This is a genomic window from Saonia sp. (assembly GCF_056326165.1).
This window is the reverse complement of sequence record NZ_JBWFBN010000010.1, coordinates 57,672-115,342: the sequence shown is the minus strand read 5'-3', so window position 1 is coordinate 115,342 and position 57,671 is coordinate 57,672. Positions and strand designations below refer to the sequence as shown.

Below are 57,671 nucleotides of genomic sequence, written 5' to 3'. Positions count from 1 at the left end.
TATTTAAATTAAATCTAAATAAATTTAGATATTTAACATTAAAGTAATCTTTGGAAACAAAAATGAAGATTAATGATAGTTAGAAAATAATTCGGTTGCCTTGTTATGGGCAGCCTCAAAAGCCATCCAATTAACACCCGAATCAACTTTCATTGAAGTAAAGTAGGAAAGCATTTTTTCTGTAGGCATATTCCCTGTGAGTTCATCCTTGGCCATTGGGCAGCCACCAAAACCTTGGATTGCACCATCAAACCTGCGACAACCGGCCAAATAGGCTGCATTCACTTTTTCGTGCCATTTTGTAGGCGTTGTATGCAAATGTGCCCCAAACTCTACATTGGAGTATTTAGGAATTAAATTGGAGAACAAATAATTAATCACTTCTGGTGTAGATGTTCCCACGGTATCTGAAAGAGAAAGAATCTTTGCACCCATAGCGGCTAATTTCTCTGTCCATTCCCCTACTATTTCCACATTCCATGGGTCACCATAAGGGTTCCCAAAGCCCATAGAAATGTACGTAACCACTTCTTTGTTATGGGCATCGGCAATGTTCAATATTTCTTGTAAGGTTTCCACGGATTGCGCAATGGTCTTGTGCGTGTTCCGCATCTGAAAATTCTCGGAAATGGAAAATGGATAGCCCAAATAATCAATTTCATTATGCTGTGATGCATCTTGCGCACCTCTTACATTGGCAACAATGGACAATAATTTGCTTTTGGTTTTGGACAGATCCAATTTAGATAGCACCTCTGCCGTATCTGCCATTTGTGGAATGGCCTTGGGCGATACAAAACTGCCAAAGTCCAATGTATTAAAGCCGCACCCCAACAAAGATTGAAGATACTTTACCTTGCTATCCGTTGGGATAAAGGTTTTAATGCCTTGCATGGCATCTCTTGGACACTCTATGATTTTTACCTTTTCCAAAGTGGCTTTTGTTGATAAGCTATAATCAAAATTACCATTATTTATCTGATAATAAGATATACACGGCAATACCCACAAAAACAAGAATCTGTAACCATTTTAAAAACACTCCTGCTTTTGGGTACTTTGTAAAATAAGTAGAAATTGACCCTGCCAACAAAGCAATGATGCTAAAAATCAAAAAGGAAACAAACATAAAGAGCCCTCCCAAAATATAAAATTGCCATACAGTACTGATCTGGGCGCTGAACAAAAAACCTGGAAAAAAGGCCAAAAAGAAAATGGTGACCTTGGGGTTAAGGACATTCATTATAAAGCCTTGTCTAAAAAGTTCTAACAAGCTTTTCTTGGGAATAGCGGTAGATGATTCCAATGATACCTTGCTCCTAAAAGCTTTATAAGCCAAATAGAACAGATAGAGTGCACCCAAGAGTTTAATAACAAAAAATACTTTACCATTTTCTTTAATAAGGGCCGAAACGCCCAATGCCAATAAAGTAGTATGTACTAAGCAACCGGCAACAAGCCCAGACAAGGTTGCCATACCATACTTTTTACCATTAACAATGCTTTGCATCATTACATAGATATTATCTGGGCCGGGAGAAATAGCCAAAGCAGCAGTCGCTAAGCAAAAAGTATACAAAACCTCGTAGTTCACCATTCTAATTTACCCTCCAATAATACAATTTCTGTTAGAATATATTATAATGCATGATAAATCTTATCTTAGTTCCACACATAAAAGAGATATAGATCATATGATCTATATTCAATTGTTGTAGGCAATGTCTAAAAAATGACAAATACTGAATTCAAATCGGAACTTGACCAAATTTTGAAACCTCATGGATTCAAAAAGAAAGGAAATAAATGGACATCGGAAACGGTGGAATTGGAAAAAATCATTGAATTGCAAAAATCCAATTTTAGTAATAGTTATTATTTGAATTATGGCTATAACTTCAAAGACTTGGACTATAAAGAAGTGACAATGCATATTTGGAATCGATTGGGTTCTTTGAAACGGAAAGAAAACAAATTGATTTTCAAAACATTTGACTTGACAAAGTCAATGGACAAGACTTCACGTGTTCATAATATGGAGCACTTTGTGAACGAATTATTACTTCCAAAGATAAATTCTATAAACAACAAAACGGACATCATAAATCAATTAAGGTCGCGCAAGCATTTGAATGATATTTTTTTGCCTATAAAACAACACTTAAATCTTGAAAATGTAAAAAAAACTGCCTACAACAATGGCTATAATTCATTGTGGCAAAGAGTTAAAACAAAGCTTAATTTATAAATCAATCGGCTGGATTTCGCCGGAATAATCCTGCGGATGATTCCACAACGAAGTCATAGCCGAACCGATGATGTCGAATACGCCTGCGGCGTACTTTTGTTGCACTGCTACCGCAGCCAACGCACCAAAAGCAAGTTGTATAATTCATTTCCCTATAGTGCAAAACAATAGGAAAAGGCATAACATCTACAATACATTTAAAAAAGTGTAAATAATGTAGTTATTATTGTTCCCTTGCTATCACTTAGCCCAATAGACAATACTTGTTGTTGCTCTTTTACTTTAAAATTAAATGGCGGTGCCAATAGGTTTATACCACTTTGCTTTTTCAATCTAATTCCTTGCCCTGATATGATATCCATATTGAGGATAAAGTCTCCTTTTGGCACATGCTCCGTAACAATTACATATTTAAAACCGGGTAATTTGTTTATTATATTTTGTACTTCTGCATTTGATACATGTTGCAGTACTTGTCTTAATATGGCACAATCACCAGCTGGTAATTCATCTACGGCAATATCCAAGCAATGAAACTCTAAATTTTCCGCTTTAAATTTTTGTTTATTATAGGCTATAAGGTCTGTCACTATATCCACAGCAATATATTTCTTGGTGTGTTCCACCAATTCTTTACCCACATTAAAATCTCCACAGCCTAAATCACATACCACCAAAGGGTCTTTAAAAGATTTTAAAAATGTTGTAACAGCATCAATATATGGGTTTACTATTTCCGGTAGATGTGACCCTGAACCAGAATAAAAATTAGATTGGGCACCGCCCCAAAGTTTATTTTCATAAATCTGTTCCATGGCGTCTTTGGTTGGCCATGGCTTTTTTATTCTTTTAATGTCGTTTTCTTTCTTCTTCATAAACGTGCAGATGGTCTATATAAAAGCTTTTATATTCAAATGTACTATTAAAAGAACCTTTGCAGTGCTATGTTAGAATCTGGCTCTATAGAAATTACCAACCTATTAAGGGTCATTAGGAAAAACTTGAAGAATATTCTAAACGCTCGCCTTTTTTGTTAACTTAGTCCTTATAGCATTAGCTAAGATTTTTAACCCATACTAATTCTAAAGACATGTACACAGGTAAAGTATATAGAATAATAGACATGGCGGCATGGACCCGCTATGAAACCTTATTGTTTCTTGTAATAATTATTGCCTGGGTTTCTGGTTATTACTTTCTGGACATGGATTGGCTCATAATTCCATGGACTCCTTTGGCTTTAATTGGAACCGCTGTTGCATTTGTTATTGGTTTTCAAAACAATGCAGTTTATGGTAGAATTTGGGAAGCAAGAAAAATTTGGGGCGGCATTGTTAATACGTCTCGCACCTTTGGTGTATTTGTACAGGATATGCTCACAGAAGAGTACGCAAAAGAAAAAGTATCTTCTGGCGCTCTAACGGAAGAAATAAAAATCCTTACTTATAGGCATATAGCATGGATGACGGCCTTAAGACATGCTATGCGCAGTCAAAAAAAATGGGAAACTACCAGTGACCATAAAACCAACAGGGAATGGGGCATTGCCCCTCCTGAAACAAATTCCAGCTTGGATGAGGACTTAAAACCGTATCTATCCAATGAAGATATGGCTTATGTTATGGATAAAGGCAATCACCAAACGGCCGTGCTCTATCTACAATCTCACCATCTTAGAAATTTGAAAGAAAAAGGGGTTATCTGGGAGTTTTCATTCTTGGAGTTAGAGGGAATAATTAAAGAACTCTTTACCTTACAAGGACAAAGTGAACGTATTAAGAATTTTCCTTATCCTAGACAATATGCTACCCTTAACCAATATTTTATGTGGTTACTTTTGCTGCTGCTACCAATGGCAATGATTCCACAATTCATAGAAATTGGAAATAAAATTTCTGCCAGTAATCCAATTTTAGGGGATTTATTTGTGTGGCTTTCCGTTCCAATTTATTTGGCAGTAGCATGGATTTTCCATACCATGGAACGAATTGGTAGAACTGGAGAAAATCCATTTGAAGGAACCTCTAACGATGTTCCCATATCTACGATTTCTAGAGGAATAGAAATTGACCTAAGGCAAAATCTTGGAGAGGACAAAGGGCAGATTCCGCCACAGTTTCCAGAAGAATTTGGAGTACAGTTTTAAAGCGGTTTTAGAATTAAATGGTTAATTACAATCCATATTATTATAAATAGTGAAGGAAAACCTTCACTATTTTTTTATACCTTGGAAAGAAAATTAATAGGTGCCACGATTTAGCTAATCCACAAAGACCCACCAATGACTGTAAAAACAAAGTTTCAGGTTTCTTCTTTCAAAATATTCTTCCTTTTTTATATCATCAACCATTTTTATAGCTATACCCAAGGATTTGAAGGGTATTATCAATATCCCAATGTTCAAAACAATACAATTGTTTTTTCCGCCGAAGGTGATCTCTGGAAAGTGCCTCTTACTGGGGGAATGGCGCAAAGACTTACCACACATCTGGAGGATGAACGTTATCCTTCCATTTCACCCGATGGTAAGTCAATTGCATTTTCTGCAAACTATGAAGGGCCCACCGAGGTCTACACCATGCCAATCAATGGGGGGCTACCCATTAGATGGACATACGAAAGTGATTTTTCGACGGTAAATTGCTGGGCTCCAAATGGAAAAATTATCTATGATACCAGAGCCTTTTCAACCCTCCCAGACCGACAATTGGTGAGTATAGATAGGCAGACCAAAAAGAAGGAGAGAATTCCATTGAGCCAAGCAAGTGAGGCCTCTTTTAATGGGACTGGAAATACCGTTTATTTTGTTCGACCTTCTTACCATGGCAATGTAACCAAAAGATATAAGGGCGGTACGGCTCGCCAAATTTGGAAATATACCACCGGTGATGATGAGGCCATAAAGTTGACCACGGACTATACCGGTGAAAGTCACCATCCCATGTGGCATAATGGTAGGGTCTACTTTATTTCGGATAGGGATGGTATAATGAATATATGGAGCATAGATGAGAATGGAAACGATTTAAAACAGCACACTAAACATGAGGGTTTTGATGTAAGAACAGCTTCGGTACATAATGGAAACATAGTGTATCAATTTGGCGCGGATATTTGGCACTATTCCATTACCAGCGATACCACACGTAAAGTAAAAATCCAACTGGTTTCAGATTTAGATCAGTTGAGGGAAAAATGGGAAGATAACCCATCAAAATATATTACATCTGTTCATCCAGATAAAAAAGGGGAACGTATTGTCATTACAGCAAGAGGTAGGGTTTTTGTTGCCCCAGTAAAAACAGGTCGCTTCATTGAATTTACAGATAAAAAGAATGTACGGTTACGGAATGCTGTTTTTTCCAGCAACGGAAAAGAAGTAATTTCTTTATCCGATGAAAGTGGTGAATTCGAATTTATTAGTATGCCCGCCAGTGGGGTGGGAACCCATAGGTCCATTACGGAAAATGGCAAAGTCTTGAGGTATGGGGGCACTCCTTCCCCAGATGGAAAATGGATTGCCTATGCAGATCTGGAAAACAATATGTTTATTTTAAACAAGGCAACCGGTGAAAGTAAATTGATTTCCAATAATCAAGAAGGTATTTATTCCTTCTCCTGGTCACCAGATAGCAAATGGATTTCATTTGTTCAGGCTGCCAATAACTACATGGCTCAAATTCATCTGTACAATATTGATACCCATGACACATTTCCCATTACCACAGATAGAGCCAATAGCCTAAGCCCCCAATGGAGCCCAGATGGAAAATTCATTTATTTCTTGTCCGATCGTAGCTTTACAACATTAGTGGGTGCTCCATGGGGAGCAAGACAGCCCGAGCCCTATTTTGATGCATCTGAAAAAGTGTATCATGTGGCCCTGCAAAAGGGTTCCCGTTCCCCTTTTCGCAAAAAAGATGAATTGTTTAAGGACAAAAAAGATACTGATGAAGAGGATTCAACGGTAAAGGTCCTTGTGGACAAGGATGGCATTTTGGAAAGAATTGAAGAAGTACCCATAAAACCGGGCAACTACAGAAATTTGGCCGTCACTAAAAAAGCGCTCTACATGCTAACCAGTGAAACCGGTGTGGGGGCAAAAACACATTTGAAAGTTGCTAAAGTTGCTAATGAGGAAGTTGAGTTAACCACTATGGTGGAAAATGTTAGAAATTTTGAACTTACTGGCAATGGGGAGAAAATTCTTGTTAGAAAAGGAAGCAATTACTATATGGTTTCTGCAGGAACTGGGAAAGTAAATGATCTAAATGACAGTAAAATTGACCTAAAAGGTTGGCGTTTCCCCATTACTCCCCAGGAAGATTGGAAACAAATATTTACGGATGCATGGAGAATGGAACGCGATTATTTTTATGATAAAAAAATGCATGGGGTAAATTGGGAGGCCATGCATAAAAAGTACTTTCCTCTAGTAGACCGTATAACCACCAGAACGGAACTATCCGACCTTATAGGTCGTTTTGTAGGGGAACTGTCCGCCCTTCATACAAGTGTCCGCGGAGGAGATATTAGAAAGGACGAAAAAAACATTGCAGTTCCCAGCTTAGGTGCAAGATTTAGCAGGAATGAAAATAAAGGAGGATTCACTATTGAATATATTTACAAGGCCGATCCAGATTATCCCGATGAAAAATCGCCACTAGATGACCCTTATTTAGATATAAAAATTGGAGATGTTATTACAAGTATCAATGGTAAATCTACACTATCGGCAATGGACATTGGGGAATTTTTAAGAAACCAGGCAAAAAAACAAGTGAGATTGGGGATTGACCGAAATGGTCTTAAAAGAGAGGTAGTTGTGATACCCACGGACAACCTATATAATCTCCGATATAGAGATTGGGAATATTCTAGAAGGCTATTGGTTGAAAAAGAAACTGACCATAAAGTGGGTTACTTACATCTAAGAGCCATGGGAAGAAATGACCTTAACCAATGGTACAGAGAATTTTATCCCGTTTTTGACAGACCAGGTCTAATACTGGATGTAAGACATAACAGAGGGGGCAATATAGAAAGTTTTATCCTTGAAAAATTGCTCAGAAAAGCTTGGATGTACTGGAAAGGTAGGTCTGGAAATCCCTATTGGAACATGCAATACGCCTTTAGAGGTCATATTGTTGTATTGGTAGATGAAAATACGGCATCCGATGGGGAAGCCTTTGCAGATGGATTTAAAAAACTTGATTTGGGAACAACCATAGGAACACGGACTTGGGGCGGAGAAATATGGCTGAGTGGTGTAAACAGATTAAGCGATGGAGGTATTGCCAGAGCTCCAATGAACGGAGTTTATGACGATCAAGGAAATTGGCTTATTGAAGGACATGGTTTTGAACCGGACATTGTGGTGGAAAACACGCCCCATAAAACCTTTAATGGAGAGGATGCCCAATTAAAAGCAGCTATTGACCTTCTTAAAAAACTTATATCTGAAGACCCCAGGGAGGTGCCCCCTGCCCCTCCATTTCCAGATAAATCCTTTAAAAACAAAGAGTAAAAAATTAATTTATAGAAAATAATCTCAAAAAATCATTTTATGAAAACCACTACTATACACATCCTATTATTTGCATCTCTCTTATCTTTAAGTTTTACTTCCATTGATATGAAAAAAGAAGAAAATACGACATCAAATACAACCGTTAAAAACGATAGCGTTCTAAGACATGTGGTTCTATTTAAGTTTAAAGAAGGGACTGCCCTCGAAAAAATTAAAGTTGTTGAAGATGCTTTTTATGCCTTACCATCTAAAATATCAGAAATTAAGTCTCTAGAATGGGGACTTAACAATAGCCCAGAAGGGCTGAACAAAGGTTTTACCCATTGTTATTTTCTAACTTTTGCCACCGAAGAAGACCGTGCTATATATTTACCACATCCAGACCATAAAGCTTTTGGAGCTACACTGAGTGGAATTCTAGACGATGTTTTGGTGGTGGATTATTGGACGCATTAACTAATCTAACCGATGTCATTACAAGTGCAACGAAGCACAATAACCATGTTTTGTCCGTTCGAACGGAGTCGAGAACTATATTGACCCCTCGACTCCGCTCGGGGTAACACGTAAGTACATTATAAACCTGAATTTCTTAAAATAGCCTTGTTTATTCTTTTTACCAAAATGGGGCCTTCATAAATAAAACCTGTCCAAAGTTGTACTAAAGTTGCGCCTGCTTCTAATTTATCCAAAGCATCTTGAGCTGAGTGTATCCCTCCTACTCCAATTATAGGAAATGCTTTCTTACTTTTTTCAGATAGAAACTTGATGACTTCCGTGCTTCTATGTGTCAAAGGTTTTCCACTTAGTCCACCCGCTTCTTCGGTTAAATCTTGACTAGATTTCAAACCATTACGAGAAATTGTAGTGTTGGCAGCAATAACACCATCAATTTTTGTGATTTTTACTATATCTATAATATCCAATAATTGATCATCTGTTAAGTCTGGTGCTATTTTTAATAGAATTGGTTTTTGACTTTCTTTCTTGGCATTGGCTTTTTTCAATTCATTCAATAATGCTGTCAAAGGCTGCTTGTCTTGCAATTCCCTTAACCCAGGAGTATTGGGAGAGCTTACATTGACTACAAAATAATCTACATAATCAAAAAGAGCATCAAAGCAAATTAAATAGTCATTGGTAGCCTCTTCGTTAGGCGTTACTTTATTCTTCCCTATATTTCCTCCAATGAGCACTTTATGCTCCTTTTTAAGGCGTTCTACAGCCGCCAAAACACCTTCATTATTAAAACCCATGCGGTTAATGATTGCCTTATCTGCTTTTAACCTAAATAATCTCTTCTTTAGATTGCCATCCTGCGGTTTGGGAGTCAGTGTTCCTATCTCAATAAAACCAAAACCAAAGTCAGATAATTCATTGTACAACAGTGCATTTTTATCAAACCCAGCGGCAAGACCTACAGGGTTCCTAAATTTTAATCCAAAAACTTCTCGTTCCAATCTTTTATCATCTATAGCATAAATCGCCCTAAAAAGTCCCGAAAAACCTATTTTGGAAAGAAACTTTACTGTCGAAAATATAAGATAATGTACTTTTTCCGGGTCAATTAAAAAAAGAATAGGACGTAAAAGGAGTTTGTACATGGATTATGTTAGTTTGGGCAAAAATACAAACTGAAGTTAAGTTCAAATAACCCAATCCTACTTTTTATTCTGGAACAACCATATTTCTGTTCAAAGGTCTACGAAAAGCCTCCCTACACAACATTATGTAGCGTTCATATTGTTTTTCATTAAATATGGTAATTAACTTTATGTCATATTCCCTAGAATTGGCAACAAATTCATCTTTTAATTTTCTGTATTTCTCACCCATTATTATAACATCTTCAGGCTTGCTTTGCGGGTGAGTATCTAACAGGGTTTGCATTTTGTCCTCTAAAATCTTGTTTTTCACCTGTAACTCTCCTCCCCACTCTTGCAACTTAGTCTGTTGCTCTTCATTTAATTGAAAAATACTTATAATAATTTCATCATCCTTGCCACCAATATTTAAGGTACAATCTTGAGATTTCCCAAAAAAAGACATCAACAAACAAAAAATAAGGGGAGTAATAATTTTGGGAAGGCTCATTTTAATAGGTATTTGTTCTGAGGATAAAAATAACACTTATATAAACATTATTTTTGGTTAAAAATTATCCCAATGCAAAAACTCATTGACCGTTTTCTAAGCTATGTAACCATTGACACCCAAAGTGATGCCAGTAGCAATACTACTCCCAGCACAAAAAAACAATGGGATTTGGCCAATCTTTTGGCAAAGGAATTAAAGCAAATGGGAATGAAAGAGGTTTCCATTGATAGCAACGCATATATCATGGCCACGCTCCCCAGCAACATAGACCAAGAAGTACCAACTATTGGTTTTATTTCGCATTTTGATACTTCACCAGATTTTTCGGGAACTAATGTAAATCCTCAAATTATAAAAAATTATGACGGGAAAGATATAGTTCTGAATGAAAAAGAGAACATTGTACTGTCGCCAGATTATTTTGAAGACTTGCTTCAATATAAAGGCCAAACTATTATAACAACAGATGGCACCACTCTTTTAGGAGCGGACGATAAGGCGGGTATTACAGAAATTATGACTGCCATGGAATATTTAATTGAGCACCCGGAAATTAAGCATGGGAAAATTCGTGTTGGTTTTACTCCAGATGAAGAAATTGGTCGAGGGGCTCATAAGTTTGATGTAGAAAAATTTGATGCAGAATGGGCATATACTATGGATGGCAGTCAAATTGGAGAATTGGAATATGAGAATTTTAATGCCGCAGGAGCAAAAATCAGTATAAAAGGAAAAAGTGTCCACCCAGGCTATGCAAAAGGAAAAATGGTGAATGCAATTGGTATTGCTAATGAATTTATTGAATTAATGCCACCGAGAGAAGTGCCAGAGCTTACATGGCGTAGAGAAGGTTTTTTTCATATTCACCATATAAAAGGGGACGTTGAAAATGCTGAATTTGAGATGATTATTAGAGACCATGACAAAAACCAATTTGAAGAACGAAAATTAATGCTTCATAAAATTACAGAGCAGTTAAATGAGAAACATGGGGGTTGTATAACATTGGAACTAAAGGACCAATACTTTAATATGAGAGAAAAAATAGAACCTGTTTTTCATATTGTAGAGATTGCCAAAGAAGCCATGGAAGCGGTAAGTATAAAACCCATTATAAAACCTATTAGAGGTGGTACAGATGGCTCCCAATTAAGTTTTATGGGATTGCCTTGCCCAAACATTTTTGCAGGCGGACACAATTTTCATGGTAAATATGAATATGTTCCTGTAGAAAGTATGCAAAAAGCTGTTGATGTTATTGTTAAAATTTGCGAACTTGTGGCAAGCAAATAGGAATCCTATGGATAAGTTAGAAAAAGTAGCCTCTTATTATGAAGAAAACCATTCTTTTAAAGAAAGCATTGCCGTTTTACGCGAATTGGCACTAAAATCCGGGTTAGAAGAAACCTATAAATGGAACTTCCCCACTTATACCCTAAACAATAAAAATGTGTTGAGTATTTGTAAGTTTAAAAACCATTTTGGCATTTGGTTTTTTAACGGAGTCTTTTTAAAGGACGAAAAAAAAGTTTTGAGCAATGCTCAAGAAGGAAAAACGCAAGGCATGAGACATTGGAGATTCAATTCTAATGACGAACTAAATGAAATGGTCGTTTTAGCCTATATGCAAGAAGCCATGGAAAATCAAAAAAAAGGATTGACCATCACCCCAAAAAAAACGACCAAAAAAAGTGTTGTAATTCCCCCACTGCTTATGAAAGCAATAAATTCTGATACTAATTTTAAAAATAGCTTTGACAATTTATCTCCTTCAAAACAAAGAGAATATTGTGAATACATTGATGGTGCTAAGCAGGAAAAAACCAAAATTACCAGGCTACAAAAAATAACCCCAATGATAAAGGAAGGCATTGGCCTTAATGATAAATACCGCAACTGTTAAACAAAAAAAACAGCAATCCGTTGGATTGCTGTTTTTTAATATTAATAAGAGAACGCTTATTTTTTCTCTACAGGATTCAATTTCTTACTCATTTCCATAGAAATGGCGGAACGGTCAAACTTAAGTCGGCCAGCCATAGTTTCTAGAACACAAGACGCATCCTTGTCATTTAATTCTACAACCTTGCCATGAAGACCACTTCTAGTAATTACTTTATCACCCTTTTTTAAAGCTTCCGCAAATTTCTTCTCATCTTTTTGTCTTTTCATCTGCGGGCGAATCATAAAAAAATACGCCACTACAAATATTAAAATCAGTGGAAGAAATGGATATTGTTCTAACATATGTCTTATTTGCTAACTTTTAAAGGACCAGCTGCTGGAGTAGCTCCTGCTTTTGGAGTTACGAATGCCTTTATTCTTAAAATTTCTGAACCTTTTTCTGTGTTTGCAGTTACAGTAACCGCTTTTGTTACCTGATTTTGACCAGAACCATTAAACTTTACCACTAACTGACCAGTTTCTCCTGGAGCTATTGGCGTGTTCTTTGGGTAATCTGGGACTGTACAGCCACAAGTACTCTTTGCATCAGTAATAATCAATGGAGCATTACCTGTATTTGTAAATGCAAAAACAGTTTCTTGAGGTGTTCCTTGGTCTATTGTACCAAAGTCGTGCTCGGACTTATCAAAAGTCATAATTGGTAAACTTTTAGCAGCTTCATCTCTTTGCGAAGCAACTTCAACATTGGCTACGTTAACCTTGCTGGATGCTTTTTCCTTACAGGAAAAAAGAACCACCAAACAGCTTAGCACCAATACTATACTTGTTTTTTTCATGGATTTGATTTTTTTACTTTGATGTAAAATTAACAAAATTTATTTATAACAATCCTCTACCTACTTTTTTTAACTTTCCGTCACTCCTATATTCCTTCACCAATTTGTCCAAAATTCCATTGATAAATATGCTGCTTTTAGGTGTAGAATATTCCTTGGCTATCTCTAAATATTCATTAATTGTTACCTTTTCTGGTATGGAAGAAAAATTTAACAATTCGCATATTGCCATTTTAAGCAAAATAGAATCTACCTCCGCAATACGGTCTTTGTCCCAATTTGGTGTTTTTCCTTCAATCTCATTTTCCCATTCCAAATTGTTCAACAATGTTTTGGTCAATAATTTTTGGGCAAACTCCATATCTTCTTGATCTTTCAATAGTTTAGGAAGGAAAAAAGACTCGCTTTGTTCTTTTTTTGTTTTCTTTATTTGTTTTAGAATAAAAGTGTTTACGATAGGAATATCATCAACCCATGTTAATTTATCATCCTCAAAATAGTCGTAGATTTTTTCATTGGGAGCTATTACATTTTTAAACAGCTCAACTATAAACTCTTTATCATCTTCAAAACTACTCTCGGCGGAAAGCATGTAATTGTTATATAACTTACTTCCTACAACTTCTTTATAAACAATTTTTACATACTCTTCATTTAAGTACCAATTCTTCAATTTCTTTTTGGAAAGTGTATCCTTTAAGGTCTTATTATTGGCCAACAACGTCAATAACGCATTTTCTATAAACTTTTTTTGATTAGGATATTGGTCAGATGCTGTTGCCAAATATTTTTTTGAGGAAAGGTGCACATTGTTTTCAGCCAATTGCCGTACTTCAATCAACAAACTCAGCATCAACAAATAGAGGGAGTACATGTTCTCTATACTTACTTTTAAAAACTTTTCCTGTTTTTCTAATGAATCATCTTGGGACTGGGTCAGTGCATAAATACATTGCATTACTTTAACCCGAATATGCCTTCTTGTAAGCATTTTAAAGAACTTTTGCTAGAACATGTTAAACGTAGGCGCAAAAATAGTGTTATAATTTATAATCATAGGTGTTCCTTTTACAATCTTATAAATTTTATAACATTTTATTAACCATCAAACTGCTATATTTGATGCCTTTGTACAACCAGAAACTTATCACTACCCAACTATTGAATGAAAGAACTTAAACACCTAAACAAATATTTTAAGAAATACTGGGTGAAGCTCTTATTGGGTGTTATTATCACCATAATTGCCCGCATTTTTTCATTAGTAATGCCCTCTTACGTTAGAAAATCTTTTGAAGTGGTAGAAGGATTTGTAGCTAATACAATTGCGAAATCTGAAGCAAAGGACCTTTTATTAGAGTACATTCTAATAATTCTGGGGACAACAATTCTTTCAGGAATCTTCACCTTTTTAATGCGCCAGACAATTATCAATGTATCTCGTTATATAGAATATGATTTAAAGAATGAGGTGTTTGACCACTACCAATCCCTTAATCTAAATTTTTACAAAAAAAATAGAACTGGAGATTTAATGAGCCGTATCAGTGAAGATGTGGGGCAAGTTAGAATGTATGGTGGTCCTGCCGTAATGTATGGTTTAAATGCTCTTACTCTCTTTGGATGCCTTATTCCATGGATGTTTATTACAGCGCCAACATTGGCTCTGTATACAATTGCTCCCTTTCCAATTCTATCGTTTCTTATTTATAAAATAAGTAAAATAATACATCTGCGTAGTACTAAGGTCCAAGAGTTTTTATCTACCCTATCTACATTTACGCAAGAATCGTTTTCAGGAATTTCCATCATAAAGGCATATGGTTTGGAGCCGAAAATAAATAAAGAAGTGCAGGCACTTGCAATAGAAGGAAAAGATAAAAGCATGGACTTGGCAAAGGTAAATGCATGGTTCTTCCCCTTAATGATTCTCCTTATTGGTATTAGCAACATATTTGTAATCTACATTGGTGGAAAACAATACATCAACGGTGAGATAACATCAATTGGAACCATTGCGGAGTTTATACTCTATGTAAATATGCTTACATGGCCGGTGGCTATTGTTGGGTGGCTCACCTCTATTGTTCAGCGTGCAGAGGCCTCACAAGAACGAATAAACGAATTTCTAAAACAACAACCTACCATTAAAAATGAAGTTGAAAAAGAGACACCTATAAATGGGAAAATTGAATTCAAGAATGTTTCATTTACCTATGAAGATACCAATATTACAGCTTTAAAAAATATATCATTCACTATAAATGAGGGGGAAACAGTCGCTATTCTTGGCAAGACTGGGTCTGGAAAATCAACCATTTTGGATTTAATTGCTAGACTGTATGATACTTCTTCTGGTGAGATTTTAATTGATGATATTAATATAAAAGAATTAAACCTAAATAGTTTAAGAAAAAGTGTTGGGGTTGTGCCGCAAGATGCTTTTCTTTTCTCTGACACCATTAAAAACAATATTAGATTTGGAAAAGAAAATGCGACCAACGAGGAAATAATTAAAGTGGCAAAAATGGCCGTAGTACATAATAATATTATGGAGTTCACCAAACAATATGAAACCATTTTGGGCGAAAGAGGTATTACCTTGAGTGGTGGACAAAAACAGAGAGTCTCCATTGCTCGTGCGCTTATTAAAAATCCAGAAATTTATTTGTTTGATGATTGCTTGTCGGCAGTTGATACAGAAACTGAGGAAGAAATATTAAATAATCTAAAGAAGGTCTCAAAAAACAAAACAACTTTGATTGTAAGCCATAGAGTTTCTTCTGCCAAAAATGCCGATAAAATCATTGTTTTAAATGAAGGGGAAATCTTACAAGAAGGAGAACATGAGGTTTTACTGAATGAGGAAGGTTATTACAAACAATTGCATTATGATCAATTATCGGAGAAAGAAAGTTAGAAAAATGTTGTTAGAGTAACTTTTTTTTTACAATTTTGAAAGATTAACTAGATACCCCCGCTAACTATAACTATATAAAATGAGTGAAAAAGATTTAATGGATCAAGAGGAAATATATTCTAAGGTCTTAAGGGCTGGAAGAAGAACATATTTCTTTGATGTAAGAAGTACCAAAGCAGGTGATTATTACTTAACTATCACAGAAAGTAAAAAATTTACACATGATGATGGATCATTTCATTACAAGAAACATAAAATTTATCTTTACAAAGAGGATTTTAGTGCTTTTCGTGAGTTAATGAACGAAATGATGGATTATATTGTTGACGAAAAGGGGGTTGAGGTCATTTCTGAGCGTCACCAAAAAGATTTTAAGAAAGAAGATAACATTGTTGAAAATGGGGAAGAGCCTTCTACAGGAAGTTTTACAGATGTCGATTTTGATGACATCTAATTTCTCCTTTTCATAATAAAATTATAAAACGACCCTTATTTTAAGGGTCGTTTTTGTTTTAAACTAAATAACTGAACATCTATGAGAAAACTATTATTTTATCTAGCATTGGGTATATCATTAACAATTACCGCCCAAGAATCTTTTGATTTAAATTATTACTTACCACAAAATATTACCTATAATAAGGATATCCCAACTCCCAAAGACATTATTGGCCATGAAGTGGGAGAATGGCATGTTACTCATGATAAGCTTATGTTTTACATGCAGACATTAGCAAAGGCAAGTAACCGTATCACTATAGAAAATAGAGGGAAAACATATGAAGGCAGACCCATATTATTATTAACTGTCACATCTCCAGAAAACCACAAAAACATAGAAAAAATTAGAACCGACCATCTGGCTCTTTCGGAAAGTGGTGCAAATAGTTTGTCTACCAGCGATATGCCCATTGTAGTCTACCAAGGTTTTTCCATACATGGTAACGAGCCAAGTGGAGCAAATGCTGGTCTAGCCTATGCATACTATTTAGCAGCTGCAGAAGGACCAGAAATTAAAGAAACCCTAGATAATGCCGTAATTCTAATGGACCCATCTTTTAACCCAGATGGTTTACAGCGATTTGCTTATTGGGCAAATACAAATAAGAGTAACAATCTTAATCCAGATAATAACGAAAGAGAGTATCATGAAGTGTGGCCAGGAGGAAGAACAAATCATTATTGGTTTGATCTAAATAGAGATTGGCTCCCAGCTCAATTACCAGAGAGTAGAGCTCGTATAAATACCTTTCACAAATGGTTGCCAAATATTTTAACAGACCATCATGAGATGGGTAGCAATTCTACTTTCTTTTTTCAACCAGGAGAACCTACAAGAGTACATCCATTGACTCCAAAATTAAACCAAGAGCTTACTGCCGAAATAGGCTCCTATCATATAAAGGCATTTGACAAATTGGGTTCATTATATTACTCGGAAGAAAATTATGATGACTACTATTATGGAAAAGGCTCAACTTTTCCAGATGTAAATGGCAGCATTGGTATTTTGTTTGAACAAGGAAGCTCAAGGGGGCATATTCAAGAAACAGAGAATGGTCTTTTGACTTTTCCGTTTACCATAAGAAATCAGTTTACCGCAGCCTTATCCACAATTGAAGCAGCTAAAAATATGCGTGGAAAAATTTTAGACTATCAGAAAGGATTTTACAAGGGCATGAGGGATGAAGCTGCTCGCTCTAAATCCAAAGCAATCATATTTGGGGATAGCAAGGATGCATCTAAAACATGGCACTTAGCAGAAATTTTGAATCGACATAAAATTAAATTCAATGAACTAAAAAATGATGTGACCATTGCTGGAAAAGCATTTAAAAAGGGAAGTAGTTATGTGGTTCCCATGAATCAGAAAAATCCAAATTTGATAAAGGCAATGTTTGAAAAGAGAACTACGTTCACGGATAGTATTTTCTATGACATTTCTGCTTGGACCTTTCCCTTGGCTTTTAATGTTGATTATACTGAGGTTAACTCTCTTACCAATGCAGGGTCAGAAATCACATCTTTATCCCCTTTGACGGGTACTGTAGATAGGCAAAGTAATTATGCCTATTTATTTGAATGGCACGAATATTACACTCCAAAAGCTTTAAACAAGATTGTAAATAAAGGTATCAGAGCAAAAGTTGCCAAAGGGCAATTTACCCTAGATGGAATAAAATATGACTATGGAACCATTATGATTCCTGTTCAAAATCAAAAGTTGGACAAAAAAGAACTTTATGACTTTTTAACAAAAGTAGCCCAAGAAAGCAAAATTAACATTAAAGCTGTAGCTACAGGACATACGACAGGAATAGATTTGGGAAGTAATGATTTTGATCCTATTAAAAAGCAAAAAGTAGCGATTTTGGTGGGTAATGGAATTCGTTCTTATGATGCGGGTGAAATATGGCATTTGTTTGACCAACGTTACGACATGAAAATCACCAAAATAGATGCTAATTATTTTAGCAATATTGATCTAAGTAAGTACACAGATATCATTATTCCAAGTTCATGGGGTCGGGGGGCATTAAATAAAAGTGGAACAGATAAACTAAAGGAATGGGTAAAAAACGGTGGTACACTCATAGGATATAGAAATGTGGCTGAATGGCTTAGTAAAAATGAGTTTATGAAATTGGAATTTAAGAAAGACACTTTGGATGTGAAGAATGTCTCCTTTGAACAAAAAGGTGATTTCCATGGCGCACAGGTAACGGGCGGTGCCATTTTTGAAACCAAATTAGACCGCACGCATCCAATTAATTATGGTTATAAAAATGACAAACTTGCCCTATTCAGAAATACCAACGTATATATTAAACCTGATAAGGATAGTTACGACAACCCTATTACATATACCAACAACCCTCTTTTAAGCGGATATATCTCCGAAGAAAACTTGGAACTTATCAAAAACTCAGTTCCATTTCAAGTAAAGCGAATGGGCAAAGGCAGGGTTATTGCTTTTACTGATAATACAAATTTTAGAGCCTTTTGGTATGGCACAAATAAACTACTTATGAATGCCATTTTCTTTGGTCAGATTATGTAGTAAAAGGATATAATTTAATATACATTCTATTAAATAGGATATGACCTAGTAGTACTATGAATACTAGGTCGTATCCTATAATTTTTTCTAAAAAGAGGAACAACATCAGATAAATTATAGGATAAAATAGAAGTGCATACATAAACCTAAACGTGCTTAAGAACTCTATTTCCCTTATTCTTGGTTTTACAAATAATTTCCATGGAATTAAAAAAGGAATATTAAGAGCTATAAACAAGACTTTTAACAACCCAGAAAGCAAGTTTTTACGCTTCTTTTTGTGTTCTTTAACTTCTTTATTGGTTAAAATCGTATTAACAGAAGAAGGTTCTAAATAATCAACCTTCATTGAATTTAACTTATGTAAAATTGAATGATAATTCTCCTCATCATCAATATGGGTAGTCGTGTTCTCTAAACTATCAGATACGGCTTTCTTAATTTTATTGATGGACTCTGGCAATTTGTTCTTATCAAATAGGTTTAAAAGAGAAATTTCTTTATCAAAAAATAATGCTGTACTATCTGGGAAGCTATCAGCCTTTATATAGTTTATACCAATGGGAATTAGTTTAATATCCAATTCTGGTTGCTTTTCCATGGCTCTAAAAAGGATTCTGGTAAAACCTTTACTTAGCGGGCGAACGCGTTTCTTAATATTATGGCTGCCTTCAGGAAAAATAAGGATGTGCTCATTTTCCCTTAATAAGTCCGAGCATTTTTCAAAAATGACATCGTTATTTGCTAGGGAATTTATACCGTCTCTTATTCTATAGATAGGTATCATTTGTAAAAAATTCAACAGTGATATTACAATTGGACTTTTAAAAACACTGGCACGTGTTAAATAATAAGGTTTTCTTTTACAAAAAACTGCCACTAGCAGAGCATCTAGTAACGCATTTTGATGATTGGCAAGAAATAGGACTGGTTTGTTCTTGGGAATATTCTCTAGCCCATGAATTTTAATCGTGGAAAAATAGTAACAAAGACCAATACCTATCCACCATTTAAATAAATAATAACCAACCTTTTTCATGCCAGTTTTTTTTCCTCACTTGGTCTGTATCCCCATATGGCAGCTAATACCAGTCCAGAAACTAAATGCCAAATGCCCCAAAATGCAGTAAGAATAGCCATACCTCCTAGACCATCAAAAAAAGTAAATATTAAAAGTAATCCCAATCCAGAATTCTGGATTCCAGTTTCTATGGTGATACTCTTTCTATCCTTTTGTGAAAGCCCCATTAATCTTGCCCATGAAAAACCTGTGAAGAAAGCTAAAAAATTATGAAGAAGAACAATCCAAAAAACATAAATCACATAATCCTTAAAAATTTCCCTATTGTTATATAGAGCAATAAAAATTAGCGCTACAAAAAATAATAGTGAGGCAATTTTTAGCACTTTTGCGAGCTTTGCAGCCAATTTTGACCTAATATAATTTAACCACATTCCCAATACTAGAGGAATACCTAGCAAAAGAGCCACTAGTTTTATCATTTCCCAAGAAGAAATAGACACTGTTTTTAAAATTGAATTAGTGGGCTCATATAAGGAACCCCATAGCTGCAGGCTCAACGGAGTCATAAAAATTGCCAGTAAAGTGGCTATGGCCGTAAGGCTTACTGAAAGAGCTGAATTACCCTTTGCCAAATGTGTAATAAAATTCGAAACATTCCCCCCAGGACAAGCAGCAACCATAAACATTCCCAATGCTATGCTCGGTATTGGTTCTATTAACCAAACCAAAAAAAAAGTAATTAAAGGAAGCCATAAAAACTGACTAATTACACCAACAAAAACCGATTTTGGACTTTTAAACAAATGCTTAAAATCCGAAACCGAAATTTCTAACGCAATTCCAAACATTACAAAAGCCAATGCCAAGTTCATGACCCAAAGAGCCTCTGGACTAAAATTTATATGAACATTGTCAATAATTTGGTCTACCAACTACTAAAATTTACATTTCAAACAATACAATATAAGTCATTTGTATTATAATTTAACAATTTGTTTTATACCAGAGATAAGGAAATGATTCCTTTAAATGTATAAAAACCTTAATTTTATCACTTCCAAAATTTAGTATAAATGGCAAGAACTCCAAGTAATATGTTACCTCTTGGTACAGTGGCACCAGACTTTAATCTTTTTGATACAGTATCGGATTCCTTTTTGGAGCTTCAAGAAATAAAGGGTCGTAAAGGCACAGTGATTATGTTTATTTGTAATCATTGTCCATTTGTAAAACATGTAAATGCAGAATTAACCCAATTAGGTAAAGATTATATGACCAAAGGAATTGGCTTTACAGCCATTTGCAGTAATGATGTAGAAAATTATCCCCAAGATGCCCCTCATTTAATGAAAGAAATGGCAAAAGAAGAAGGTTTTAGTTTCCCATATCTATATGATGAAACCCAAGAGGTAGCTGAAAAATATAACGCTGCTTGCACTCCAGATTTTTATTTGTTTGACGCTGAGTTAAAATTGGTCTATAGAGGTCAGTTGGATTCTTCCAGACCTGAAAATGGAATTCCTGTAACTGGGACTGACCTTAGAAATGCCATTAATGCCCTGTTATTGGGAAATCCTATTGATCCAGTCCAAATGCCAAGTATTGGTTGCAATATTAAATGGATTAAAAACTAACTTCTTTATAGCCAGCCTTCTCTTTTTAACAAATTTTCAATATGGGCAAAATGGTGGTTGCTATGCCACGCATATTTACCAATGTTCTCTTTTACAGTTACCTCTAGATTTCCTTCAGGATGTAAGTAACTTAACTCCATTTCTTCTTCCGAAAGTCCTCGCAAGAGATATACCATTTTTGCATGTAGCGCCTTAATATATTCCAAGGAAAGTGAAACTGGGGCCGATTTTGCATCAAAAATTTCAGCCCAATCTTTTTCTTCATACGCTTTTATCAAAGGTTTTTCCTCTGTAAGCGACCATTTAAAACGGGTATAACTATGGTGGTGGCTGTCAGCAATATGATGAACTACCTGCCTCACTGTCCAACCCTCTGGGCGATAAGGAGTTTCTAATTGGTCATAAGAAAGTGGTTTTATCATGTGCTCCAATCTATGTGGAAACTGCTCTAAAATGGCAACCCAGTCAACAATATCACCTTCCGTAATAATTTCAGGACATTCAAAATGTCCTATAGGGTATTTTAATTGTTCTAAATCTAAATTCTTCACCATATAAAAGTACTAAACTTTAATACATTTTTAACCTTCAAGAAAGAGATTTTAAGTAATATCCCTTAACTTTAAGGGACAATTAATTTTAATCTTAAAAATAAAGAAATGGCGACAATACGATTGGGCGATATAGCTCCGGATTTTACAGCTGACAGTTCCTTAGGAATGATTAATCTCTATGATTATTTAGGTGATGGATGGGGAATTTTATTCTCTCATCCAGCAGATTTTACACCTGTTTGTACTACAGAATTAGGGACTGCATCAAAATTTAAAGACGAATTTGCCAAGCGCAATGTAAAAATGATGGCTCTAAGTGTTGATGGGGCTGTATCTCATAATGAATGGATTCAAGATATTAATGAAACCCAAAACACTAAGGTAGATTTTCCAATTATTGCTGATGAAGATAAAAATGTATCCAATTTGTATGATATGATTCATCCAAATGCTGATAACAACTTAACGGTACGCTCAGTATTTATTATTGCTCCGGACAAAACGGTAAAACTAATTATTACATACCCAGCATCAACAGGTAGAAATTTTCATGAATTATTGCGTGTTATTGATTCTTTACAATTAACAGCATACCACAAAGTAGCCACACCTGCCAACTGGAACCACGGAGAAGATGTAGTCGTAAGCCCAGCAATAGCTATAGAAGATGCAAAAAAAATATTTTCAAAAGGTGTTACAGAAGTAAAACCTTACTTAAGAATGACACCAGATCCAACAGCATAAACATATTGTACTTAAAAGAGAGCCTCTCAATAAGAGAGGCTTTTCATTTTTTATATTTTTCATGACAAAGTATACCTTATTTTCTGCCATTTTTCTTTTAGTATTAAGTTGCCAATCCAAAAAAAACTCTAACAAAGCTGAAGATTACAAGTCTGGAACTTTAGAGGTTAAAAAAATAACTGCCCATATATACCAACATGTTTCATATCTAGATACTAGAGATTTTGGCCTAGTACCATGCAACGGTATGGTTGCAATAAATAATAATGAAGCTATAATTTTTGATACACCAACAAATATTGATGCATCAAATGAATTGATTAATTGGGTGGAAAGTGAAAGTGGGTTACATAGCAAAGTTAAAGCTATAATTCCAACACATTTTCATATTGATTGTCTGGCTGGGTTGGAGACATTCCATCAAAAAGGCATTACATCATATGCAAACAATACTACTATTGATCTTGCCAAATTGCAAAATAAATCATTACCGAAAAAAGGATTTAATGATTCATTAGAATTACTGATTGATGATAAAAAAATCATGGTAGAGTTTTTTGGAGAAGGCCATACAAAGGATAATGTGGTAGCATATTTTCCACATGATGAAGTACTATTTGGAGGGTGTTTAATAAAAGAAATTGGGGCCGATAAAGGAAATTTAGAAGATGCCAATACCAATGATTGGTCACGTACAGTAACTAAATTGATAGAAAAACACCCTAATCTAAAAACTATTATTCCTGGACACGGCAAAGTTGGTGGTACAGAATTATTGGACTTTACTATTGAGTTATTTACAATAAAATAACATACAAATAGTATGTTGGGACAACGTTAAGCTTTTAGGGATAAAATAATATAATTTTAAAAAAACTCTGATTTCCAATAATTTAATATTACTTTCGCACTTTAATTAATTATTTTATATTTATTATTATGAGTAAAGGAACAGTAAAATTCTTCAACGATTCCAAAGGATATGGTTTTATCACTGAAGATGGTTCGCAAGAAGATCACTTTGTACACATTTCTGGCTTAATCGACGAAGTACGTGAAGGTGACGTTGTAGAATTTGAACTACAACAAGGTAAAAAAGGATTGAACGCCGTTAATGTGAAGGTAGTAGACTAGGTACAAACAACTTTTTTATAGCGCAAAGCCCAAGCAAATGTTTGGGCTTTTTTTTATTTTTATTTATCGATTGAAAATCAATACTTTAACATTTTTTTTAACTTTTTACGCAACCCCTCACCTTTTTATCATCTTATACGAAACGGTTAAAGTTCCCCAATTAAAATTAACCATATGATTACATTTCTTGGAATTCTTTTATCATTATTGGCTATCAATCTATTATTGCTCGCTCTAAGCGTTAACCAGACAAAAAAACGTTGAAATTAGTAGGGTTTTTTTCTGCCAAGTTGTTTATATATCAAAGGGATAATTTTCCCCAAACCTTTGACCCCAATAAAAATGAATACTTTTTTTTCTATACTCTTGCTTTTAATAGTTATTAACTTTGTACTTCTTATAACTAGTGTTAATAAAGCTAAATAAAAAAAGCCTCCTTATTAGGAAGCTTTAAAATATTTTCTATTGAATTTAGGCCTATTTAACATCCATTAATTCCACATCAAAAATTAGAGTTGCGTTTGGGGGAATTACCCCACCAGCACCAGCACTACCGTAGCCCAAATGGGAAGGAATTACAAAACGTGCCTTATCACCAATTTGTAATAAACTAATACCTTCATCCCAACCAGAAATTACCTGGCCAACACCTAATTGAAAATCTATAGGTTGGTTTCTTTTATAGGAAGAATCAAATACTTGTCCGTTTGTTAAAGAGCCTTCATAATGAACAGACACCGTTTTACCTTTTTCTGCTTTTACGCCACTTCCTTTCTGAATCATTTTATATCTAAGACCACTTTCAGTTTTATCAAAACCAGCAGCTACTTTATCCAATTCGGCTTCGGCTCTTTCTTTTTCCTCCGCGATTCTTCTTTCTCTTGCACCCTCAAAAGTTCTAAAGGCTTCAATGGCGTTCCAACTTTCTGCTTCTGCACCAACTCTAACTATCTCTAAAGTTTCTAGGGTATCATTTTGCGCAATAGCATCCACTACTTCTTGTCCATGCTCCACATGTCCAAAAACAGTATGCTTATTGTCTAACCATGGTGTTGCAATATGTGTAATGAAAAACTGACTTCCGTTTGTTCCTGGGCCTGCATTTGCCATAGACAACACTCCTGGTCCATCATGAGTTAATTCTGGATGAAATTCATCATCAAACTTATAGCCAGCGTCACCCGTTCCTGTTCCTAACGGACATCCTCCTTGTACCATAAAATCTGGAATTACCCTATGAAAGTTTAATCCGTCATAATATGGGTTTCCTTGCGATTTTATGGAGTTTTCCATATTTCCCTCAGCTAATGCCACAAAATTACCCACTGTTCCAGGGGTTTTATCATGAGTAAGTTTTACTAATATTTCTCCTTTTGATGTATTGAATTTTGCGTAGATTCCGTCTTGCATGTTTACTTTGTTAAAATGAGGGGCAAAGGTAGGGATTTCGGTTGAAAATCTTCAGAGTTCAGAGTTCAGAGTTCAGAGTTTAGAGTTTAGAGTTTAGAGTTTAGAGTTTAGACAAAAAAAAAATCAACCCTTAATCTTTACTGGCGGAACGGTACCATACTTATCAAACAAATAAATTAAGCTTGTCATGGTAGCGGCACCAAGTTCAAGCTCCCGTTTGTTCACATGCTCAAACGTATCATTTTCTGCATGATGATGGTCAAAATAGCGTTGGGAATCTGGGCGCAATCCAGCCAATACAATATCATTATTCTTTAATGGACCAATATCAGCGCCACCACCACCTCTTATGAATTGGTGTATTAAATAGGGTTCAAACAATTTTTTCCAATTTTCTACTCTTTCAAAATTGGCATCAGAACAATCAAAGGAAAAGCCTCTCGGCGTAAATCCTCCAGCATCACTTTCCAACGCAAATACATGGTTTTCTTTTTTGCTTTTAGCAATTTCAGCATATTTATTACCTCCACGCATTCCATTTTCTTCATTCATAAACAATACAACTCTAATAGTGCGCTGAGGTTTATAACCTGATTCTTTTAATAGCCTAAGGACATCCATACTTTGCACACAGCCAGCACCATCATCATGAGAACCATCTCCTAAATCCCAAGAATCCAAGTGCCCGCCTACAACCATAATTTCATTTGGATAGGTACTCCCTTTTATTTCGCCAATAACATTAAATGAATCTACATCATTAAACTGCTTACAATTCTGCTTAAAATAGAATTTTATATTTGGGTTTAGTTTCAAGGTATTGCTCAATAATTCAGCTCCGTTGGTACTAATTGCAGCAGCTGGAATTCTGTTATAATCTGCTGTATCACCGTACCCCATAGAACCTGTATGTGGAAAATTGTCCAATCTTAGATTCATAGAACGAACAATAACACCAACTGCACCATACTTTCCCGCTTCATTTGCTCCCGAATAACGTTGGTCTACACAGCCTGAATACGCCTGAAAGGTATTAATAAGTGTTGCGTCCATAGGGCGATTGTAAAAGACTATCTTTCCCTCTATTTTTTCTCTTCCCAAAGCAGCCAAATCTTCTATTCCCTTAACCTCTATAACATTTGCTTTTATTCCTCCCGAAGGAGTGGCCACTGAGCCTCCTAATGCGCAAATTGGGACATTGTTTGTGAGCCCTGGTTTTGTTTCTATATAGGCAAATTCAGGAGTGCCCCTCACCCATTTAGGTACTTTAACAGGTTGTAGCCAAACTCTATCCAAGCCCAAGGAATCCAACTGGGATTTTGTATAATCAATCGCCTGTTGGGCTTGCACAGACCCAGAAAGCCTACCTCCTATTTGGTTTGATAAATAGTTTAACCAATCATATGCCTTTCCTTTGGTCAAAGCTGCATCATAAATGGCTTTTATTTGCTTTTCATCATCTGTTTGGGAAAAACCCTGCATTGCCACCAATAGGAGCAGAATCAATAATTTCTTCATTCTTTTTCGTTTTCCAGTTCTCTTTTATAGTCCTCTAAATTAGCTTTTATTTCATCATCTAGCTCAGGTTCCTTAATATCTTCATACTTTTTTAACTCTTGTAACATAATAGATGCCACAATAACCCTAGCTGCTTTTTTATTATCCGCAGGTATTACAAACCATGGAGCATGTGGTTTGGATGTCCTTTCAATTGCTTCCTCATAACATTCAATATACTTATCCCACAACTGTCTTTCTTTTAAGTCTCCAGGAGAAAACTTCCAATTTTTCTCTTGTAATTCCAATCTTCTTAGCAGCCTTTGGCGTTGCTCTTCTTTAGAAAGATGTAGAAAAAATTTAAAAACAATAGTTCCATTTTCAGCAATGTGTTTTTCAAAGTTGTTGATTTGCTCAAAGCGTTTGTCCCAAAATTTTTGATTAATATCTTCTACAGTATGGATTCCAGGAATGTTCTCTCCCAATATATACTCTGGATGCACCCTTGTCACCAAAACATTCTCATAATGTGTGCGGTTAAATACTCCAAATTTTCCTTTTGCTGGTAGCGCAATATAATGTCTCCAAATATAATCGTGTTTTAATTCTAGCTCCGTGGGAACCTTAAAACTATGTACTACTACCCCACGGGCATTAAAGTCTTTAAAAACTTCTCGGATAAGACTGTCTTTCCCAGCAGTATCAATCCCCTGAAGGCAAATCAACACACTATATTTACTATGGGCATACAAGGTGTCTTGAAACTTTCCTAAATCCTCCCGGGTTTCTTCCAGCACTTTTTTTAGCTCCTTGTCATTTGCTCCTAAATCCTCATAGGTGTTATAGTTAGACAATGTTAATACACCATCTACCTTAAAGTTTTTTATATCTACTTTCTTCATAGGTTGAATATAAAATTTTTTAAGGAAGTTCCGATAAAATGTAACAAAAAACAGATGTAAAACTACAAAATACTCATATTGTGACATTTAACCATTTGCTCAGTAGTTTATCGACAAAATAATTTATTATGACGTTTCTCCTTTATTTTTACTGTACGTAATCTGCCAAGGCATTTTACTGTTCCAAACCTTAATACCATGAAAAAGAGTTGCTTAGCATTCCTACTATGCTGTACATTCCTTTTATATTCTTATAAAAAATTCAATGCGTGTGACTTTGCAGGCACCAACATTGCATATGTACAAGAGCAAACATTAAAGGCTATTGAAGCTGAGGAATTGAGTCTTTCCAAATTCTTCTCCTATAAAGCAATTAATGGTATTGAAAAATCTAAAGAGCAACTTAATATATGTGGATGCACTTCTTCAAAAGAACTTATTTCCCAAAGTCTTGACAACTTAATTAAAGCTACAAAAGTAGATTCAATTAAAATTTCTAAAGGTTTATTGACCAAGGCATATGAGACTATTGGCCAAAGTTTAAGGGAACTAGAGAAATATAATTTAGATGAAAGCAAAAATTCCAATATTCTATTGGCAATGAATGCTGAAAACATTAAAATGTCACCTTCAATAGGATTGGCAGCCGATGATCCTCTTCAGAAAAAAATAGACAGTATTTTGCTTAAATATGAAAAATCATTGTCTGAAGTGGTGCAAACCATAAATTGCAAAGAAGCTAGGGCAATGGCAGTTAAAATATATGATGAATGTGAAAAGGAACTTCTAAGACCCAATTTATCTGAAGCAAAAAGGTACTATAATTATAGAACCAAAGAAATTACAAAAAATGCTTTGGAAGAGCTGGTACAATGCGAAAATTAATTTTTCTATTTACTAGCAAAAAGTTTTACATCTTCTTCAGTGACCTCATTACCTCCAAGAATAATCAATCGTTCCACCACATTTCTTAACTCTCTAATATTTCCTGTCCAATCATAGCTTTTAAGTAATTCTATTGCCTTATTAGAGAATACTTTTACAATTGAACCATGTTCAGAAGCTATCTTCTTAGAAAAATGTTCAATCAGTAATGGAATATCAGACCTTCTATCATTTAATGCAGGTACTTTCACCAAGATAACTGCAAGTCTATGATATAAATCCTCACGGAATTTTCCATCTTTAATTTCCTGTTTAAGGTTTTTGTTGGTGGCGGCAACAACTCGTACATCTACTTTGATATCTTTATCCGTACCCACTCTAGAAATTTTACTTTCCTGCAAAGCCCTAAGAACTTTTGCTTGGGCAGAAAGACTCATATCACCTATTTCATCCAAAAAAATAGTTCCTTTGTTTGCCGCTTCAAATTTGCCAGCTCTATCTTTTACCGCAGAGGTAAAAGCACCTTTAACGTGGCCAAATAGTTCACTTTCTATTAATTCTGATGGTATTGCCGCACAGTTCACTTCAATAAAAGGTGCACTGCTACGCGGACTTTTTTCATGAATCCAATGAGCTACCAATTCTTTTCCAGTTCCATTGGATCCAGTAATCAAAACTCTGGCATCCGTTGGAGCCACTTTTTCAATAATATCCTTAATGACTGAGATTTCTTTGCTTTCCCCAATCATTTCATAATTCTTGCTTACCTTCTTTTTAAGAATCTTATTCTCAACAACAAGCACTTTACGATCCACCGCATTACGGACCGTAGTTAAAAGTCTATTTAAATCTGGTGGCTTAGATATATAATCAAAAGCACCTAGGCGCATGGTATTTACCGCTGTGTCCAAATCGCCATGCCCAGAAATCATAATAAAAGGAATTTCAGGTTTTATTTTTTTTGCAGCTTCTAAGACTTCAACACCATCCATTTTTGGCATTTTTATATCGCACAACACTAAATCATAATCTTCCTTTTTTACCATTTCTATCCCTCTGAGTCCATCCTCAGCTTCTTCTACTATATAAGAATCATTCTCTTCAGACAAAATCTTGACTAAGACCCTTCTAATGGCCGATTCATCTTCTATTACTAATATTTTTGACATCTTGTTGCTTTAAATCTTTATTTTTTTACTTGCTATAAACGTGCCAATAGTTCTTATTCTTTTAAAGAACTTAAATTTTATTTTGAAATACGTGCACATCCCGTTGCGGAAAAGGTATGGTAATGTTATTTTCACGGAATTTAGCATCAATTTTATATCTCAATGCACTTTTTATCCTTAAATCTAAAAAACTATCACTTGTGTAAAAATTGAGGGAAAAAAGCAGCGCAGAATCCCCAAAATCATCAAATAGTACTATAGGTTTTGGATTCTTTAAAACCCCTTTTTGCTCATTGGCTACCTCCTCTAAAATTTGAGTAACTAAAGTAACATCACTTCCATAAGCGACTCCTACCTTTACAGTTTCCCTGGTAGTTTTATGGTTTTGGGTATAATTATATGTGGTATCGCTTATGAATTTATGATTGGGAATAATAATAACTTTATCATCTCTAGTGATAGCTCTGGTGGTTCGCAATTTAATTTCAAACACTTTGCCAACCCTATTATCAACTTCAATAATGTCCCCCACACTTAAAGATTTATCAACTATGATAAAAATACCACCAATAACATCTTGAAATAATTCCTGAAGTGCCAGTCCTAAACCAACAAAAAGGGCGGCAGAAGCTGTAAGTAGGATGGTAATATCTATCCCCGCAGTTCGCATGGTTATTAAAACAACTACTACATAAACCACATACTGAATGAATTTAAAGACGCTGACAAACTTTAGTTTATCATCTTGATCCATTTTTCTTGTGAACAGCTTTCTAAGTAATTTTAGGGCAAAAGCAGTAATAACAAAAGCGACAGTGAGCAATAACAAAAGACCAATAGTAACATGTATAGATTTGTCCCCCTCACCTATATGTATACCCCAATTGAGGAAATCTTTTATGCCAGCCCAAACATCCTGTTCAAGAACTTCCATTACTTTATTTGGTTCCTCTTGTATCATACTTTAGTATCTCAACCATTTAATCAATTCTTTATAGGTTGGTTTTTTACCATACATTAAAATGCCTATTCTGTATATTTTTGCTGCCAACCAAACAATCCCCATAAAGGTACCAATTAACAAAACAATTGATGTTAACAATTGCCATAAAGGCACTCCACCTTCACCAATTCCACCAGGTAAACGCATTAGCATAACTATTGGTGAAGTCAATGGAAACAATGAAAATGCTACGGCTATAGGCCCATGTGGATTGCTAAAAACCGAAAAGAACCCAACATAAATGGCCAACATTAATGGAAGAATTATTGGAAAAATAAATTGCTGGGTATCCGTCTCATTATCCACTGCTGCACCTATGGCCGCATAAATGGAACTATAAATTAAATATCCCAATACAAAGTAGACCACAAAAAAGGAAATGAGCATAAACCAAGGGATTTTTACCAGTTCATTAATATACAACTGCATCTTGCCATTGGACTGAGCCGATTCAATGGTAGAGGCTGTATCAACAGGAAGATTGGGTGCTGTACCTACTCCACCTAAATCAATATCAAAAAAGTAAACTACAGCTAAAAGCAATAAAGAAGCAGAGACAATCCAAATAGCAAATTGAGTGACGCCTGCAAAAGAAGTCCCGATAATTTTTCCCAGCATTAATTGAAAGGGTTTTACAGAAGAAATGATTACTTCAATAATTCTGCTTGTTTTCTCCTCTATAACACTTCGCATTACAAAACCACCATAGATAATAATAAACATCATGATCAAATATCCAAAAGCACCGCCAATTATGGCCTTCATTTCTGTAAGTCCTTTTAAGTTTTGTTCACCAGAAAAAGTAGCTGTATTTATTTCAAATCCACTTTCAATCTTAGCAAAATCCTCAGTTGAAACTCCTAAATCTTGAAGCTTCTTTTTCTGCAGCCTTGCTTGAAAAATATCCTCCAATTTATCTAAAACAGAAGTATTTGGTGTTTCCTTGCTATAAAAGAAAGAATTATTGGCAACTACTTCTAGATTATCCATTGCTGGAATATGAATTAAACCATAGTACCCCAGACTTGCTGTAGAATCTTTAGCCTCTTCCAAAGTAATATTCCTAAAATTCACAAAGGACGTAGCCTCCGTGGAATTAAATTCATTGGAAAAATAATTACTCTCATTTAAAATACTAATTACACGTACCTCATTGTCATTTATTTTAGCTAAATATGCAATAAGTACTATCATCCCCACAATGAGAATAGGGCTTAAAAAAGTCATGATAACAAAGGATTTGTTACGAACTTTGGCCAAATACTCTCGTTTTATGATGAGCCACAATTTATCCATTTAAATTTTTGTTTTGAACGGTTTGAATAAAAATATCATTGGCCGATGGTATTATTTCTTCAAAATGATTAATATTCGCCTTAGATGTTAAATAAGTTAGAAGCTCTTTTGTTTCTGGTGAAGGTAATTGAATATTAAAGTCAAGCTGATTTTCTTCCTGTACATAATTCGGCATTGATATATCAAATATATCTATAAGTTCTTTTATGAACCCTTCACCATGTTCTGTCCTTAAACCTACTTTAAAAATATTACTTTTATATGCATTTTTTATATCAGATAATTTGCCATCTAAAATTTTATTAGACTCATGAATTAGAGCAATATACTCACACAACTCCTCAACAGATTCCATTCTATGTGTTGAAAAAATAATAGAGGTTCCACCTTCTTTCAATTGTAAAATTTCGTCTTTTATAATATTGGCATTAATGGGGTCAAAACCACTAAAAGGCTCATCAAAAATCAATAATTTAGGTTCATGAAGTATAGTTACAATGAACTGTATTTTCTGCGCCATTCCTTTTGATAATTCTTGCACCTTTTTGTTCCACCAATCCCCTATTTCTAACTTATCAAACCAAAACTTCAAACGTTTTTTTGCTTCGGTTTTACTTAGCCCTTTAAGTTGGGCCAAATACAAAGCCTGCTCTCCAACTTTCATGCTTTTATACAATCCCCGCTCTTCTGGCAAGTAACCAATCATAGATATATGTTGGGGTTCCAAGGGTTTTCCATCAAACAAAACTTGCCCTTCATCTGGATATGTAATTTGGTTAATAATACGTATCAATGTAGTTTTCCCAGCCCCATTGGGGCCAAGTAAACCGTATATACTATTTTTTGGAATTTCTAAAGAAACTTTGTTAAGGGCAGTGTGGTTTCCAAATCGTTTGGTAACGTCTTTTGCAACCAAAATTTTATCCATGTAAGCAGTTTTATCAAAGATATAGAAATGCTATAAAAGAGCTTCCTATTTTATTTAAAAACAAAACCCACCCTTAAATAAAATTAAGGATGGGAAAAAAATTGCTATGAAAAAGAAAATTAAATATTGGTTTCCCAATACTTAATCTCAAATATACGTTTTTATTTTAAATCTCACATTATATTTTCTATGAGAACATATCCTTCACTTTTTCGAAGAAAGACTTGTCTGATTTCTCTGGTTTTGGCTCAAAATTCTCATTCCCTTGCATACGCTCAAAAAAGTCTTTTTGCTCTTTGTTCAACTCTTTTGGTGTCCATACATTCACATGCACTAAAAGATCGCCATTACCATAACCGTTAAGACTGGAAATACCTTTTCCTCGCAATCGTAAAATCTTACCAGATTGTATCCCTGCCTCTAACTTTATTCTTACTTTTCCGCCAACTGCATCAATTTCTTTGGAAGTACCCAATATAGCTTCAGAAATGCTTATATATAAATCATAGTGCAAATTGTCCCCTTCTCTTTTTAGAGAGACATGCTCTACAGTTTCAATTGCAACCAACAAATCCCCTGGAATACCATTCCCCGGGGCTTCATTCCCCTTACTGGGTACTTTTAACTGCATATCATCTTCTACACCTGCCGGAATCTTAATAGAAACCGTTTCCTCAGCAACTTTTAACCCTTGGGCATCGGCATCACTTGGTCGTTTGTCCAAAATCTGTCCACTACCACCACACGTACTGCACGCTGCTGCAGTTTGCATTCTTCCTAATATGGTATTCGTAATTTTTGTAACCTGACCTGCGCCATTACATGTAGAACAGGTTTTATAGGTAACACCGTCTGCTTTAACTTTTCTACGGACTTTAACTTTTTTCTCTACACCATTGGCTACTTCATCCAAGGTAAGTTTTACTCGTATTCTTAAGTTACTCCCTTTTACTCTTCGCTGACCACCGCCACCAAAGCCACCAAAGCCACTAAAGCCTCCACCTCCACCAAAAGCGCTTCCAAAAATATCTCCAAATTGGCTAAAAATGTCATCCATGTTCATGCCTCCACCGCCAAAACCTCCGCCGCCTTCAAAGGCTGCATGACCATATTGGTCATAGCGGGCTTTTTTGTTAGGGTCGCTAAGCACTTCATAGGCTTCTGCAGCTTTTTTGAACATTTCTTCTGCATTGGAATCACCAGGATTCTTGTCTGGATGATACTCAATAGCCTTCTTACGATATGCCTTTTTTATTTCAGCAGCCGTTGCGCTTTTGCTTATTCCTAGTAACTCGTAATAATCCTCTTTCATTCTATATTTTTAGTTACCCACTACCACTTTAGGGTGGCGGATAATTTTATCTCCCAGTTTAAAACCCTTTTCAATAACATCAATCACTTTTCCTTTAAGCTTTTTATTAGGTGCAGGTATTTGGGTTATAGCATCGTGCACTTCGGCATCAAAAGTATCACCTGCTTTTGTGCCTACTTCTTGCATGCCCTTATTTTTAAGCACTTCTCTAAATTTGTTACTTATGAGCTCTACACCTTTGAACATTTCCTTGTCCTCCGATTTAGAAAGCTCCTTTAAAGCACGATCAAAATCGTCTATAACTGGTAACATGGCAACAATCACTTCTTGACCCGCTGTCTTAAAAAGCTCCATGCGTTCTTTGGAAGTACGTTTTTTATAATTTTCAAATTCAGCAAAAAGGCGTAAAAATTTATCCTTTTCTTTTACTAAATCCACCTTCAATTGCTCTTCTACACTGATTTCTTCTATCTCCTCTATTTGTTCTTCCACATTATTTTTAGACTCTTCATTTGCCTGTGCTTCAGAAATAGATTCATCCATATTTTCGACTTTATCTTCTTTACTCATATAATTAGCGTTAAAAATATCTGATTTTAGGATGGCAAAAGTACTGCCAATTCTTTAAAAATGTCAAAATGTCACTAAACTTTATAAAATATTGATTCAATGTTGTTCCAAAAGCTTTCTTGCACGTAACATTTCTCTTTTTCCTGGAGGGCCTGGTAAACGTTCCACAGTAAAACCTACAGCCTGCATAGCTCTCCTTACACTTCCTTTTGCAGCATAGGTCACCAATACACCGTTTGGTTTTAGAGCCACATACATTTTTTTAAAAATAGTTTCTGTCCACAATTCTGGTTGAACTCTAGCTCCAAAGGCATCAAAGTAAACAAGATTGAATTTCTCCTGATCCTCAATCTCCATGAAATCCTTTTTTTGCTTAATTAAAGTAAAATTATCTGTTAGTGAAATTTGTTCTTCCCAAGAAGATTGGTGCATACTGGCAAAACCATCTCCAAAGGAAGAAGCATTGAGTTCAGAAATATAATTCAATTCTTGAATTTCTTCTAGAATAACTGGAAAAGCTTCAACTCCAGTATAATCTATAGACAACTGGTGTTTTTCTGACTCAATTAGAGTTATCAAAGCATTTAGCCCTGTTCCAAATCCTATTTCTAAAATAGAAATAGAATCCTTATTAAAAAGTGAAAGTCCTTGTTTTATAAAAACATGATATGCCTCTTGGATAGCTCCATGCTTGGAATGATATTGCTCATTCCAATCTTCTATCTGTATGGTTTTGGAACCATCCGAGGTGGTAATTATTTTTCTCTTCAATTTATTGCTTTAGGAGCACTCCATCAGCCTCAAAACTGTATGTTTTTTTAACCTCGGTAATTTTATTTATTTCCTCTTCTGATGCGCCACCGTCTTTAGCAAAATGTTTTTGGTCTGCCACACTCATTTCTTCTACAAAGGCCAACCCATTTACAACAACCTCTTTTCCTACTATGTCCATTGGCATAAAAAACCCATAATCCTTAAAACGAACCATAGTTTCTTCCCCATTTTCCAAACTAAGTGTCATCCAACATCCTTTTGCCTTGCAAACATCGGTTACCACTGCTGAAAATTTTGTGGTAATGGTATCCTTAACTTTTAAGTTTTGATATACATCTGATGCCTTTATTGAAGTTTGAGTATCATCCTTAGTAATCTGCTTTCCAAAAGAAAGGTACTCTGTCTTATTCTCAGTTGTTTGGGCCAATAATGAACCAGAAAACAACAATACAACAATCGCACATAATATATTAAATCCTTTCATATTTTATATTTTTTTAAATCTTAATTACAAAACTCAACAATTTTGACCGAAAAATAAAGACCACGTTGGGATATTTCATTAATTTTACTTCACTAAAATAGTTTGTTATGATGGATGCAACTGTACAGAATATCGTTGTTGAGAAAGCAAAGACATCAAAAATTGACCAAGTAGATTTTGATAATTTATCTTTTGGCAGTGTTTTTACAGACCATATGCTCGTCTGTGATTACAAAAATGGTACTTGGGAAACTCCTAAAATTGTACCATATCAGGCAATCACATTGGACCCTTCTGCAAAGATTTTTCATTATGGACAATCTATTTTTGAAGGCATGAAGGCTTATAAAGATAAAAATGATGATGTATGGCTTTTCCGTCCTTTGGATAATCAAAAACGTCTAAATATTTCCGCAAAAAGAATGGCGATTCCAGAATTGCCAGAGGAATATTTTATGGAAGGTTTAAAAACCCTTTTAGATTTGGAAAAAAAATGGATTCCACAATCTGAAGGAAGCTCTCTATATATTAGACCCTTTATTTTTGCATCTGGTAATGGGTTCCATGCTTCACCAGCCGATGAATACAAATTCATTATAGCATGTGCTCCTTCTGGCGCTTATTTTTCTGGTAAAGTAAAAGTTTTGATAGAAGAAACTTATTCTAGATCTGCTAATGGAGGTGTTGGTTTCGCAAAAGCTGGTGGCAATTATGCCGGTCAATTTTATCCAACGCAATTAGCTGTTAAAAAAGGATACCAACAAGTAATATGGACAGATGACAATACACATGAGTATATTGAAGAAGCTGGCGCTATGAACATCTTTGTGCGCATAAATGATACATTGATCACAGGACCTACTAGTGATCGTATTCTTGACGGAATTACCCGAAAGAGTATTATAGCAATTGCTGAAGATGAAGGAATTCCTGTTGAAGTAAGAAAAATTACAGTAAGCGAAGTTGTGCAAGCATCCAAAAACGGAACCTTAAAAGAGATGTTCGGTGCTGGGACAGCCGCTGTAGTCTCTCCTATTTCTGGTTTTGGCCATAAAAATATTGATTATGATTTACCAGAATTGGAGAACAGTTATGCGGCCATGCTAAAGAAACGCATTACTGATATTCAATATAATAAAGCTGAAGATAAATTTGGCTGGAGATATAAAGTATAAGGTTATAAAACAAATAAAAAAAGCACCGGAATGGTGCTTTTTTTATTTGTCCAAAATACTTTTAATATTTGGTTTAAAATAATTAGGGCCCTTTAACACTTTACCATCCTCTCTATATATTGGTTTACCATCTTTTCCCAACTTACTCATATTACTTCGCTGAATTTCATTAAACACTTCTTCAATTTTGTATTGCATACCATGCTCCAAAATTGTTCCGCACAAAATATACAACATATCACCTAGAGCATCTGCTACTTCAATTAAATCATTATTGTTTGCAGCCTCCAAATACTCCTTATTCTCCTCATCCATTAAATTAAAACGCAGCATATTTTTCTTGGAGCCTAGATCAGCAACCATATTATTGGACACGCCTAACCCAAAAGATTTATGAAATTGTTCAACGGCTTCTATTTTTGCTTTCATTATTGATTTCTTTTAAATTAGTTTTGCATAAAAATAAAAAATATGTTCACTAAAGGGCAATTAATTTTTGCAGCCATTTTTGTAGTCTTTTTTACAGTCGCAATACTGTTTTCGTATAAAAAAGACAAAAAACTTCATTCCAAAAACTATAAAGGCGTTAAATGGATTGGATTTGTCTTTATCATATTCATAATAACATTGTTTGCTATTAAACAAATTCTTAAATATTAACACTTTTATTACGCACACTACAAAAATTAACCCTTTCACAACATTATTTCCGTTTCTCTCGTATTACATAAGAAAAGACGTACTTTTGCGTTATACTGTAAAGAATATCAGTTGAATGGTTACATTTTTTAGCATATTATTTGGATTATTGGGGCTTAATGCAATTCTTTTAATTTTTAGTGTAAACAGGGCTAATGGCAATGTTAGCAAAGCTAAAAATACTATTTCTAAAACTCCAATAACAAAAATCTATCCTTTAGATTTACTTCCTTCAGAATACAAAAAAGCAATTTAAGTTTTATACTTTTAAAGTATGAAACAAGTTATATTGGTGTTTTTGGGAGGAGGTTTAGGTAGCATTTTACGCTTCCTAATTATCAAAACATACAATAGTCATCTACAAAATTTCTTTCTCGGCACATTTTTGGTCAATATAATAGGTTGTCTTTTAATTGGCATCATTTTAGGTATCTCTGCAAAGGGCAATCTTCTAACACAGAACCAAACATTATTACTCTCAACAGGTTTTTGTGGTGGTTTTACAACTTTTTCCACTTTTTCTTATGAGGGACACTCCTTATTAAAGAGCGGAGACCTTCTACATTTTTCAATTTACACTATACTAAGTATTGTAATTGGAGTAATTGCCGTGGCTATTGGATTATGGTTTTCCAAAATGTTATAAATAACACTTTATTTTACATTTTTTTTATTTTTTAGCATAAAATCAACCTTTTGCCTTATTTATTGAACAATTCATAGTAAAATGGGTCCTTTTATTATTCAATCCTCAATACTTATTAAAAAATAGTTATTTGAAATAATCAAATAATCATTTTTTTTGATAATAAAAAACGATACCCTCAAAATAATAGGGGTTCTATTGAAAGAAAAATAAAAATACTCATTAACACCCCCTTAACTTTAGGGTGACAATTATTTTAATATATATTTGGCACCATAAACAACAAATTAATTATGAAAAAAATCGAGGCAATTATTAGAAAGTCAAAATTTGACGAAGTGAAAAAAGCACTTCATCAAATTGAGGTTAACTTCTTTAGTTACTGGGATGTAACTGGAGTTGGAAATGAAAAACAAGGTCATGTATATCGTGGCATATCCTATAGCACAACAGATATCCAAAGAAGATACCTAACTATAGTAGTATCAGATGATTTTTTGGAAAAAACTGTTAATGCTGTTTTAGAAGCTGCTTATTCAGGTAATGTTGGTGACGGAAAGATATTTGTATCAGAAGTAACCGACGCTTACAGAATTAGAACTAAAGAAAGCGGTCACGCGGGAATTAACTAAAAAACTAAACTAACTAACAATTAACAATATGGACGCAGGATTATTTACAGCAAACAACGTTTGGATGATGTTATGTACCGCCCTTGTATTCTTTATGCATTTGGGTTTCTCTTTCTTAGAGATTGGACTAACTAGACAAAAAAATACGGTAAACATTTTATTTAAAAATATATTTATTATATGTGTAGGGCTATTGCTTTACTATGCATTTGGTTTTAATTTAATGTACCCTGGAGATTTTAACGGGTATGTTGGTGGCATAGTACCTGGAATTGGTGCTCCCGAAGGTGGCATGACTCCAGATTATGCCGATGGAGGATACACATGGTGGACAGACTTCTTGTTCCAAGGTATGTTTGCAGCTACAGCAGCTACAATTGTATCTGGAGCTGTTGCAGAGAGAATTAAATTAGGACCATTCATGATTTTCACAATCGTGTATGTAGGATTGGTATATCCTATAGTAGGTTCATGGCAATGGGGTGGTGGATTCTTATCTTCCTTAGGTGGTGAAGATGGTGGTTTCTATGATTTCGCTGGTTCAACTTTGGTACACTCAGTTGGTGGATGGGCTGCTTTAATAGCCATATGGTTATTAGGTGCGCGTATTGGTAAATTTGGTGAAGATGGAAAGCCAAATGCTATTCCAGGTCACAACCTTCCATTATCTACTGCAGGTGTTTTAATCCTTTGGTTAGGATGGTTTGGATTTAATGGTGGTTCTGTATTATCTGCAGATCCAGAATTAACATCTTTAGTATTAGTAACAACTTGCTTGGCAGCTGCCGCTGGTGGTGTAGGTGCTTTTATATTCTCTACAGTATTATATAAAAATTATGATATAACAATGTTCTTAAATGGAATTTTGGCTGGTCTTGTAGGTATCACTGCTGGAGCGGACCAAATGTCACCAAATGAAGCAGTAATCATTGGTCTTATAGCTGGTGTCATTGTTGTATTAGGTATAGCCTTAATAGATAAATTAAAATTAGATGATCCAGTTGGTGCGGTTGCAGTTCACTTGATTTGTGGTATCTGGGGTACTTTAGCAGTAGGTATCTTTGGTGGATTGGCAAGCGGGCAACAATTTATGTGGCAGTTAACAGGTGTTGCAGCAGCAGCAGTATTCTGTTGTATAACAGCCTTCATCATCATTTTTGTCCTTAAGAAAACTGTTGGCATTAGAGTTTCCAAAGAAGAAGAATTGGAAGGCTTGGATGGTCATGAGCATGGAATGGGTGCTTACGGTGATTTTAGAATGAATGATCACTAATAAAAAAACGGAGCGTTTTGCAGAACGCTCCGTTCAATAATCTTTCTCAAAACAAAAAGCGAAGTATTTAAAACAATTAAACTCCTTTGTTAACTCAAAAGGAAAACTAAAACATTAAGTATGAAAACGATTACAACTACAAATTACATAAAAAATGCATTTCTATTCGTATTTGCATTATTAACAACAACTCTTTCATTTGCTCAAGAAGAAGAGGAAACTGAAAAAAAACTATCAATTACAGGAACAGTTGATGCATATTACAGAGCCAATTTAAGTGGTCCAAATGATGAAAATGCTATTGCTCCAGGCTCTTCATTTGCGAACTTACCAGGATTTGCCTTAGGTATGGCCAACGTAGTAGCTTCTTATGAAGGGGAGAAAGCTGGTTTTGTTGCAGATTTAGTTTTTGGCCCAAGAGGTACAGATGCTGTTTTTGCATCTCCAATGTACTCAGCTACTGGTAATATTGTAAATCAATTATATGCATATTGGAATGTAAGTGAAAGTGTAACATTAACACTTGGTAACTTCAATACTTTTTTAGGGTACGAAGTAATTTCACCAGCCGCTAATTTTAACTATAGCACTTCATATTTATTTTCATATGGTCCATTTAGCCACACAGGTCTTAAAGCAGATTTTGCTTTAGATGATGATTGGTCTCTTATGCTTGCAGTTATGAACCCTACAGATTTAACAGAGTTTAATCCAACTGGTGAGTATGCTTTTGGAGCACAAGTAGGTTTCTATGGTCAATACATAAACTTCTTATTAGATGACGGTGCATATGAAATTGATTATACTGGTGGTTTTGACCTTTCTGATAGTTTCTTTTTAGGAATAAATGGTGCATATTATGATAATGATGGAGTAGGATTTGCTGGTGTTGCTCTTTATCCACAAGTAGCAGCTTCTGAAACCTTTAGTTTAGGCCTTAGAGGTGAATACTTTGTTGAAACTGGTGATTTTGGAGCAATAGGAACAGGTATGGAAGATACAAGTGTATTAGCCGTAACACTTACGGGTAGTGCAATAATTGGTGATTTAATCATTAAGCCAGAACTACGTTTAGACAGCACTTCTGAAAATGCATTTATTAATGCGGATTTAGATCCAAGCAAAAGTTTATCATCATTTGTTTTGGCGGCAATTTATTCGTTCTAGTTCGTCGTTGTAAACATAGTTTAAAATAAAAAAGAGCCCTGCAAATTTTGCAGGGCTCTTTTTTTTAGTATCTTTTATTGTTTTACAATTTAAAGCATAAATATATGTTAATCCAAAATCTTAACTTTTATATTTGCGGTATTAAAAGTAATTTGGTCTTAATATATAATATCTAGTGCGACCTTAAGTTCACTTTATAGAATGAAAGCCAACGAAAAAACCAATATAAATACATTTGCAAGTTATTTCTTCATGGTATGCCTTGTATTTTCTGTTTTGGCAAAACCGGCTAATATCATTTTTAACCACTTTGGTGAAAATAAACTGGAATTATTTGATGACTCAAATAAAAATGAGCAGTCTGAAAAAGAAATAGATGTTGATTTTGAAAATGAAAAAAACGTGCTTCAAATCAATGAATTTAAACCCTCTACAATTGATTTAAATTGGGGTCAGAAATTTTTCAATCTTCATGAAAATATTTTGGATTTTAACTTAAGTATTCACTTACCACCTCCCGAGGTTTCCTAAGCCAAATGGTAGTCTTTAAAAAGCTACAAAAACGATTTACATCACAATAAAGAATAATTGAAAGTCATTGGAGAGTTCCAATCTTTCAAAATTTTTAACTACTTATAAAAAATTTATAATGGGATTATTTGACTTTAAACATTTTAAAGGCGACTTGCTTGGAGGCGTAACAGCAGGAATAGTGGCATTACCCCTAGCGTTAGCATTTGGAGTAAGTTCTGGTCTTGGACCAAGTGCTGGTCTATATGGTGCAATCTTTGTAAGCTTTTTCGCGGCTCTTTTTGGCGGCACAAACACACAAATATCTGGTCCAACGGCACCAATGACAGCAGTCAGCATGGTTGTGATTGCGGGCATTGTCGCTGCTTTTGATGGTGATGTCAACAAAGCATTACCAGCTATCTTAACGGTTTTCCTCCTAGCCGGTCTTATGCAAGTAGGGATAGGAATTGCCGGACTGGGCTCATATATTAAATTTATACCATATCCAGTGGTCTCAGGCTTTATGACAGCAATTGGTGTTATAATTTTAATTACACAAATTCTTCCTTCTCTTGGATACTACCCTAAAGAAGATGAAGAATTTGTATCCCAGTTTAAACCTCATGCTGAAGAAATAATATTGGATAATATTCTAAAAGATGAAGCAGGAGAAGGTATATTAGTATTGGAAGATTTTAGGGAAACTGTAAAACGTGCAGAGCATATTACTGAAGCAGATATACTAAAAGAATCGCAAACATTAGCAGCCAAAAATGCTTCTGGTGTAATTGGGGCACTTAAAGTTATTCCAAGAGCATTAAAAAATATTAATTGGCTGGAGGTATTGCTTGCATTGGGAACCATAATCATTATCTATGGATTTAAAAAAATAACAACCACGATACCAAGTACGTTAGTCTCACTAATTGTGATGTCTGGAATAGCCTATGGTTTTGGATTGGATTATAGGCCTATAGAACAAATTCCAAGTGGATTACCTATACCAAATTTAGAGATTTTTTCAAGCTTTAGTTTAAACACAATCTCACCCTATATCTTTACCGCACTGACCTTGGCCTTTTTGGGAGCAATAGATTCTTTGTTAACCTCCGTGGTTGCCGACAATATGACTAAGACTAAACACAAACCCAACAAAGAACTAGTTGGGCAGGGTATTGGAAATAGTATCGGTGCTATTTTTGGAGGGATTCCAGGTGCTGGGGCAACTATAAGAACTGTAGTAAACATCAATGCAGGTGGAAAAACAAGATTGTCTGGTATGATTGCTGGTTTACTATTGCTTGTAATCCTGTTGGCTCTTGGCCCAGTAGCTTCACAAATACCGGCAGCTGTTTTAGCAGGGATTTTAATTACTGTTGGTATTGCTGTTATGGATTATAAAGGACTTAAAGCTATTCCAAATATGCCAAGACAAGAAGTAGCGGTTATGCTTATTGTATTGGTTTTATCATCCGTATGGAATTTGGTTTATGCAGTTGGTATTGGCTTGGTCATTGCCTCTTTAATGTTTATGAAAAAGATGGGGGATTTGACGGCAGAAAGATCAGATGTAAAATCGCTTTCAAAAGAAAAGGCATGGGCAGATGAACATGATTTTCCTGAAAATCTTAAAGAAGAGGTTTTTATCAAACATATTAAAGGTCCACTATTTTTTGGTTCTACCAGTGATTTTCAGCAATTGGCACAACAAATTCCAGACACTGCAACCGCAGTCATCATTAGAATGGGAAGGATGCAATATATGGATCAATCGGGACTCTATGCCATGAAAGATGTTTTGGTAGACTTGGTCAACGATGGAAAAACGGTTTTGTTAGTAGATTTACAAAAACAGCCTGGTTATATGATGGAGCGTATTGATATTATTCCAGATTTAATTGGAAAGGAGCATATTTTTGAAACATTCAAGGAATGTCTAAAATGGGTTAAAAACAACGTAAAAGACACACATTCATAAAATGATAACACAAACAAAAGAAACACAAGAAAAACTTACTTCTAAAAATGTATTAAGCATTCTTAAAGAGGGTAATAAGAGATTTGTTGAAAACAAAAAAGAAGAAAGAAACCTAAATGAACAGGTATCTATAACTAGCGGTGGACAATTCCCTTATGCAGTTGTAATAAGCTGCATTGATTCTAGGGTTCCTGTAGAATTGGTTTTTGACCAAGGTATTGGCGATATTTTTAGCGCAAGAGTAGCTGGGAATGTTATCAATGCTGACATTCTAGGTTCTGTTGAATACGGATGTAAAGTTGCAGGCTCTAAAGCTGTTGTAGTTTTAGGACACACTAAATGCGGTGCAGTAACTGCTGCATGCCAAGGTGTAAAGCTTGGAAACATTACTACTCTTTTGGACAAAATTACTCCCGCTGTTGTAAGTGTTAAGGCGGAAAGTAGTGGGAATGAATTGGATGTAGAGGAAGTAATTATTAAAAATGTACAACTTTCTATAGACCAAATTAGGAAAGAGAGTCCTATACTTTCTGAAATGGAAGAAAACAATGAAATACAAATTATAGGTGCTATCTATGATGTATCTAGTGGAAAAGTAAACTTTTTATAAATATACCTAAAGCCCGGTTTAGTGACCGGGCTTTATTTTTCTTTTGAATTAAAAGCTTTTACACCCGCTAAAACTTTGGTGTCCAATGTATTTACCCATGGAACTAATGGACAAGAGTATTTCTTATTATAAGCACAATATGGATTGTAGGCTTTATTAAAATCGATTAAAATAGAATCCCCTTCAGGTATTGCCAAATCTATATACCTGCCACCACCATAAGTCTCTTCCCCATTGGTATCATCTAAAAAAGGTAAAAAGAGGTAGTCTCTATATTTCTCTTGCAGCATTAGTTTTTTATTTTGATAAATTTCTAATTTATGTTCTTTACCATTCAAATTAAAATGTGCAATTCCGTAGACAACCTCTTCAGATTTTCTTTCCGTTGTAGTAGGCATCAAAAACGGTTTGGCATTCGGAGTTCTAACAAATTTGGCCATAACAACATAAGTAGTATCAGGTTCAAAAAAATCTAACCCTTCAAAATTTTTACGGTATCTGTCTGGCAAAGGTGACTCTTCCGGATTTTTATATTCTTCATTCAATTCATCTTGAAATAATAAAATATCCCCTAACAATCCAGTTTGATACTCCTTATTTTTTATTTCACCTGAATCATGGTACTTCTTCCCATCCTTACAACCTATAATTGCTAGTATAAGTAATAAATAAAAATATTTCATTGCCTTAATTTTACTCAAAATTACAATTTATACTAACTTAACTTCCATAAAAAAAACTCAATGAAAAATAGCCTACTTTTATTTTTTGTCTTTACATGTATAATATCCTGCGGAAAAAAAAATAAGCAGCATACCAAAACCAATAAAATAGAAAGAGTGTTTCCTAAACTGGAACCCAATAGATATAATGTTGCTTTTTTGATTATGGATGGAACATATAATACAGAATTCACTGCCCCTTTTGATATTTTTCAGCATACTCAATACAGAAAAAACATAAAGGCCATGAATACCTTTATCGTTGCTAATACCTTAGAACCCATAACCTCTTTTGAAGGAGTCAGAATTTTACCCGACTATGATTATACCAAAGATTCTATCCCACAAATAGACATATTGGTAGTTCCCAGTGCAGAGCATCATTTAGATACTGACCTTAATGATTCTGTAATGATTAGCTTTGTTAAAAAAGTTGATAAAACCGCTCTTTTTATCACTTCCCATTGTGATGGTGCTTTTGTCTTGGCCAAAGCTGGTCTATTGGATAAAGTAGTGTCTACAACATTTCCCAGTGACATAGATTCTTATAAGAAAATGTTTCCACATCTACAGGTTAAGGACAGTGTTCTTTTTGTTCATGATGGCAAGTATATTACTTCTGCTGGTGGTGCAAAAAGTTTTGAAGCAGCCCTTTACCTTTGTGAACATTTATATGGCAAAGAAATTGCAAATTCTCTTGCTGGTGGTCTTGTTATTGATTGGAATTTGGAAGAAGTGCCAAAGTTTATTCCTCAATAAAATCGTACCTGGCCTCTTTTAAGTATTTTGATACAATAATATTGTATTCTGGTGTTATCCTTAAAAGTGCGGTATGTTCCAGAGTGTACAATTCATTTTTATTATTATAACCATTTTTCAATGCTTCTTCTAGATAAAATAGGGCAGTTCCATAATCCTCAATTCTTGCACTATCAGAAATAATTTTTAGATAATATGTATAATCATTTGGAGCAATAATAGTCTTTAACATCCATAAAAAACGAACCCCCTCTTCCTCCACCTCTTCTTCAGACTCCAATATATCAATTGTATCTTCGACCAATGCGTTTAGGTAACCCATAATCCTTTTGCCCATTTGCCGTTGTGCCTTGTCCTTACTGTTTAAATATTTTTTTAACTCACCCATTTGATAATTCCACCATCCCAAATTATTATAATTATAGGCAAGTACATCCTCTTCCAAAGAATATGTAAATTCATCTTTTAATAATGATTCTTTAAAAAGTATGGCATTCTCACTTCTATTTAGAGTCTTAAACCATTTGCTTTTTTTTAATTCCCGTTTTCTCTGCATTAAGGAATCCATTTCTTTAAACGGTCTATAAACTGTCAATGCTTCTTCTATTAGTTCATTGGCATCTAATAATTTATTGGAATTCAACAAAGTATTTATTTTATCCATGCTTGTATTAAAACGATTATCTATAAAAGTATAATCCTTTTCCGCATTTCCTTTAGCCATAGAAGACAATGTCAAAATTTCCATTGATGTTTTAATCAATTCCATACTTGGCCATTCATGACCACCATCAAACTTCAATAGTTGGTTAGGAAACTTCAATCTATTCAAGACTTTCCTAAAATCTATCATATCTCTATAATTGTAATCTTCCCGCCCCACAATGCCAATAAAATGAAAGGTGTTTCTGGAATTCAATAATTCAACACTTCTAATGTTTGCTCCACATGATATAACACCTTCTATTTCTTTAATAAATAATGGAATTATTGATGCCAACCTTGCTCCACTAGAAAAACCAGCAGTATAAATCCTGCTTTTCTGAATTGGTAAAGTCCCAAGTACCTTACTAATAGTTCTATTAGCTATGAGAATATTTTGAGTTGTTGCTAAACTATCATTTAAGTTATTGGATGCGGCCAGGATATAGCCCAGTTCTTCAGCTGCAATTCTAAACATTCCCAATGCTTGTCTGCTTTTAGACTCAACATCAAAAACAAAAAGAACAGGCCAATTTTTGGAAGAATCAAAACTGGTTGGTAGATATATTGAAAAAGTCTCGTTAGGCAAAGAATCTGCTACCTGTAATGAATGAGTTATCACTCCTTTTTTTAGGGCAATTTGCTGTGCAGTTGCATAAAAAGTAAGTAAGGTGCAAAAACACAGAAGTAATATTTTTCTTTTCATACAAATAATCGCATCAAAAATCTAGCCAAAAAATGTGAAATTAAAGTTACGCAATAGATTTAATATCAATACCATTTTAACAGAATAGAAACATATTGTGTATTACTCCCCTATTTTTCCCATTTCTATTCCTTCTGAATAGGCTACCATAACATCATTGTCATTAAAAGCTTTCTTAATTGCCTTATTTGCTTCAAAAGTAACTTCCCAAAAATCATCAGGCTTTGCATAAGGACGAACCAATAGTTGAATGCTATGTGAGTCAAAATTATCTATCCCAATCTCTGGTGGTGGGTCTTGCAATATTTTTGGCACGGCCATTAAAGCATCTTGAATGATTCTTTTAACCTTTGGAAAACTCTCTTCATAAGGCATTGTAACTGTAAGCTCCAGACGGGTCATTCCTTTTTCTGAATAGTTAGTAACCACAGAATCAGTTATTTTGGAGTTTGGAATGATTAATATTTTATTTCCTGGGGTTAAGACTTGCGTACTAAAAATCCCTATTTCTTCTACTCTACCAAATTTATCCTCTAACTGGATCCAATCTCCTACCTTGTATGGTTTTAAAGTCAATATTAATATCCCTGAGGCGAAATTGCCCAAACTACCCTGTAACGCCATACCAATAGCAAAACCAGCAGCCGCAAGAATAGCTACCAAACCTGTTAGGTCTGCTCCTATTACTGTTGCAACTATAAAAAGTATGGCTCCTTTTAAAATAACACTAACAACCGATGAAACAAAAGGTCTTAATGTTTCAGAAAAACCTGCTTTCTTTAATGCAATATTTAATACAGAGACTAGTTTTTTAACTATTTTAAAGCCTATCCACAATATTAAAGCTGCAGCTATTATTCTCGGGAGAAAATAAATTGATTTATCTAATGCAACTTGAGCATACTCGTTTAGTTTTTCCATATCCATGCTCTAAAATAAATAATTAATTTCCTGAGAGACAAATTGAGAAGTCATTTTATATAGAACATAAAACACAATCATTTAATTTTTTTAATTGAAGCATTGGAGACCACATTGGACAATATTATATGGGTTCTAGTTTCTCCATACGTAATAAGCCTGTCTATAAATTTTTCTAAATGTGATTGGTTTTTAAGAACGACCTCCATGATTATATTTTCATTACCAGTAATTCTATAACAATTTATCACCTCATCAAAAGAGCTCACTATTTCCAAAAATGGCTTTAATTTCCCCATAAAAGCCCGTAATGTTATTATGGCTTTTAATTGATAGCCAGCCTCCGTATATGCAATTTCAGTATTATAACCTGATATAATTCCCATGTCCTCCATCTTCTTGACTCTTTCTGCAACTGCAGGCGCAGTAAGCCCAACTTTTCTGCCCATATTAGCAAAAGATTCCCTTGCGTTAGCCTGAAGGCATTTTAAGATTTCCCAGTTTAATTCATCAATCTTAGCATTCATAAGCAATTACTGAAAAATATTTTGTTTCAAAAGCAAAAATAAACATTTACTTTTTAATCAAAAGACGAAAATACAGAATACACCGTAATTTTAATTAAAAATTTGCTATTTACACCCCATGCCGTACAAAAATTTAAATACAGTCCCTGTATATCGTAAATCGTTGTCTCTCTGTGAGATTAGCAGAGAAATTGTGTCTTATATTTCTTCTAATAAAGACCTCTTAAAATTATACCAGTCTAATAGTCATAGAGACATTATTGCAAACTCTATCATTACGGATGCCATTCTAATTCCACAAAAAATTGAATTGGCCGAAAGAACAGAATCGTATGCTACCAGAATGAAGAATGTTCTCTACGTAAATATCATGACAAGAAATATTCTCTCTTATTGTAACGGTTTGGAAAAAGATGGTTTTAAGGAGAAAGAATATATAAACCTTCTTAGAAGTGAAATCAAAAGTTTTAGATTGGCATATAAAATCTGGAGACGTTCTCTTAGGAGAATGTAAAAATTAAATCTACAAATCCGTATTAAATTTCATCATATTTAAAATACACAAATTAAGCACCTACATTACCCAGTGTTTTTCTATATTTTTACCATTCAAAAAAAATAACCAATTTTGAAAACCACAATTCTAATCCACTGCCCAGATAAAGCAGGTATCATAAGTGCTGTAACCAATTTTATACATGCAAATAATGGCAATATTATATACTTAGACCAACATGTGGATAAAGAGGTTGGTGTGTTTTTTATGAGATTGGAAAGTGATTTTGATACTCCTGCTTTTTCAATAAATAATTTTAAAAATGAGTTTGCGGAAAACCTAGCGGAAAACTATCAAATGAAATGGAGAATCTACAGTAGCAATGTAAAGCCAAAGATGGCACTTTTCGTATCCAAATATAATCATTGTCTTTATGATTTATTAAGTAGGTTCAATTCTGGGGAATTAGATGTTGAAATTCCCTTCATTATAAGTAATCATAGTGATTTACATTACATTTCCGAGCAGTTCAACATTCCTTTTTACCATATTCCTGTAACAAAGTCAACAAAAAATGATGCCGAAAATCAACAGCTACAGCTGTTGAAAGAACATAAAATTGACTTTATTGTCTTAGCAAGGTATATGCAGATAGTTACAAAAAGACTTATTGATTCTTACCCAAATAAAATCATCAATATCCACCACTCTTTTTTGCCCGCCTTTGCCGGGGCAAAACCTTATCATGCCGCTTTTGAAAGAGGTGTTAAAATTATTGGCGCAACCTGCCACTATGTTACCGAGGAATTGGATGCAGGACCAATAATAGAACAGGATGTCACTACAGTTTCACATTCTCATAGTATTAAAGATTTTATTGCAAAAGGTAGGGACTTGGAAAAAATAGTACTTGCCCGGGGTGTAAAATTACATGTCAGAAGAAAAACAATGGTCTATAACAATAAGACCATCATCTTTTCTTAAAGTCCTTTTCCTATTATTTATGTTATGTTCATTGTTTAATTCCTAATTTTGGAAAAACATTAATCATGACTAGAAAAGCGCTAACATTCATTTTATTTTTTCAATTTATTTCTTGTGGGGAATTACAGGACATCGTAAATCAATTACCACAAGGAACTACTATAGGCAATGCAGAAATTGCTAATGGGCTAAAAGAGGCTCTTAATTTTGGAATATCCAAACAGGTATCCAAATTAACAAAAGAGGATGGCTTCTTTAAAAATGAATTAGTAAAAATATTGCTGCCTGAAGAACTACAAAAGGTAGATAAAACGTTGCGTGATATTGGTTTAAGCAGTTTAGCCGATGAAGGACTCAAAATTCTAAATAGAGCGGCCGAAGATGCAGTTGGGGAGGCCACACCAATATTTGTTGATGCCATAAAAGGAATAACATTTTCCGATGCAAAAAATATTCTTGTGGGCAATGATGATGCAGCAACTCAATATTTAAGCAATTCTACAAAAACAGCCTTATATGATAAATTTAATCCTATTATTAAAACTTCTTTTGAAAAGGTAGGAGCTGATAAAATATGGAATGACCTAATTACTAAATATAACAGTATTCCATTAACTAATAATGTGAACCCAGATTTAACAGATTATGTTACGCAAGAGGCTCTAGAGGGTGTCTATACCATGATAGCAATTGAAGAAAAAGAGATTAGAACTAAAATCTCTTCAAGAACGACAGCCTTGTTGCAAAAGGTTTTTGCCTTACAAGATTAATATTCATAAAATAAAACAGACTATTCACAATAACTTGAAAATTAATTCGTTAAAAATAAAAACAGACATTTAGTAACAAACTGCTAATGTTTATTTAACCAAAAACAATAGTCTAATTAAGACTTTTACATAAAATTATTTGAGTTAGTATTTTTTGAGTTAGTTAGTTTAAAACCGGTGGGAGCACCGGTTTTTTTGTTTTATAAACATACGTTTGTGTGTTATTTATAACAATAAGAGGTAAACTATTATCGGGAATTCCTTATTTTAAGTGTTTTATAAGGTTTTGAGACTAAATATTTCCTAATTTGAACATGGCTAATTCTACCTAATAATGAGACTACCAATCTACCTCTCTTTATTATTGACTTTACTGACCAGTTCGGTTTATCCAAATACCCTATTGGATAAAGTAACTAGTAGGGCTGCTTTCGATGATATTCTCCCAAGTAACATGTTAACTGATGCAGACAAACTATACCATCAGCAAAAATTTCCACAGGCAATACTTTTGTATCAGCAATTGGAAACAAAGAATAGTGATAGCAATACACATGTATTAAAAAAAATGGCACTTAGCTATGCTGCGTTAGGTGATTCTGTGAAATCTACAGATTATATTGAACAGTATCTAATGGTTGATTTTGAAACTTCTTTTTTGCAACATGAAGGATTTGAACCAATTAAAACCACCCAAAATTTTAAAACAATTATAAAAAAATATGTACCCCATGTCAGCCTATGGTCATTTCTTTATTTCTATGTTGCGTTAATTGGCTTTTTTGTTTTTACAGTCTTAAATTTTAATAAAAAAATGGATACGGCTGCTAAAATGCTCATTGGCGGTTTTGTCTTTATTCATTCCTTCTTTATACTTCATATAAGTTTAAACATTACTAACTATCACTATCAATTTCCTCATTCTTATTTAATGTCCACCAGTTTTTCATTTCTCTATGGTCCATTATTATATTTTTATTTTAAGAGAATAACACAAGAGTATAAATTTAAATTAAAAGACTTTTTGCATCTTATACCTACCTTTCTATTCTTAATCTATATAGTACCTATTTATTCCATGTCAGCATCAGAAAAATTGCATTTGATGTTGGAACGGGTTCGTAATGGTTTAAATCCATCTGATTCTGCCGCGGTTTCCATCATTGTAGCCTTAAAATTAATTTCACTAATTATATATGGGTACTACATTAGAAAACTTTATTTAAAAAGTAAGGAAAATGAAAACCTAGTAAAGGAAAGTAGAATTTGGCAGCGAAATATTTACGGTATTCATATTATGTATATTGTGGCCTACACTATTTATGGCATACTAATTAGTAATAATATATCTTCAGGATTTTTTTATCATTCTCAAATAATAGCAATGGCGGTTATGGTTCTCTATGTGGGGTATTCTGCCAATATACAACCTAATGTTTTTAGTGGAACATATTCCTATATAAATCATCTTATCTTTAAATATGAAAAATCTGGTCTAACAGAAAGTCTATCACATGAACTTAAAGAAAATCTGTTGCATCTTTTTGATGTAGATAAAATCTACCGAGAAAATCATATTAGTTTAGACATTCTTTCTAATAGATTAAATACAACTAGACACAATACATCTCAAGTAATCAATGAACACTTTAACATGAGCTTTCATGAGCTAATAAATAAATACAGAATTCAAGAAGCCAAAAGAATAATGACTAGTGATTATAATAGAAATCTAAACATTATTGACATTGCATATGAAGTAGGTTATAATAATAAAGTAACCTTTAACAAAGCCTTTAAAAAGGATACTTCTCTAACTCCCAGTGAATATCAAAGAACTCTTTACCAACCACAGCTGTAAATCTATAGTAATTTTTTATCGGGGCGGTAAACGTTTATAAGCCTTTCCTACAAATACCTATTCAACGCTTTACTTTGAGTTATTAACTAACAATAAATGTAAAGCAGCCCTGCACTATTTGCTCATAAGTGAAAATATTCTTGTTTCATTTTTTAGAGTAATTATTTGAATTAGCTATCAACGTCAGGGCTGCCATTTACATTAATACTTAAATAATTATACGTATGAAAAAAAGATGCAAATGGTTGTTTATGCTTTTCTTATTTGGAATTTCTATAGCATATACACAGCAAAGGACTGTTTCTGGTACGGTAACAGACGAAAGTGGTGTTCCTCTACCTGGGGTTAACATCTTGGTCAAGAATACCACAACAGGAACCCAAACCGATTTTGATGGTAATTATACTATCCAAGCAAGTGAGGGGCAAATTTTAAATTTCTCATATATAGGGCAAGAAACTATTGAAGTAACAATATCTACAAACAACATTATTAATATACAAATGCAAGAAGATGCCCAAGTTCTTGAAGAAGTTGTTGTTACCGCCCAAGGTATTGTTAGGGAAAAAAGGTCATTAGGATACTCTGTAACCACAGTAGAATCCGCATTGGTAGAATCTAGACCAGAGGCAGATATAGGAAGAGTTTTAAGCGGCAAAGTAGCTGGTGTAAACATTACTTCCAATAATGGTCTTTCTGGATCTGGAACTAATATTATTATTAGAGGATATTCCTCTGCAACACAATCCAACCAACCGCTTTTTATTGTAGATGGAATACCTTTTGATTCTGGAACAAATACTCAATCTAATTACTTAGATGGTAATACAGAATCTAGTAGGTTTTTGGATATTGATCCCAACACAATTGAAAATGTAAGTGTTCTTAAGGGGTTAAGTGCAACTGTATTGTATGGAAATAGAGGACGAAATGGAGTAATCCTTATTACAACCAAAAACTCTAATACGGGTGGTACCAATAACAAAAATGAAGTCACAATTAGTCAATCCGTATTTGCATCAAAAGCCATACTACCAGAATATCAAAATAATTATGGTGGTGGATTTCACCAAGGGTTTGGATACTTTTTTAGTAACTGGGGGCCCAGATTTGACAGAACAGACAATGATGGAATTGCAAATGCCGGACAATTTATCGGCGGCAACAATGGAGTGGCTATATTAAGGCACCCATTCAATTTTATTGCTGACCCAACATTGATTGCGGGATTTGAAAATCTCTTGAACGACCCTTACCCTTATAAGCCATATAATGGAGTAGAAGAGTTTTTTAGAACAGGTTATGTTTTTAGCACATCTGTAAATGTAAGAGGTGGTTCAGAAAAAGTTAATTTTAATGCCAACTACGGTCGAACTGAGGACTCTGGTGTAACACCAGGAAATAAGCTTCTCAGAAACAATTTTAGTATTGGTGGAAATGCAAAACTAACCAATAACTTAACTGTATCTGGTGCTTTTAATTTTATTCGAACTGGGTATAAATCTCCTCCTAATGCCGTAAGTACTGGAAGTGGAGCCGCTTTTCAGGGGTCGGCCATATTTGGTGATGTTCTCTACACTCCAAGAAGTGTAGATTTAACAAGTTTTCCATTTCAAGCTGCTGACGGAAGGAGTGTATATTATCGTTCTGGAAATGATATCCAAAATCCATATTGGACAGTAGCCAACTCCAAGACTTCACAAAATACTGATAGATTCTTGGGAAATATGTCTGCCAATTATGAAATTACCGATTGGTTAAATTTATCTTATAGATATGGAATGGATACTTATACTGAGCTAAATTCATATGGTCAAAATAAAGGTGGTGTAGATGGCCCAACTTTAGGAATTTTAAGAACTTCAGCAGTAAGGAATTCAATTCTAAATCATGATTTAATTTTAAGTGCAGATAAAAACATTACTGAGAATTTAAATTTAAAAGCTACCCTTGGCGCCAACAGCAGAAGAGATGTTTATGCACAAGATGGTTTAGAAAGTACTGGTCAATTAGTTTTTGGGGTTTTGGAGCATTTTAATTTTACTACCCCATCATCTATAAACTCTTTCTCCACTGCAAATATCAATCAGGACTTTGAGGAAAATCTAGTAGGTGTTTACTTAGATGCAACTTTAGGTTACAAAGATTATTTATACCTAAATGTTGTTGGTAGAAATGATTGGTCATCAACATTAGAGAGCGAGAACAATTCATTGTTCTATCCTGGTGCTAGTGTCTCATTTGTTCCAACTGAAGCTTTTCAAAACATAAGAGGTGAAGGTCTTAATTATTTAAAGTTACGATTTGGCTATGGCTCCTCTGCCGGGTTTCCAACGCCTTTTAATACAAGAGATGTATTAACCCTTGGTGCCAGAAATTTGGTTGATATAAATGGAAATGTTATTTCGGGTAATACGGTTTCAAACTCCTTAGGAAATAGAGACTTAGTTCCAGAACGAGTGGAAGAACTAGAAGTTGGTATAGATACTAGATTATTCAATAGATTAAATCTTAATATTAGTCTCTATGATAAGACTACTACGGATTTAATAACAAATAGGACATTAGATAGTTCTACTGGTTTCTTAAGCACTTTCGTCAACATTGGAGAAATGAAATCTCAGGGTATAGAAGTAGATTATGATCTAGATATTATAAAAGGAAATAGTGGTGGATTTAATTTTAATATCGCTGGTAATTTTACTACTAATGAAACTATAGTAACAGATTTAGCTGAAGGGACCAACAACATTTTATTAACTCAAGCAATAGCTGGTGAAGCTGCCAACTATGCAGTGGAAGGAAGACCATTCGGAGTTTTCCTTGGAACCACTTTCCTAAAAGATGCTAGCGGAAATAGAATTGTTGGGGGTAATGGCCTATACTTGGTTGACAACAATATTTCAGAAATTGGTGATCCCAATCCAGATTGGACCACTGCATTGATTCCTACATTTACATATAAAGGTTTTTCTCTATCCGCGAATCTTCAATATAGACATGGTGGAGATATTTATTCCGTGACTTCAGCTGCTTTAATTGGTCGTGGTACAGTAGATGCTGATAATCCAATTGATAGGGAATCCAATTATGTTCTTCCTGGGGTACAAGCAGATGGCACACCTAACAACATAGCAATAAGTGCTACGGAATTTGGTTTCAATACGTACTTAGGGGGTGATATAAACGAATTAAGTGTTTTTGATGGAACTACCATACGTTTACAAGAAGCATCGTTAGGGTATTCATTGCCTAAACACCTTCTTAAGGATACTCCTTTTGGAAGTTTATCCTTTACCCTTTCTGGTTCCAACTTGTGGTATAAAGCTGTGAATTTTGAAAGCACTTTAAATTATGACACCAATGCTTCTAGTACAGGAGTAGGAAATGGTCAAGGTATTGATTTCATTACTGGTCCGTCTACAAGACGATACGGATTCACCCTTAGGGCTTCTTTCTAATTGTTAAGAAATAAAAATAATAAATTATGAAAAAAATATTTAAATCGATTGGTTTAGTTTTAACCAATATATCTATCCTCTTATTGATGGGCTGTGAAACTACGGAACTAGAGGTCATACCTAGTCCAAACGCATTAAACCCATCACAAGCAAGTGTTGATTTCTTCTTGAACCAGATCCAACAACAAGTTGCAGAAATTCATTCTGGTGAAGAAGACCGAAATGAAAATGGTCTTAGTCAATTTGGGATGCAACCAATAAGAATGCTAAATGGCGGTGGTCCCACCTACAGAGAGTTAAATGATCCATCAGATTTTGACCGAGTATGGGACAATGTATATGCACGAGCTTTAATAGACATTAGGACAATGAATCCAGTGGCAGAAGAAGCTGGACAATTTACTCATATTGCTATTGGCCAAGTATTGGAAGCTTATATTATTATGTCCATGGTAGATTTCTTTGGTGATATACCATATTCAGAAGCAGTAAGAGGTGGAGAAGGCATCTTAAATCCCATATTGGATTCTGGAGCTTCAGTCTATGCTGCTGCAGATGAATTATTATTGAATGCAATAGAGAATCTAAGTAAGCAAGAAATTACATTACCCACTAATGATCTCTTTTATGGAGGTGATGAAAGTAAATGGGTAAAAGTGGCTAACACAATGCGGTTGAAACTTTATTTACAATCACGTTTAGCCAATGATGGCGGCTTTGGTGCTGCAAAATCTACCACGGTTATTAATAGCCTTATTTCTGGCAACCAATTAATTCTTGATTCTGGTGATGATTTTCAATTTCAATGGGCTACTAGCAATGCTGCTCCAGACAGTAGACATCCTTATTTCACTGCTAATTTTGATGGCGCTGGACCAAGTTCAGACTTCTATATGTGCAATTACTTTATGAGTCTTTTAGCTAATCAATATGGCGATGCTGACCCAAGAATTAGATACTATTTCTATCGCCAAGTGGCTGACTTCTCTGGTGCAGATGTAGTAACAAAAGAATGTGTTACAGAGATTTCAACACCATCTTGGTGGGCACCAGAAGAACCATATTGTTTAGTTCCTAACATTAATGGTTTTGATGGTCTTTGGGGAAGAAATCATTTGGACAACGATGGTATACCACCTGATCAAGCATTTA

56 protein-coding genes (1 of these 56 only partly in view) are annotated in these 57,671 nt (G+C 34.6%); 29 read left to right on the top strand and 27 right to left on the bottom strand.

Annotation, left to right across the window (positions count from 1 at the left end):
- Window positions 1-69 precede the first annotated feature (69 nt).
- Both AC000W_RS10555 and AC000W_RS10550 read right to left on the bottom strand, forming a co-directional pair.
- Window positions 70-933 carry a hydroxymethylglutaryl-CoA lyase gene (locus AC000W_RS10555; protein ID WP_474748140.1) on the bottom strand — a complete coding sequence of 288 codons (864 nt, stop codon included), beginning with the start codon at window positions 931-933 and terminating at the stop codon, window positions 70-72.
- Window positions 934-970: 37 nt separating this feature from the next.
- Window positions 971-1,594: a LysE family translocator gene (locus AC000W_RS10550; RefSeq protein ID WP_474748138.1), complete on the bottom strand. Its 624-nt coding sequence runs from the start codon at window positions 1,592-1,594 to the stop codon at window positions 971-973.
- 138 nt (window positions 1,595-1,732) lie between these two features.
- On the opposite strand from AC000W_RS10550, the gene AC000W_RS10545 reads away from it, so the two are divergent.
- The gene (locus tag AC000W_RS10545) at window positions 1,733-2,248 is read left to right on the top strand and encodes a DUF4304 domain-containing protein (RefSeq protein WP_474748136.1); all 516 of its coding nucleotides are present in this window, start codon (window positions 1,733-1,735) and stop codon (window positions 2,246-2,248) included.
- A gap of 197 nt (window positions 2,249-2,445) precedes the next feature.
- Here the strand turns inward: AC000W_RS10545 and AC000W_RS10540 are convergent, their stop codons facing one another.
- Window positions 2,446-3,123: a class I SAM-dependent methyltransferase gene (locus AC000W_RS10540; RefSeq protein ID WP_474748135.1), complete on the bottom strand. Its 678-nt coding sequence runs from the start codon at window positions 3,121-3,123 to the stop codon at window positions 2,446-2,448.
- A 215-nt stretch (window positions 3,124-3,338) separates the two neighbouring features.
- Here AC000W_RS10540 and AC000W_RS10535 point away from each other — a divergent pair, with 215 nt between their 5' ends.
- From AC000W_RS10535 to AC000W_RS10525, 3 genes are all read left to right on the top strand, one after another.
- Window positions 3,339-4,394, top strand: a complete 1,056-nt coding sequence (locus AC000W_RS10535; RefSeq protein ID WP_474748133.1) for a bestrophin family protein — start codon at window positions 3,339-3,341, stop codon at window positions 4,392-4,394.
- A 135-nt stretch (window positions 4,395-4,529) separates the two neighbouring features.
- Complete coding sequence (locus AC000W_RS10530; protein WP_474748131.1) at window positions 4,530-7,775, top strand: S41 family peptidase; 3,246 nt, start codon at window positions 4,530-4,532, stop codon at window positions 7,773-7,775.
- Window positions 7,776-7,814: 39 nt separating this feature from the next.
- The gene (locus AC000W_RS10525) at window positions 7,815-8,234 is read left to right on the top strand and encodes a Dabb family protein (RefSeq protein ID WP_474748129.1); all 420 of its coding nucleotides are present in this window, start codon (window positions 7,815-7,817) and stop codon (window positions 8,232-8,234) included.
- Between the two features lie 119 nt (window positions 8,235-8,353).
- Here the strand turns inward: AC000W_RS10525 and AC000W_RS10520 are convergent, their stop codons facing one another.
- Together AC000W_RS10520 and AC000W_RS10515 are read right to left on the bottom strand one after the other, a co-directional pair.
- Window positions 8,354-9,382: a quinone-dependent dihydroorotate dehydrogenase gene (locus tag AC000W_RS10520; protein ID WP_474748127.1), complete on the bottom strand. Its 1,029-nt coding sequence runs from the start codon at window positions 9,380-9,382 to the stop codon at window positions 8,354-8,356.
- 64 nt (window positions 9,383-9,446) lie between these two features.
- The gene (locus AC000W_RS10515) at window positions 9,447-9,872 is read right to left on the bottom strand and encodes a hypothetical protein (protein WP_474748126.1); all 426 of its coding nucleotides are present in this window, start codon (window positions 9,870-9,872) and stop codon (window positions 9,447-9,449) included.
- A 72-nt stretch (window positions 9,873-9,944) separates the two neighbouring features.
- Between AC000W_RS10515 and pepT the strand changes: the two genes are divergently transcribed.
- Complete coding sequence (gene pepT / locus AC000W_RS10510; protein ID WP_474748125.1) at window positions 9,945-11,168, top strand: peptidase T; 1,224 nt, start codon at window positions 9,945-9,947, stop codon at window positions 11,166-11,168.
- A gap of 7 nt (window positions 11,169-11,175) precedes the next feature.
- The gene (locus AC000W_RS10505) at window positions 11,176-11,778 is read left to right on the top strand and encodes a YdeI/OmpD-associated family protein (protein WP_474748123.1); all 603 of its coding nucleotides are present in this window, start codon (window positions 11,176-11,178) and stop codon (window positions 11,776-11,778) included.
- A 56-nt stretch (window positions 11,779-11,834) separates the two neighbouring features.
- Here the strand turns inward: AC000W_RS10505 and yajC are convergent, their stop codons facing one another.
- From yajC to nusB, 3 genes are read right to left on the bottom strand one after another with little or no spacing between them, the layout of a single operon-like run.
- Window positions 11,835-12,122 carry a preprotein translocase subunit YajC gene (gene yajC / locus AC000W_RS10500; RefSeq protein ID WP_474748122.1) on the bottom strand — a complete coding sequence of 96 codons (288 nt, stop codon included), beginning with the start codon at window positions 12,120-12,122 and terminating at the stop codon, window positions 11,835-11,837.
- Window positions 12,123-12,127: 5 nt separating this feature from the next.
- Complete coding sequence (locus tag AC000W_RS10495) at window positions 12,128-12,616, bottom strand: DUF1573 domain-containing protein (protein WP_474748120.1); 489 nt, start codon at window positions 12,614-12,616, stop codon at window positions 12,128-12,130.
- A gap of 43 nt (window positions 12,617-12,659) precedes the next feature.
- A complete protein-coding gene (nusB, locus tag AC000W_RS10490; RefSeq protein ID WP_474748119.1) occupies window positions 12,660-13,607 on the bottom strand; it encodes a transcription antitermination factor NusB in 948 nt (315 codons plus the stop codon).
- Between the two features lie 174 nt (window positions 13,608-13,781).
- Here nusB and AC000W_RS10485 point away from each other — a divergent pair, with 174 nt between their 5' ends.
- From AC000W_RS10485 to AC000W_RS10475, 3 genes are all read left to right on the top strand, one after another.
- Window positions 13,782-15,536, top strand: coding sequence for an ABC transporter ATP-binding protein (locus tag AC000W_RS10485; RefSeq protein WP_474748118.1), 1,755 nt, complete (start codon window positions 13,782-13,784; stop codon window positions 15,534-15,536).
- A gap of 79 nt (window positions 15,537-15,615) precedes the next feature.
- A complete protein-coding gene (locus tag AC000W_RS10480) occupies window positions 15,616-15,990 on the top strand; it encodes a PUR family DNA/RNA-binding protein (protein WP_474748116.1) in 375 nt (124 codons plus the stop codon).
- A gap of 81 nt (window positions 15,991-16,071) precedes the next feature.
- Complete coding sequence (locus AC000W_RS10475; RefSeq protein ID WP_474748114.1) at window positions 16,072-18,597, top strand: M14 family zinc carboxypeptidase; 2,526 nt, start codon at window positions 16,072-16,074, stop codon at window positions 18,595-18,597.
- Here the strand turns inward: AC000W_RS10475 and AC000W_RS10470 are convergent.
- A complete protein-coding gene (locus AC000W_RS10470) occupies window positions 18,590-19,636 on the bottom strand; it encodes a 1-acyl-sn-glycerol-3-phosphate acyltransferase (protein ID WP_474748113.1) in 1,047 nt (348 codons plus the stop codon). The two genes, AC000W_RS10475 and AC000W_RS10470, sit on opposite strands and share 8 nt — an antisense overlap.
- Window positions 19,633-20,553 carry a bile acid:sodium symporter family protein gene (locus tag AC000W_RS10465; protein WP_474748111.1) on the bottom strand — a complete coding sequence of 307 codons (921 nt, stop codon included), beginning with the start codon at window positions 20,551-20,553 and terminating at the stop codon, window positions 19,633-19,635. The genes AC000W_RS10470 and AC000W_RS10465 overlap by 4 nt, the downstream gene beginning before the upstream one ends.
- A 141-nt stretch (window positions 20,554-20,694) precedes the next feature.
- Between AC000W_RS10465 and AC000W_RS10460 the strand changes: the two genes are divergently transcribed.
- Window positions 20,695-21,255, top strand: coding sequence for a thioredoxin family protein (locus AC000W_RS10460; protein ID WP_474748110.1), 561 nt, complete (start codon window positions 20,695-20,697; stop codon window positions 21,253-21,255).
- A 5-nt stretch (window positions 21,256-21,260) separates the two neighbouring features.
- Here the strand turns inward: AC000W_RS10460 and AC000W_RS10455 are convergent, their stop codons facing one another.
- Window positions 21,261-21,809, bottom strand: a complete 549-nt coding sequence (locus tag AC000W_RS10455; protein ID WP_474748109.1) for a YfiT family bacillithiol transferase — start codon at window positions 21,807-21,809, stop codon at window positions 21,261-21,263.
- A 105-nt stretch (window positions 21,810-21,914) separates the two neighbouring features.
- On the opposite strand from AC000W_RS10455, the gene AC000W_RS10450 reads away from it, so the two are divergent.
- From AC000W_RS10450 to AC000W_RS10440, 3 genes are all read left to right on the top strand, one after another.
- Window positions 21,915-22,553, top strand: coding sequence for a peroxiredoxin (locus AC000W_RS10450; protein WP_474748107.1), 639 nt, complete (start codon window positions 21,915-21,917; stop codon window positions 22,551-22,553).
- A 61-nt stretch (window positions 22,554-22,614) separates the two neighbouring features.
- Window positions 22,615-23,364: a subclass B1 metallo-beta-lactamase gene (gene bla, locus AC000W_RS10445; protein ID WP_474748106.1), complete on the top strand. Its 750-nt coding sequence runs from the start codon at window positions 22,615-22,617 to the stop codon at window positions 23,362-23,364.
- Window positions 23,365-23,492: 128 nt separating this feature from the next.
- Window positions 23,493-23,687, top strand: a complete 195-nt coding sequence (locus tag AC000W_RS10440) for a cold-shock protein (RefSeq protein WP_167965546.1) — start codon at window positions 23,493-23,495, stop codon at window positions 23,685-23,687.
- Between the two features lie 477 nt (window positions 23,688-24,164).
- On the opposite strand, the gene AC000W_RS10435 is transcribed toward AC000W_RS10440, so the two are convergent.
- The 3 genes from AC000W_RS10435 to AC000W_RS10425 all read right to left on the bottom strand — a co-directional run bounded on the left by AC000W_RS10435 (window position 24,165) and on the right by AC000W_RS10425 (window position 27,496).
- The gene (locus tag AC000W_RS10435; protein ID WP_474748104.1) at window positions 24,165-25,097 is read right to left on the bottom strand and encodes a peptidylprolyl isomerase; all 933 of its coding nucleotides are present in this window, start codon (window positions 25,095-25,097) and stop codon (window positions 24,165-24,167) included.
- 123 nt (window positions 25,098-25,220) lie between these two features.
- Window positions 25,221-26,615 (bottom strand): M20/M25/M40 family metallo-hydrolase, encoded by a 1,395-nt coding sequence (locus AC000W_RS10430; protein WP_474748102.1) that lies wholly within the window; start codon window positions 26,613-26,615, stop codon window positions 25,221-25,223.
- Window positions 26,612-27,496, bottom strand: coding sequence for a PPK2 family polyphosphate kinase (locus tag AC000W_RS10425; RefSeq protein WP_474748101.1), 885 nt, complete (start codon window positions 27,494-27,496; stop codon window positions 26,612-26,614). The genes AC000W_RS10430 and AC000W_RS10425 overlap by 4 nt, the downstream gene beginning before the upstream one ends.
- A 198-nt stretch (window positions 27,497-27,694) precedes the next feature.
- Between AC000W_RS10425 and AC000W_RS10420 the strand changes: the two genes are divergently transcribed.
- On the top strand, window positions 27,695-28,381 hold the full coding sequence (locus AC000W_RS10420) for a Clp protease/crotonase-like domain-containing protein (RefSeq protein WP_474748099.1): 687 nt from the start codon (window positions 27,695-27,697) through the stop codon (window positions 28,379-28,381).
- A gap of 5 nt (window positions 28,382-28,386) precedes the next feature.
- Here AC000W_RS10420 and AC000W_RS10415 read toward each other — a convergent pair whose 3' ends face one another.
- From AC000W_RS10415 to AC000W_RS10380, 8 genes are all read right to left on the bottom strand, one after another.
- Window positions 28,387-29,550 (bottom strand): sigma-54-dependent transcriptional regulator, encoded by a 1,164-nt coding sequence (locus AC000W_RS10415; protein WP_474748098.1) that lies wholly within the window; start codon window positions 29,548-29,550, stop codon window positions 28,387-28,389.
- A gap of 70 nt (window positions 29,551-29,620) precedes the next feature.
- Window positions 29,621-30,511, bottom strand: coding sequence for a mechanosensitive ion channel family protein (locus AC000W_RS10410; protein ID WP_474748097.1), 891 nt, complete (start codon window positions 30,509-30,511; stop codon window positions 29,621-29,623).
- 3 nt (window positions 30,512-30,514) lie between these two features.
- Window positions 30,515-31,849: an ABC transporter permease gene (locus tag AC000W_RS10405; protein ID WP_474748095.1), complete on the bottom strand. Its 1,335-nt coding sequence runs from the start codon at window positions 31,847-31,849 to the stop codon at window positions 30,515-30,517.
- Window positions 31,842-32,777, bottom strand: coding sequence for an ABC transporter ATP-binding protein (locus AC000W_RS10400; RefSeq protein WP_474748094.1), 936 nt, complete (start codon window positions 32,775-32,777; stop codon window positions 31,842-31,844). Before AC000W_RS10400 ends, AC000W_RS10405 begins: the two co-directional genes overlap by 8 nt.
- 187 nt (window positions 32,778-32,964) lie before the next feature.
- The gene (dnaJ, locus tag AC000W_RS10395; protein WP_474748093.1) at window positions 32,965-34,089 is read right to left on the bottom strand and encodes a molecular chaperone DnaJ; all 1,125 of its coding nucleotides are present in this window, start codon (window positions 34,087-34,089) and stop codon (window positions 32,965-32,967) included.
- A 9-nt stretch (window positions 34,090-34,098) separates the two neighbouring features.
- A complete protein-coding gene (locus AC000W_RS10390; RefSeq protein WP_474748091.1) occupies window positions 34,099-34,659 on the bottom strand; it encodes a nucleotide exchange factor GrpE in 561 nt (186 codons plus the stop codon).
- 96 nt (window positions 34,660-34,755) lie between these two features.
- Window positions 34,756-35,430 (bottom strand): tRNA (5-methylaminomethyl-2-thiouridine)(34)-methyltransferase MnmC2, encoded by a 675-nt coding sequence (gene mnmC2 / locus AC000W_RS10385; RefSeq protein ID WP_474748090.1) that lies wholly within the window; start codon window positions 35,428-35,430, stop codon window positions 34,756-34,758.
- Between the two features lies 1 nt (window position 35,431).
- Complete coding sequence (locus AC000W_RS10380; RefSeq protein ID WP_474748089.1) at window positions 35,432-35,917, bottom strand: DUF4920 domain-containing protein; 486 nt, start codon at window positions 35,915-35,917, stop codon at window positions 35,432-35,434.
- Between the two features lie 110 nt (window positions 35,918-36,027).
- On the opposite strand from AC000W_RS10380, the gene AC000W_RS10375 reads away from it, so the two are divergent.
- Window positions 36,028-37,092 (top strand): branched-chain amino acid aminotransferase, encoded by a 1,065-nt coding sequence (locus AC000W_RS10375; protein WP_474748179.1) that lies wholly within the window; start codon window positions 36,028-36,030, stop codon window positions 37,090-37,092.
- Between the two features lie 42 nt (window positions 37,093-37,134).
- Here the strand turns inward: AC000W_RS10375 and AC000W_RS10370 are convergent, their stop codons facing one another.
- Entirely contained in the window at window positions 37,135-37,521 is a 387-nt protein-coding gene (locus AC000W_RS10370; RefSeq protein WP_474748088.1) for a pyrophosphohydrolase domain-containing protein, read from the bottom strand.
- 544 nt (window positions 37,522-38,065) lie between these two features.
- Here AC000W_RS10370 and crcB point away from each other — a divergent pair.
- The 7 genes from crcB (at window position 38,066) to AC000W_RS10335 (ending at window position 44,610) form a co-directional block, all read left to right on the top strand.
- A complete protein-coding gene (crcB, locus tag AC000W_RS10365) occupies window positions 38,066-38,437 on the top strand; it encodes a fluoride efflux transporter CrcB (protein ID WP_474748085.1) in 372 nt (123 codons plus the stop codon).
- 293 nt (window positions 38,438-38,730) lie between these two features.
- Window positions 38,731-39,069 carry a P-II family nitrogen regulator gene (locus tag AC000W_RS10360; protein WP_474748084.1) on the top strand — a complete coding sequence of 113 codons (339 nt, stop codon included), beginning with the start codon at window positions 38,731-38,733 and terminating at the stop codon, window positions 39,067-39,069.
- Window positions 39,070-39,097: 28 nt separating this feature from the next.
- A complete protein-coding gene (locus AC000W_RS10355) occupies window positions 39,098-40,342 on the top strand; it encodes an ammonium transporter (RefSeq protein ID WP_474748082.1) in 1,245 nt (414 codons plus the stop codon).
- Window positions 40,343-40,462: 120 nt separating this feature from the next.
- Window positions 40,463-41,509, top strand: coding sequence for an outer membrane beta-barrel protein (locus AC000W_RS10350; protein ID WP_474748081.1), 1,047 nt, complete (start codon window positions 40,463-40,465; stop codon window positions 41,507-41,509).
- A gap of 201 nt (window positions 41,510-41,710) precedes the next feature.
- Entirely contained in the window at window positions 41,711-42,040 is a 330-nt protein-coding gene (locus AC000W_RS10345; RefSeq protein WP_474748079.1) for a hypothetical protein, read from the top strand.
- Between the two features lie 118 nt (window positions 42,041-42,158).
- Window positions 42,159-44,000 (top strand): SulP family inorganic anion transporter, encoded by a 1,842-nt coding sequence (locus AC000W_RS10340; RefSeq protein WP_474748078.1) that lies wholly within the window; start codon window positions 42,159-42,161, stop codon window positions 43,998-44,000.
- A 1-nt stretch (window position 44,001) separates the two neighbouring features.
- Window positions 44,002-44,610 (top strand): carbonic anhydrase family protein, encoded by a 609-nt coding sequence (locus AC000W_RS10335; protein WP_474748077.1) that lies wholly within the window; start codon window positions 44,002-44,004, stop codon window positions 44,608-44,610.
- A gap of 32 nt (window positions 44,611-44,642) precedes the next feature.
- Here AC000W_RS10335 and AC000W_RS10330 read toward each other — a convergent pair whose 3' ends face one another.
- Window positions 44,643-45,293 (bottom strand): DUF1684 domain-containing protein, encoded by a 651-nt coding sequence (locus AC000W_RS10330; protein ID WP_474748076.1) that lies wholly within the window; start codon window positions 45,291-45,293, stop codon window positions 44,643-44,645.
- Between the two features lie 60 nt (window positions 45,294-45,353).
- Between AC000W_RS10330 and AC000W_RS10325 the strand changes: the two genes are divergently transcribed.
- Window positions 45,354-46,091 carry a DJ-1/PfpI family protein gene (locus AC000W_RS10325; RefSeq protein ID WP_474748074.1) on the top strand — a complete coding sequence of 246 codons (738 nt, stop codon included), beginning with the start codon at window positions 45,354-45,356 and terminating at the stop codon, window positions 46,089-46,091.
- Here AC000W_RS10325 and AC000W_RS10320 read toward each other — a convergent pair.
- The 3 genes from AC000W_RS10320 to AC000W_RS10310 all read right to left on the bottom strand — a co-directional run bounded on the left by AC000W_RS10320 (window position 46,078) and on the right by AC000W_RS10310 (window position 48,947).
- Window positions 46,078-47,499: an alpha/beta hydrolase family protein gene (locus AC000W_RS10320; RefSeq protein ID WP_474748072.1), complete on the bottom strand. Its 1,422-nt coding sequence runs from the start codon at window positions 47,497-47,499 to the stop codon at window positions 46,078-46,080. The genes AC000W_RS10325 and AC000W_RS10320 overlap by 14 nt on opposite strands.
- A 102-nt stretch (window positions 47,500-47,601) precedes the next feature.
- A complete protein-coding gene (locus AC000W_RS10315) occupies window positions 47,602-48,420 on the bottom strand; it encodes a mechanosensitive ion channel family protein (RefSeq protein WP_474748070.1) in 819 nt (272 codons plus the stop codon).
- A gap of 77 nt (window positions 48,421-48,497) precedes the next feature.
- Window positions 48,498-48,947, bottom strand: coding sequence for an Lrp/AsnC family transcriptional regulator (locus tag AC000W_RS10310; protein WP_474748069.1), 450 nt, complete (start codon window positions 48,945-48,947; stop codon window positions 48,498-48,500).
- Between the two features lie 118 nt (window positions 48,948-49,065).
- Between AC000W_RS10310 and AC000W_RS10305 the strand changes: the two genes are divergently transcribed.
- The 6 genes from AC000W_RS10305 to AC000W_RS10280 all read left to right on the top strand — a co-directional run.
- Window positions 49,066-49,461: a hypothetical protein gene (locus AC000W_RS10305; protein ID WP_474748068.1), complete on the top strand. Its 396-nt coding sequence runs from the start codon at window positions 49,066-49,068 to the stop codon at window positions 49,459-49,461.
- Window positions 49,462-49,575: 114 nt separating this feature from the next.
- On the top strand, window positions 49,576-50,427 hold the full coding sequence (gene purU / locus AC000W_RS10300) for a formyltetrahydrofolate deformylase (RefSeq protein ID WP_474748066.1): 852 nt from the start codon (window positions 49,576-49,578) through the stop codon (window positions 50,425-50,427).
- A 65-nt stretch (window positions 50,428-50,492) separates the two neighbouring features.
- A complete protein-coding gene (locus tag AC000W_RS10295) occupies window positions 50,493-51,197 on the top strand; it encodes a DUF4197 domain-containing protein (protein ID WP_474748064.1) in 705 nt (234 codons plus the stop codon).
- Between the two features lie 334 nt (window positions 51,198-51,531).
- On the top strand, window positions 51,532-53,058 hold the full coding sequence (locus tag AC000W_RS10290; RefSeq protein WP_474748063.1) for an AraC family transcriptional regulator: 1,527 nt from the start codon (window positions 51,532-51,534) through the stop codon (window positions 53,056-53,058).
- A gap of 224 nt (window positions 53,059-53,282) precedes the next feature.
- On the top strand, window positions 53,283-56,519 hold the full coding sequence (locus AC000W_RS10285) for a SusC/RagA family TonB-linked outer membrane protein (RefSeq protein WP_474748061.1): 3,237 nt from the start codon (window positions 53,283-53,285) through the stop codon (window positions 56,517-56,519).
- A gap of 26 nt (window positions 56,520-56,545) precedes the next feature.
- On the top strand, window positions 56,546-57,671 hold the 5' portion of the coding sequence (locus AC000W_RS10280) for a SusD/RagB family nutrient-binding outer membrane lipoprotein (protein WP_474748059.1). It continues 596 nt past the right edge of the window; the window shows 1,126 of its 1,722 coding nt (coding positions 1-1,126); it begins with the start codon at window positions 56,546-56,548; the stop codon falls past the right edge of the window.

What these genes read in the sequence shown, in the direction of transcription:
- AC000W_RS10515 (WP_474748126.1), bottom strand. Translation starts at nt 9,872, where the DNA reads ATGAGCCTTCCCAAAATTATTACTCCCCTTATTTTTTGTTTGTTGATG.
- AC000W_RS10530 (WP_474748131.1), top strand. Translation starts at nt 4,530, where the DNA reads ATGACTGTAAAAACAAAGTTTCAGGTTTCTTCTTTCAAAATATTCTTC.
- AC000W_RS10495 (WP_474748120.1), bottom strand. Translation starts at nt 12,616, where the DNA reads ATGAAAAAAACAAGTATAGTATTGGTGCTAAGCTGTTTGGTGGTTCTT.
- AC000W_RS10420 (WP_474748099.1), top strand. Translation starts at nt 27,695, where the DNA reads ATGAAAAAGAGTTGCTTAGCATTCCTACTATGCTGTACATTCCTTTTA.
- AC000W_RS10520 (WP_474748127.1), bottom strand. Translation starts at nt 9,382, where the DNA reads ATGTACAAACTCCTTTTACGTCCTATTCTTTTTTTAATTGACCCGGAA.
- AC000W_RS10450 (WP_474748107.1), top strand. Translation starts at nt 21,915, where the DNA reads ATGGCGACAATACGATTGGGCGATATAGCTCCGGATTTTACAGCTGAC.
- AC000W_RS10355 (WP_474748082.1), top strand. Translation starts at nt 39,098, where the DNA reads ATGGACGCAGGATTATTTACAGCAAACAACGTTTGGATGATGTTATGT.
- AC000W_RS10525 (WP_474748129.1), top strand. Translation starts at nt 7,815, where the DNA reads ATGAAAACCACTACTATACACATCCTATTATTTGCATCTCTCTTATCT.
- AC000W_RS10320 (WP_474748072.1), bottom strand. Translation starts at nt 47,499, where the DNA reads ATGAAAAGAAAAATATTACTTCTGTGTTTTTGCACCTTACTTACTTTT.
- AC000W_RS10430 (WP_474748102.1), bottom strand. Translation starts at nt 26,615, where the DNA reads ATGAAGAAATTATTGATTCTGCTCCTATTGGTGGCAATGCAGGGTTTT.
- AC000W_RS10290 (WP_474748063.1), top strand. Translation starts at nt 51,532, where the DNA reads ATGAGACTACCAATCTACCTCTCTTTATTATTGACTTTACTGACCAGT.
- AC000W_RS10295 (WP_474748064.1), top strand. Translation starts at nt 50,493, where the DNA reads ATGACTAGAAAAGCGCTAACATTCATTTTATTTTTTCAATTTATTTCT.
- AC000W_RS10440 (WP_167965546.1), top strand. Translation starts at nt 23,493, where the DNA reads ATGAGTAAAGGAACAGTAAAATTCTTCAACGATTCCAAAGGATATGGT.
- AC000W_RS10330 (WP_474748076.1), bottom strand. Translation starts at nt 45,293, where the DNA reads ATGAAATATTTTTATTTATTACTTATACTAGCAATTATAGGTTGTAAG.
- pepT (WP_474748125.1), top strand. Translation starts at nt 9,945, where the DNA reads ATGCAAAAACTCATTGACCGTTTTCTAAGCTATGTAACCATTGACACC.
- AC000W_RS10505 (WP_474748123.1), top strand. Translation starts at nt 11,176, where the DNA reads ATGGATAAGTTAGAAAAAGTAGCCTCTTATTATGAAGAAAACCATTCT.
- AC000W_RS10350 (WP_474748081.1), top strand. Translation starts at nt 40,463, where the DNA reads ATGAAAACGATTACAACTACAAATTACATAAAAAATGCATTTCTATTC.
- AC000W_RS10435 (WP_474748104.1), bottom strand. Translation starts at nt 25,097, where the DNA reads ATGCAAGACGGAATCTACGCAAAATTCAATACATCAAAAGGAGAAATA.
- AC000W_RS10315 (WP_474748070.1), bottom strand. Translation starts at nt 48,420, where the DNA reads ATGGAAAAACTAAACGAGTATGCTCAAGTTGCATTAGATAAATCAATT.
- AC000W_RS10540 (WP_474748135.1), bottom strand. Translation starts at nt 3,123, where the DNA reads ATGAAGAAGAAAGAAAACGACATTAAAAGAATAAAAAAGCCATGGCCA.
- AC000W_RS10285 (WP_474748061.1), top strand. Translation starts at nt 53,283, where the DNA reads ATGAAAAAAAGATGCAAATGGTTGTTTATGCTTTTCTTATTTGGAATT.
- crcB (WP_474748085.1), top strand. Translation starts at nt 38,066, where the DNA reads ATGAAACAAGTTATATTGGTGTTTTTGGGAGGAGGTTTAGGTAGCATT.
- AC000W_RS10390 (WP_474748091.1), bottom strand. Translation starts at nt 34,659, where the DNA reads ATGAGTAAAGAAGATAAAGTCGAAAATATGGATGAATCTATTTCTGAA.
- AC000W_RS10335 (WP_474748077.1), top strand. Translation starts at nt 44,002, where the DNA reads ATGATAACACAAACAAAAGAAACACAAGAAAAACTTACTTCTAAAAAT.
- AC000W_RS10380 (WP_474748089.1), bottom strand. Translation starts at nt 35,917, where the DNA reads ATGAAAGGATTTAATATATTATGTGCGATTGTTGTATTGTTGTTTTCT.
- AC000W_RS10470 (WP_474748113.1), bottom strand. Translation starts at nt 19,636, where the DNA reads ATGAAAAAGGTTGGTTATTATTTATTTAAATGGTGGATAGGTATTGGT.
- AC000W_RS10310 (WP_474748069.1), bottom strand. Translation starts at nt 48,947, where the DNA reads ATGAATGCTAAGATTGATGAATTAAACTGGGAAATCTTAAAATGCCTT.
- AC000W_RS10375 (WP_474748179.1), top strand. Translation starts at nt 36,028, where the DNA reads ATGGATGCAACTGTACAGAATATCGTTGTTGAGAAAGCAAAGACATCA.
- AC000W_RS10340 (WP_474748078.1), top strand. Translation starts at nt 42,159, where the DNA reads ATGGGATTATTTGACTTTAAACATTTTAAAGGCGACTTGCTTGGAGGC.
- AC000W_RS10475 (WP_474748114.1), top strand. Translation starts at nt 16,072, where the DNA reads ATGAGAAAACTATTATTTTATCTAGCATTGGGTATATCATTAACAATT.
- yajC (WP_474748122.1), bottom strand. Translation starts at nt 12,122, where the DNA reads ATGTTAGAACAATATCCATTTCTTCCACTGATTTTAATATTTGTAGTG.
- AC000W_RS10345 (WP_474748079.1), top strand. Translation starts at nt 41,711, where the DNA reads ATGAAAGCCAACGAAAAAACCAATATAAATACATTTGCAAGTTATTTC.
- dnaJ (WP_474748093.1), bottom strand. Translation starts at nt 34,089, where the DNA reads ATGAAAGAGGATTATTACGAGTTACTAGGAATAAGCAAAAGCGCAACG.
- AC000W_RS10415 (WP_474748098.1), bottom strand. Translation starts at nt 29,550, where the DNA reads ATGTCAAAAATATTAGTAATAGAAGATGAATCGGCCATTAGAAGGGTC.
- AC000W_RS10535 (WP_474748133.1), top strand. Translation starts at nt 3,339, where the DNA reads ATGTACACAGGTAAAGTATATAGAATAATAGACATGGCGGCATGGACC.
- AC000W_RS10400 (WP_474748094.1), bottom strand. Translation starts at nt 32,777, where the DNA reads ATGGATAAAATTTTGGTTGCAAAAGACGTTACCAAACGATTTGGAAAC.
- AC000W_RS10305 (WP_474748068.1), top strand. Translation starts at nt 49,066, where the DNA reads ATGCCGTACAAAAATTTAAATACAGTCCCTGTATATCGTAAATCGTTG.
- AC000W_RS10405 (WP_474748095.1), bottom strand. Translation starts at nt 31,849, where the DNA reads ATGGATAAATTGTGGCTCATCATAAAACGAGAGTATTTGGCCAAAGTT.
- AC000W_RS10325 (WP_474748074.1), top strand. Translation starts at nt 45,354, where the DNA reads ATGAAAAATAGCCTACTTTTATTTTTTGTCTTTACATGTATAATATCC.
- AC000W_RS10410 (WP_474748097.1), bottom strand. Translation starts at nt 30,511, where the DNA reads ATGATACAAGAGGAACCAAATAAAGTAATGGAAGTTCTTGAACAGGAT.
- AC000W_RS10460 (WP_474748110.1), top strand. Translation starts at nt 20,695, where the DNA reads ATGGCAAGAACTCCAAGTAATATGTTACCTCTTGGTACAGTGGCACCA.
- nusB (WP_474748119.1), bottom strand. Translation starts at nt 13,607, where the DNA reads ATGCTTACAAGAAGGCATATTCGGGTTAAAGTAATGCAATGTATTTAT.
- AC000W_RS10455 (WP_474748109.1), bottom strand. Translation starts at nt 21,809, where the DNA reads ATGGTGAAGAATTTAGATTTAGAACAATTAAAATACCCTATAGGACAT.
- AC000W_RS10485 (WP_474748118.1), top strand. Translation starts at nt 13,782, where the DNA reads ATGAAAGAACTTAAACACCTAAACAAATATTTTAAGAAATACTGGGTG.
- AC000W_RS10360 (WP_474748084.1), top strand. Translation starts at nt 38,731, where the DNA reads ATGAAAAAAATCGAGGCAATTATTAGAAAGTCAAAATTTGACGAAGTG.
- AC000W_RS10545 (WP_474748136.1), top strand. Translation starts at nt 1,733, where the DNA reads ATGACAAATACTGAATTCAAATCGGAACTTGACCAAATTTTGAAACCT.
- AC000W_RS10370 (WP_474748088.1), bottom strand. Translation starts at nt 37,521, where the DNA reads ATGAAAGCAAAAATAGAAGCCGTTGAACAATTTCATAAATCTTTTGGG.
- AC000W_RS10425 (WP_474748101.1), bottom strand. Translation starts at nt 27,496, where the DNA reads ATGAAGAAAGTAGATATAAAAAACTTTAAGGTAGATGGTGTATTAACA.
- bla (WP_474748106.1), top strand. Translation starts at nt 22,615, where the DNA reads ATGACAAAGTATACCTTATTTTCTGCCATTTTTCTTTTAGTATTAAGT.
- AC000W_RS10480 (WP_474748116.1), top strand. Translation starts at nt 15,616, where the DNA reads ATGAGTGAAAAAGATTTAATGGATCAAGAGGAAATATATTCTAAGGTC.